Genomic DNA, 57,671 nt, shown 5'->3' on the forward strand with positions numbered 1-57,671 from the left:
TGTCTTGCTTCACACGGAACTGGAATGTCCGGCCGGTTGGGTTAGCATAAACCTAACCGGAGGAACATTCCATGAGTCGAAGTCGTAGACATTTCAACCCCGAGCAGAAGGCCGAGGTCGTTCGCCGGCATCTGAGCGACAAAGTGCCCGTTTCCAATCTGGCCGATGAGTTGCAAGTCCAGCCCACGTTGATCCACCTGTGGGTCAAGCATGTGCTCGACCATGCCGCGGCCGCCTTCGAACGGCCAGCCGACAATCGGCGGGCCGAGGATGCCAAGGACCGCCGCATCAACCAACTCGAAGCCAAGCTCGTCAAGAAGAACGAGGTCGTGGCCGAACTGATGGAGGCCCACGTCCAGTTAAAAAAAGAACTTGGGGAACTCTAAAAGGAAGCTGGGTTCCCCACGATACCCGCGACGAGGTCGTCGACTTCGTCACCTACTGGACCGACCGCGCCGAATTGCCCGTCAAACTCCTCGTGCTCTGGCTGGGCGTCGCACTGTCGAAGTTCTACGACTGGCGCCAGCGCTACGGCAAGGTCAACGAACACAACGCCCTGATCCCCCGCGACGATTGGCTCCAGGCTTGGGAGAAACAAGCCATCCTCGACTTCCACGACCGCCATCCGCTGGAAGGTTATCGCCGGCTGACGTTCATGATGCTCGATGCCGACATCGTCGCCGTCAGCCCGTCGAGCGCCTACCGGGTGCTCAAGCAAGCCGGCCGCTTGGATCGCCATTGGCTGAAACCGTCGAAGAAAGGCACGGGATTCGTGCAACCGTTGGCGGCCCACGACCATTGGCACGTGGACATGTCCTACATCAACGTGGCCGGCACGTTCTACTTCCTCACCTCCATTCTTGACGGCTACAGCCGGTTCATCGTCCACTCGGAGTTGCGCGAGCGGATGACCGAATGCGACACGGAAATCGTGATCCAACGGGCACGGGAAAAAGATCCCAACGCCCGACCACGGATCATCAGCGACAACGGTCCGCAGTTCATCGCCAAGGAGTTCAAGGAGTTCATCCGCATCGGCGGCATGACGCATGTGCGCACCAGTCCCTACTATCCGCAGAGCAATGGCAAGCTCGAACGTTGGCACGGATCGCTCAAACGTGAATGCATCCGGCCGGCGGCGCCGCAGTCGGCCGAAGACGCCCGACAGCGCGTGGCCGGCTACGTCGAGCATTACAACACCGTGCGGCTGCACGGCGCCCTCGGCTACGTCACTCCGGCCGACAAACTGGCCGGACGCGAACGGCAAATCTGGGACGCGCGAGACGCCAAGCTTGAAGCCGCGCGAGAAACGAGGGCCGTCGCACGCCAAGCTCAACCAACCGTTGCTTGACGATCGCCAGCAGCCTAACATGACCAATGGCCTGGATGGAGGATAGGGCAACGCAGGAGTGCGACCCGAGCGCCGATCCAGGGGCCAAGACCGAAGGGCGGGCGATGTCCACTCGCGGCGCCGCCCGACCTCCCTTCGGGATTGGCGCCAAAGCGATAAACTCTCGCGGCACGATGCCGCGAATGCCGCGGCAGGATGCCCTTCAACACTCGCTAACGCCAATCAGCCAACATTCCAGTTCACGCTGAACCAGGACAGTCGGGCATGGCGGCAGATCATCGCGCGAAGAACGCACAGAGCACGCTGTATACATGGTTACAGAATTCAGCGTGTTTCCTCGTGCACGCCATTTGCAGCCCTCGCCCCCAGCCGCTACCAGGCTGAGGTGGTAATCAAATACCTTTCAGTTTGGTGAACTCGGTTAGAGCCGCTGGCGGGTCGTGAGTTGCTTGTTGGGTTTGTTGGGCATAACGAAGATCCTCGCGCTGCACGGAAAGCAATTGATTCAGACATAGATTCCCCACGTCGGCTCGCTGTTCGGTTCCCCTGTCACGCCCAGCCCCATGATCAGGGCCACGATCCCGTCGACCCGCTCGCGGCTGCGCTTCTTGGAGGGCTTCCAATTGTCGGCCGCGTCGGTTTCGAGCGAAACGTTGTTGGCCATCCAGCGCAGCACCGGGTTGCCGCCATGCGCCAACTGCTCGGAGAGCACGAGCTGCTCGAGCCGCTTGGTCGGTGCGTTCATGCTCATATAGCCCTGGCCGAACGCGACCATCTCGAACCCGTCCCCTTCGAGCTGCGAGGCCAACTGAGTGGCGTTCCAGCGGTCGATGGCGATGCCGCGGATCGCAAAGCGCTGGCCCAACTCGTTGATCCGCACCCGAATCCGGTCGTAATCGATCACTTCGCCCGGCGTGGCCTGGATAAATCCCTGCCGGACCCATTCGGTATATGGCACTCGGTCCCTACGTTCACGAAGGCGCGCGCCGTCTTCCGGAATCCAGAAAAACGGCAAGACCGCGAACCGGTCTTCCAACGGAAACACCAACACGAACGCTGATAAATCGGTCGTGCTGGAGAGGTCGAGCCCGCCCCAACAGTCCTTGCCATCGAGAGTTTCCTGCGGCTCCCCGCCACACGCATTCCACTTGTCGAGGCTCAGCCAGCGCGTCTCCGATTCGACCCATTGGTTCAGCCGATAGCGGCGAAACGAATTCTCCTTGGCCGGCGATTCTTGCGCCTCGCGGCAGTCCTCGGCGAACTGATCTTCGCTCACCGTGACGCCGAACCCCGGATTCGCTTTCCGCCAGACCGCCGGGTCGGTCCAGTCGTCGTCTAGAGCGGCGGCCTTGATGAACGCGAAGAACGCCGAATCGTGAATCACGCCCGACAAGACCTGCTCGGCATAGGCGTGCTGTTCCCAGCAGATCGAATGCCGGTCGAAGCCGGCGGTGGTGATGCTCAATAACAGCGGCTGGCGGCGCGAAGCACCGGCATAGCGGAGCGTGTCCCACAGATCGCGAGAACGCTGCGCATGCAGCTCGTCGATCAGCACGGCATGGGCGTTGAGGCCTTCCTTCGTCGGCACTTCGGCCGACAATGCGCGATAGAACGAGCGCGTGCGGGGAAACGTAATGCGTTTGGTCGAGCGGATCACCTCCAATCGGCCGCTCAATGCCGGCGAGCTTTCCACCATGTTGGCCGCTTCGTTGAACACGATCGAGGCTTGATCGCGGTCGACCGCCGCGCTGTAGACCTCGGCGCCGGCTTCATGGTCGCCGGCCAGCAAGTACAAGCTCAGGCCCGAGAAAATCGTGCTTTTGCCGTTCTTCTTCGGCACCTCGATGTAGCCCCGGCGGAAACGGCGCGTCCCGTCCGCGCGCTTCCAACCGAACAGCGGCGCGATGACCGACTCCCATTGCCAGTCGAGCAGTTCGAACGGCTGCTTGGCCCATTGGCCCTTCGAGTGGCGCAGGAACTTTACGAAGAAGTCGCGGACCCGCTCGGCGGCCGGCAGGTCGAACGTGCAGCCTTCCAGAACGGCTTGCTCGTCGGCCTCGCCGCGAATCCATTCGGCCCAACCGGCAGCGCGGGCCTCGGCGAGCTTCTGGGCCAACTCATTCATCAACCGGTCTCCGTGAAGCGATCAAACTCCGAGGCCGGATCGTTCCCGCCCGAGATGCGAATGCGGCTGCGGCTGGAAGGGGTCAGCCCGAACTCGACCAGAAACTTCCGCATGGTTTCCACCGCCTGGTCAGCGATCGTCAAATAGGGGCTCTTCATCGGAAAACCCTTGTCGGGCGATTTGACGATCGGGCCATGCTTCTTGACCTGGGCTTCGGCATTCCGCCAGCGGCCCCAAGCGGTGCAGTAGGCGGCCAGCGCCGCCCGATCGGCCCGGCTCAATACGCCCATCTCCCGCAGCTCGGGAACGATGCGGTTCCACTCCAAAAGCGCTTCGTCGTCGAGCCCGTCGGGCGGCTCCGGAACGCCTGCCAATGTACCCGGCTCGCGGTCGTTAATCGTTCGCTTGCCAGGGTTTCCGTCGAGCAGCTTGAGCACGGTCGGCTTCGGTTTCCTACCCCTCATAGGTTACTCCTGAATCCCTCAGAATCCCCCCTACCCTAAATTCGCGGAAACGCGCGTTTCGGGGGACGTGTGGTAAGCCATTGATACTGCTAGACTTATGACTCCCCCCAGGGTATTCGTCCCGTGGCGGGTGTGCGAACTGGTTCGCTCGTTCGCGGTTCGTTCTCTGCTGATCCGTGATTGCTCCCTCGCGGTGCCCATACTTCCGCAGGTCGGCCGACGTCTTTCGCCGATGGCAGTCGCCGCACAAGACCTGAGTGTTGCCCAATGCCAAACGCCAATCGGGACGCACGTAGATCGGCACGATGTGATCGACGGTGGACGACGACGCGAGGACGTCGAGCCGCAGGCAATCCTGGCACAGATAGAAGTCCAACCGTCGTCGTAGTGCTGCGACCTTGCTCCATGCTGCGTCGTAGCCACGCTCGTATGCGGTACCGCGACGGTCGTCGGCGTTCCGCCAAGCGGAGGCGGCGTGCTGTTCGCAGTAACGGCTCCGCGTCGGGCGTCGACAGCCGGGATAGCGACAGAGGGTTTTCAGGCGTGGGGGCATGCTGATCGTTGACCGGTTTCGTTGACACACCTAGATTCGGGGGCAGCATGAAAATCGATTCGTTCGGAGCAGCCAATGTTTGCTTCGATTCTCTACACCGGAAGCGGCATGTTCGTCGTCGGAATCTGCGCCGGCTGTTTTATCTTCATGGAAATAGCGGTAAATAAATTGTTCGATAACGACCGGTATTACGCGGCGCACGGCTGGCCGAAACTGGCAGCCTTCTGGGTCGCGGCCGCACTGACGTGGCTCTTCTGCCGATATCTGGGCGATGAAGACGACGATCTCAAAATCGGTGAGCGAACGCTTCTGCGGCACGGCGAGAACACGATGCTGCTCGTGCCGATCCGATATTGGCCGATTCTGTTTTTCGTGCTGGGCATCGTCTTTTCCTTCATTCATGACAAGTGACGCGGCGTTGCAATTCGAAATTGGTGGGCTATCATTTGTTCTGTGAGCGGCGTACCTGCCCCATCGCCGTTCACATTGCCCCTTGTTTGAGCTTGCTCGCAAGGGGTTTTTTATTGCGCCGGGTGTCATCGCATGCTCAACTCCCGCGGCTTCATGGGCAGCGGCGATTCTCCGGTGCGTTCGAGGATGGCCGGCTTGCCCGTGAACCGTTGGAAGCGGTCCGCGATGACGTCACAGTACGGCGGATCGATCTCCATCAAGAACGCCTTGCGGCCGGTCTGCTCCGCGGCAATCAGCGTGCTGCCGCTTCCGCCGAACAGGTCGAGCACGTTCTCTCCTGGCCTCGACGAGAACTGCATCGCCCGCACGGCGAGTTCGGCTGGTTTGGCCGTTAAATGTTCCATGCTCTGGGGGTTGATTTTCTTCACATGCCAAAGATCGGTTGCGTTGTTCGGGCCGAGGTAGACGTGCGCCGCCCCTTCTCGCCACCCGTAAAAACAGATTTCAAACGCGCCCATGAAGTCCTTGCGTGTCAGCACCGGATGCTGCTTGTCCCACACAACGCCTTGCGAGAAGTAGAGGCCGTTCTTTTTCAGCACCGGCGGATAGTTGCCGAGGTTCGCGTAGCCGCCCCAGATATAGAAGCCACGACCGGGCGTTAGCACGCGGGCCATATTGCCGAACCACGCGTGCAGTAGTCGATCGAACTCGCCTTCGCTGACGAAGTCGTTGGCCAGCGGTCGATCCTTGGCCCTCATCTTCTTGTGCGTCGCCTTTGCCTTCTCGGGATGGCGTTCCAAGTCGAACTTCTGGTGGTGCTTGTTCGGATTCGCAAAGCTACTGTTGCCCGCGGCGATCGCGTTGTTGCTGCGTGGCTCGACCTTGACGTTATACGGCGGGTCCGTATTGACCAGATGGATCGTAGCACCGTTGAGAAGCCGATCCACATCCTCGGCCTTGCTGCTGTCGGCGCAGAGCAAACGATGGTCGCCCAAAATCCAAAGATCACCCGGCTGCGTCGTCGCTTCGTCTGGAGGCTCGGGCACCTCGTCCGGATCGCAGAGGCCTTCCTGCAAATCGCCGCTGAGCAGCTTGTCGAGTTCGTCCTGGTCGAAGCCCAACAGCGACATGTCGAATTCGAGATTCTGCAAGTCTTGCAGTTCCAGGGGCAGCAGGTCGAAATCCCATTCGGCGAGCGTATTCGTCTGGTTGTCGGCGATCCGGTAGGCCTTGATCTGGGCCGGCGTCAGATCGGTGGCGACGTGGACCGGGACTGTTTCCAGGCCAAGCTTCTGCGCGGCCTTCCAGCGTGTGTGGCCGACGATGATCGCGCCTTCGGCATCGACGACAATCGGCTGGCGAACGCCGAATTCCTTCAGAGACGCTGCAACGGCATCCACGGCGGCGTCGTTGACGCGGGGATTGTTGGCGTAGGGCTTGATGCCGGACGTTTTCCGCAACTCGATCTTCATCGGAGCGCACCTTTAGCACAGGGTTATGTGCTGGTGGACTCCGAGATGCGGAGTGCGGCCCCGGCAATCCAGGGCGGCGGGCAGGCGGACCAGAGAAACCGCGTGCCTCTTCTTATTTTCCATTGTATCGTGGTAGTTCGCTTTCGTCACGGTATGGACTGGCGGTGGCGGCTTGACATTAAACCACCGGGTGGTTTAATTTCCGCCATGCCTACGATCGGGGCGATTGTTGATCGGCTGCTGCCAACTGGCTCAAACCGCACCGCTGGGAGGCGACGGCATCGACGCGATCAATGCCCAAGATGGCCTCCTGACGCATTTGCCGTCACGCTAGCCGGCTGAATCGCCGGTCTATTTGTGTTTGGCTGAAAGCCAATTGGTCGGAATGTTGCTGCAGGTAGCCCGATGATAGCAGTTCGAATCCGACGACCATTCCGCCCGGCAAACCCGGATCTTCACTCTAACGCCATCGACTTCGACGATCCGCGATGCGCTGGTCGCGAGCGGATCTCGCGGGCTCCGAGATGCGGAGTGCGGCCCGGCAATCCAGGGCGGCGGGCAGGCGGACCACATAATGGCCGACCTTTACGGTTGGCAATTGTCTATTGCATGCCAAATGTCGAACTGAATCGAGTTTGTGTTCCTATCGACAAGTCAGTGATCTGCTTCCCTTCAGGCAACTTGCCAAGGAAATCAGGGCCACGAAGCCGAGCCGCTCGACGATTCTTCGGTTCCTGCCGGCTACGTTCGAGGAAAGCGTACAGATCCCTTTCGGCGATGCGATACCGGTTTTCCCTTGACGTACCGCCCACGTTCACCGCCGCCAGATGTCCGTAAGCAATCAACTGTCGAACATGGTCGTCAGTCGTGCCAAGGTATTCAGCGACTTGGCTTATCTTGATCCGCCTACGCCCATTCTCTTCCGGCTCTTTGAATTTGAAAAAATCGATGACGTCCCTGCGCTGTGAAGGCTGTTGTCGTCTGCCGTGACTTCGCAGCGGCTCGACATTGACTCGCCTGCGCTCCAGAAATTTCTCTAGTGCCTCTGCTGGGACTCGGAGCCGCCGTTTCTTTCCTCGCCGCAGGCTAACGTCTACCGCGGCCAATTCGCCGGAGTCGACAAAACGGACCACAGTCGGAGAGCCGACTTGCAACATTTCAGCGACCTGTTTGATCGTGTACATCGTCGGACCTTTCTCGGCGGCTCGATTGACTGGGAGGGCGAGCTCGCCACGGACTTTGATTTGGCCTGCATAGTTTCCTGCGTTTGTCCAGGATGGCAAGACAAACTGTGCTCAAATTGGCGTCTGTTCACGCCGGCCGCCGTCGGCGAACATCTAGCAGTGGGACCGCCCACGATCTCGGGGCTGGCCACGACTGCTAGGGCCCGGCAAAATGGCCGCGCTTGTAATCCGCGTTTCACCGTTGCAACAATGGAGAAAGCTATGTCGCGAAATCGCAGGCGTCCGACCTACTACCACGTACACTGCCTGCGAGATGGCACGATCATCGCTGCCTACCCGGTTCGCAAGCCAACGCCCCACACACTGAAGCGTGACAACCGGCGAATCGACGACGACAACGTTTGCGCAGAATACGACACGTCCGGCGACCAATTGCGCGATGTTAAGAACGACGGACGCACACGATTTCAGGACATCATTTCCAACGCGCTGAACGTGCGCCGGGCAGTTCGCCAGTTGGTCATCCCTCATTTGAATGAACTCGCATCGCAGCTTGCCGCCATCAGCGCCCACCTCGAACGACTTGCAGACGCATCAGAAAGCGGCCGCTAGCCGCTTCGCGAGACGGTTATGTCTCCAGGTGCTAGGTGTCAGCCTCGAATGAATGTCGCCCCCGACGGGGCAGTGATCGCGATCCGGCTACGGCGTCCATTCCGGCCGATATACCGGACTTCCATCTGAACCCCATCGACCTCGACGATCCGTGATTCGCCCTCGTGATACCAGTCAATGCATTGGCTAGTCTTTGCCGGCTCACGCTCTTGGCGGCCGGCGACGTCTTGCGGAGAAACTTGGCTAGGTCGTTCGTCATCCATGATCGGCCTCTCAGCTAAAGACCAAAGAAGGGGTTTTTGCGCCGTCGGCACGAAGACGGCGTTCGGCGGCGCACGGTTGCCGGAGCCCGAGGGTGGGACGTTTGCCCACCGTGGGCGCAGGGCCGCGACAGGCCGCAAACGTGTGTGTCGTGGCGCGAACGTGGGCTAGGCATCGGCACCTCCTACGGTGCCGGCGTGATCGCGGAACAGACGGTGCTCGAATGTCCGCCGGCACTTCCCGGTCAGCCGCATCCACTCGCCTACCTGCTCGCGGCGGCTCTTGAATCGAGCCAGAAGGTCTTTGATCAAAAGCGTTTCCGCCGTGTGGTCTGCCCGATGCTTCGCGACGGGTGCCGTGACTGGCTCATAGTCGCCTGCGGTAAAGCCGAGCGAACCGTTTGTTCCCAACAGTGGCGCTGACACTGGGGGTCGTGGTAGTCGAAGCGTCGGTGCGATCCGGGGCGTTGATCACGGCTCGGCATGCGATGGAGCAGGGGCGCGAAGTTTTCGCCGTGCCGGGCCCCGTCGACAGCCCCTCGTCGCAAGGCTGTCATCGGCTGATCCGCGACGGCGCAAAACTCGTCGAGAAAGTCGACGACATTCTGGAAGAACTCGGCCCTTTGGCCCAGCCGGCCCAATCGTCCGACGGTCAAGCCATCCATCATCCCGCCGAGTTGCTCTTGAACGACACGGAGCGGGTAGTGCTCGCCACGATCGATCGGCAGCCGACTCCGATCGATCGGATCATCACGGCAAGCGGTCTGGCTGCCGCTCAAGTGTTGTCGACGCTGAGTGTATTGGAAATGCGTCGCTTGATTCGCCGCGTAAGCGGCAATCTGGTCGCTCGGCCCTGAACCATGCGATGGCCGCGGCGTCAGTTATTGTCGCGCGACCGGCGATCCCGGCGGATTTTGTCGGTCCCGTGGGACGAAAGACCAAGCTGCTAGCAGGCGTCAAAATCGGAGCTGTTGCATAACTCCAAGCCTGCCTTTTACTTGCCTTGTACGATACCGTGGGCGGGATTAGAATCCCGGAGCCCGGAGGGGTCGCCCGGGGCTCTGGGCGTCGTGGCGAACACGGAGGTTTCTTCGCATGCGACAACTTCGATGGCTTACGCTTGTATGGCCGGGCGGGCCGCAACTCTGGTTTGCCGGGGCTTGGTCCGGATTGGCAATTGCCATCGGCTTTGGGGCGCTTTTGGACCTAGGGTTGTTGGTGAGCCGTATGTGGACCGAACTGTTCGGCCTAGCCGCGCAAACGGCGATTTGGCTGGTTTTGGCAGCCACGTGGATCGCGGCCGCTGCCCTGTCTCGGCGATGGGTGGCACGGCTCCAGATCGGGCGGCTGCGGTCGGCCGACGACAAGTTGTCGCTCGACTGGTTTGTCCAGGCCCGCGAGGAATACCTCAAAGGGAATTGGTTCGAAGCAGAAACCGTGCTGGGCCGTCTACTCGACCGCAACGTACTAGACATTGAAGCGCGGCTGTTGCGAGCGAATCTGTTGTTTCGCACCGCTCGGAAGAGAGAGGCGGCAAGCGAACTCGATCGGCTGGCCCGGGCGGAAGGAAGCGAGATTTGGCGGGTGGAAATGGCCCGGCTCCGGTCGCGATTGGTGGAAGTGGACGGTTCCAACGCCGCAACCGGCACGAGCGCGAATGACGATAGAAAGGCGGGAAGCAGCGTAGCGGAAAGTCGTGAACTGCATTCCGAAATCGCTCCGGCCACAGTCGCCAAAAAAGCCGCCTAAGGCCAACCGCAGCGAGGCGACTTGACTGAGGTGTGATAATCCACTGGGTTAATAGAGCCGTCGCATGAAAAAGCGAACAAGGGGAACGACGGTTCGGAAAAATCCGGGTAAATCACGGAACATCAATTGCTCCATGACTTTGTTTGCGGCAATGGACTGCCAAAATCGATCAACTTATCAAGCGATCCAATCACTTGAACACATCGCGAACTCGACTGCCACAAAGCTAAGCAGTTAACTGCCAGAATGCGGCAGATGTCCCCTTTGGGAGATTTCATTCTATGTACGAGCGATTTACGGACCGGGCCAGGAAGGTGATGCAACTGGCCAACCAAGAAGCCCAGCGATTCAACCACGAATACATCGGCACCGAACATGTACTGCTCGGGCTGATCAAGGAAGGCAGCGGCGTCGCGGCCAACGTGCTCAAGAACCTCGATATCGATCTGCGCAAGATCCGCCTGGAGGTGGAAAAGCTCGTCCAAAGCGGGCCCGACATGGTCACGATGGGCAAGCTGCCGCAAACGCCCCGCGCAAAAAAGGTCATCGAGTATTCGATGGAAGAAGCGCGGAATCTGAATCACAACTACGTCGGCACCGAGCACATTCTCCTCGGCCTGCTCCGAGAGCAAGAAGGTGTCGCGGCCCAGGTGTTGATGAACCTCGGCCTGAAGCTTGAAGATGTGCGCGAGGAAGTGCTTAATCTCTTGGGCCACGGCATTGAAGGCGCCGAAGGGGGTGAGCGGGGCGGCGTCGAACGCGGCGGTGCGCCCGAAGGAGGCACCAGCGCGAAGAGCGGCAAGTCGAAAACTCCCGCGCTTGATAGCTTCGGCCGCGATCTCACCGAATTAGCCCGGCAAGGCAAGCTCGACCCCGTGATCGGCCGCGAAAAAGAAATCGAACGAGCGATTCAAATCCTCTGCCGCCGGACGAAAAATAACCCCGTGCTCTTGGGCGAAGCGGGCGTCGGCAAGACGGCCATCGTCGAGGGCTTTGCCCAACGCGTGGTCGATGGCAATGTGCCCGAACTGTTGGCAGACCGGCGGATCGTTGTGTTGGATCTGGCGATGATGGTGGCCGGCACGAAGTATCGCGGTCAGTTCGAAGAGCGGATCAAGGCGGTGATGAACGAAGTTCGCCGCGCGAAGAACACGATCCTGTTCATCGACGAATTGCACACGCTCGTCGGCGCCGGCGGCGCGGAAGGAGCCATCGACGCCTCGAACGTGCTCAAGCCGGCCTTGGCCCGCGGCGAAATCCAATGCATCGGCGCCACGACGCTCGACGAGTATCGCAAGTACATCGAGAAAGACAGCGCGTTGGATCGCCGCTTTCAGTTGGTGATCGTCGAGCCTTCGACGAAGTCGGAAACGATCGAAATCCTCAAGGGCTTGCGCGATCGGTATGAAACGCACCACCGGGTGCAAATCACCGACGACGCGCTCGAGGCGGCCGTCGAGTTGTCGAGCCGCTATATCACGGCCCGCTGCCTGCCGGATAAAGCAATCGACGTGATCGACGAATCGGGTGCCCGCGTGCGGCTCAAGGCCATGACCAAGCCGCCGGATTTGAAAGAGATCGACGACGAAGTCGACCGCCTGAACAAGGAGAAAGAGGAAGCGGTTGCCAATCAGGATTTCGAAAAGGCGGCCGCCCTTCGCGATCAGGCGGACAAGCTCAAAAAGAAAAAGCAATCGATCACCCGCGATTGGCGCGAGCGCTCGCGCGAGGCCGACGGGGTGGTGGACGAAGAGGTCGTCGCGGAAGTCGTGTCCAAGATGACCGGCATCCCGCTCACGCGGATGAGCACGGAAGACAGCATGCGGCTCATGCAGATGGAATCGGAGTTGCACAAGCGCGTCATCAGCCAGGATGAAGCGATCAGCAGCGTGTCGAAGGCCGTCAGACGCAGCCGTAGCGGGTTGAACGATCCGAAGCGGCCCACCGGGTGCTTTATCTTCGCCGGGCCCACCGGCGTCGGAAAGACGCTATTGGCCAAAGCGCTGGCGGAGTTCATGTTCGGCGATGAAGACGCGCTGATCCAGATCGACATGAGCGAATATATGGAGAAGCACAATGTCAGCCGGCTGATCGGCGCGCCGCCGGGCTACGTGGGCTTCGAAGAGGGTGGGCAATTGACCGAGAAAATCCGCCGCCGGCCGTATGCGGTCGTGCTGCTCGATGAAATCGAGAAGGCCCATCCCGACGTGTTCAACATGCTCTTGCAGGTGATGGAAGAAGGGCGGTTGACCGACAGCTTCGGCCGAAATGTCGACTTCCGCAATGCGATCCTGATTCTAACCACCAACGCAGGGGCCGAGGCCATCAAAAATGAATCGTCGTTCGGCTTCCAAAAGCCCGACGACGACGCGTCGTACGACAGCATGAAGCAGCGCGTCAAGGAACGGATCGAGAAGGTCTTCCGGCCCGAGTTCTTGAACCGCATCGACGACGTGATCGTGTTCAAGCACCTCACGGTCGACGATTTGAAAAACGTGATCGATATTGAGCTGTCAAAGGTTCGTCTGCGGCTCGGCGAGCGCGGCCTGAAGCTGGTGCTCACCGATGCGGCCAAGACGTTCCTCATCAAGAAGGGATCCGACACCGATTTCGGAGCTCGTCCGCTTCGCCGGGCGATCGAAAACTTCGTGCAGGATCCGCTTTCCGAAGAATTGCTCAAGGGCGAATTCACCGGCAAGAACTTGATCACGGTCGACACGAAAGAAGTCGGCGGCAAGAAACAGCTCTACTTCATCGGTACATCGACGGAAGGCGAGACGGCAACCGTCGGCGCCGCTTCCGAAGGGAGCGCCAGCGCCACCGACTCCGGCGCAACCGCCTAGAACGCCGCGTTCCTATCGTGAAGTCGTCAAGCCCAGGGAAGGCCCCTTGGTCGTCTGCCACAAATTCAGACGCCCCTGGCCTTCCCTGGGTTTTTTCGCGCGCCAGCACGCCCTCAATTCCACTCCAACCCGCAAACCTTCCTCAAGCCCCACCGTTTGACATTCCGAAGATAGAGCGGCGATAGTAGGTTTTGTGCTCGCCGTGAATTCTCGCCGCAAGCACCGCTAGCGAAAGGCTGCTTTGTCGCGGCGTTTCGCCCCGAGCTCGCAGCGCGAAGCAAGGAAGTTGCTCGCCACGTTGCCAACACGAACCCGAAGCGTTAGCGAGGGAGCACCAAGCGGTGCGCTACCGGCGCTTCGTGCTAACACTCGCGAAAGCCGCTCATATCATGTCCACATCATCCACGACAAGCCGCCGCAAAACTGGCATCGGCGCTACGATCGCGCTGGGAATTGCCACTTGGGTGGCCGACCTCGGCGAACTGATCATCAACTGGCTGGCAACGCTGGGCGACATTGCCATCTTCTCGTTCCGCACGCTGGTGTGGATGTTTGCCCGTTTGCCGCGGCGAGAAACATTGTTGCCGGCGTTTTATCAAGTCGGCGTGCTCAGCTTGCCGGTCGTGGCCATCACCGGCACGTTCATCGGCATGGTGCTCGCCGAACAAAGCTACTACCAATTCGCCCAATTGCATTTGCAAACACGGCTCGGGTCGATCATCAATATGTCGCTGGTGCGCGAGCTTGGGCCGGTGCTGGCGGCGACGATGCTGGCCGGCCGCGTCGGCAGCGCGATGGCCGCCGAGCTCGGCACGATGCGTGTCACCGAGCAGATCGACGCGTTGAGCAGCATGGGCGCCAATCCGATTGCTTATCTCGTGGTGCCGCGGTTCATGGCGTGTTTGTTGTTGATTCCGATGCTCACGATCATGGCCGACTTCATGGGCGTCGTCGGTGGGTTTTTTTACAGCGTCCAGATTCTGCACATCGATTGGCATCATTATTGGGCGAACTCGTCGAATTTCGTCGGTGATTTCGATTTGTTTTCGGGGATCGTGAAGAGCCTATTTTTCGGAGCCGCGATTGCCGTCATCAGTTGCCATCGCGGCTTTCATTGCGATCCGGGTGCGGAAGGAGTTGGCCGCGCGGCCACGAATGCGTTCGTGTATTCCTTCATCGTGATCTTGATCCTCGATCTTTTCTTGGGCATCTTCCTCGGCTCGGTGTACAACATGTTGTGGCCCGAACCGGTCAATTTGTTGTGACACATTTACTGTAATAGGCACACTCCGTGTGCCCTCCGTGCTGCTCATTGCTTAAAGCGTCACAGGAGGCAGACGGCACACGGAGTGTGCCTGCTACGTTGCTCGCGGCTCCGCATCGACCCATCGGCCAAACCATCCATGCCGCCCACCGCTCCAAAACCGCCGAAAGACGATCGCCCGCTCATCGAAGCGCGGGATCTGAGCGTTCGCTTCGGACGTCAGCCGGTGCTGCGGCAAATCAATTTGAGCGTGCCGCGCGGGCAAACGCTCGTCGTCATCGGCGAAAGCGGCTGCGGCAAAACGGTTTTGCTCAAGAGCCTTATCGGTCTGGTGCGGCCGACGCAGGGAACCGTGGTTTTCGACGGCCAAAACTTGGCCGCACTCAACGACCGCGAACTGGCGCGGCAGCGGATTCGCTTCGGCTTCGTGTTTCAGGGCGCGGCGCTGTTCGACAGCCTCACCGTGGCCCAAAACGTCGCCTTTCCGCTCCGGCAGCAGGCCGAATATGACGATGCGCGAATTCGCCGGGCCGTGCTCGACCGGTTGGCCGATGTCGGTTTGCCGGAAAATATTTTGTACAAGAAACCTGCCGAGCTTTCCGGCGGCATGCGGAAGCGAGTCGGGCTCGCGCGGGCGCAAATCATGTCGCCCGAGGTGATCCTCTACGACGAACCGACCACCGGCTTGGACCCGATCATGAGCGCCGTGATCAACGAACTGATCCTCCGCACGCGGAATCGCATTCCGGTCACGAACGTCGTGGTGACGCACGACATGCAAACCGTGGCCAAGGTGGCTGATCGCGTGGTCATGCTGCACCCGCTCTCCCGATTGAAAGGCGATGAGCCGCAAGTGATTTTCGACGGCAAACCAGCCGATCTGGAGCGGAGCCCCGATCCGCGGGTCAGGCAATTCGTGCGCGGCGAAGCCGGCGAACGACTGATGGAAATGGGCGAACGGCAAACAGCGGCAACGTAGCAGGCACATTCCATGTGCCGTTGCGGCACAGCAGGATACTCCGTTTGAAATCGACGGCCCACGGCGGACGGCACGCGGAGCGTGCCTGCTCCAATTATTAAAACAGGTGCGACCATGGATGATCGGATCATGCAGTTTCGCGTCGGTGTCGTCGTGCTCGGCGTCTCGCTGATCGCCGGCGTGATGACGTTGCTGTTCGGGCATTTTCCCGGCAAGCACTACACGATCTACGTCGATTTTCGCAGTGCCCCCGGCGTCGCGGCGGGCACCCCTATCAAGGAAAGCGGCGTGCTGATCGGCCGAGTCACTGGTGTCTCGCTGCGAGAAGACAATCCCGTCGAGCCGGTGCAAATAACCGCGGAAATCGAGTCCCAGTACAAGATCCGGCACAACCAAACCATCCAGGTCAGCAACGGATTGCTGGGCGACGCGGAACTCGATGTCGTCGATTTGCCCGCGCCGCGAATTGTGCCGGCAGCGACACCCTCCCCGGGGCAATCGGCCGAGCCGGCCGCTCCGGCGGAGCCGACGATTCGCGGCCAATCGGGCGACGAAGCGCCGCCCGCTCCAGCCACGCCCCCCGAGCCCGGCGTGCCGGTCCCAAAACCGGCCGCCCCGGCGCTTCCGCCCGCGACGTTCATCCAACCCGGCGAAACGATCAAAGGCGAGTCGGGAGCGAGCCCGACGCAAGAATTCGCCAAACTCGAAGCCGACATGAGCAAAGTCAGCAACTCCCTTTCCGCCGCCAGCGATGAGGTCCGGGTGTTGGCCCACAACATCAACGGCCTGCTCGGCCACGGCGATTCCGAACGGCTCCGGCGCTTGGTCGATAAGACCGAATCGTCGATGGACGCCATGCAGCGCACGCTAAACGACGTCGACAAGATCGTCGGCGATCCGCAGATGCAGGCCGACATGAAGCAGAGCCTCGCCAACTTGCCCGGCACGCTGAAGCAAATGCAGCAATCGTTTCAATCGCTGCAGCAGACGACGGCCCTGGCGGATCAGAACCTGAAAAATCTGCAAGGCTTCACGCAGCCGCTCAGCGACAGCGGCCCCGAAATGGTGAACCATGCCAACCACAGCATCCGCGAACTCGACGAATTGCTCGGCCAATTTACGCAATTCGGCCGCGGGCTGAACAGCTCGCAAGGCACGCTCGGCCAATTGATCAACAACCAGGAGCTCTATCAGCAACTGACCGAAGCCGCCTGCAACATCAACGAACTCACGCACCGGCTGCAGCCGATTCTCAACGACGTGCGCGATTTCACGGATAAGATCGCCCGTCATCCCGAAGTGCTCGGCGTCCGCGGTGCGATCGACCGCAGCCCAGGCATCAAATGAGCGTGTCCGGGCACTTTCAGCGAAGCGCTCGCGGTCTAGCGGCGCAGGTAGCCCGCGCTCGATTGGAAAAACTTTCGACGGCGATGGTCGGCCGTCGATGCCTCGCCATGCTGCGAGCGCAAGTCGGCCAGATTCGCCTGGCAATAGCGGCAACCGATTTTTTCAAGATGAAAGCGAATGTAGGTCGCTGCTTCGTCGGGCAAAACATCCAACAGAAAACTGCCAAGCTGGGTCCGGTTCGGGCATGTCAGCCGGTTGCGGCGCCAGATTTCGCCGAGCGAATGCAGGCCTGCATCGCGCCGGCCATTCACCGCCGCTAGCCGGTCGATCAACCGGCGATCCAGCCGTGCCGCTGCTTCAATCGCTGCCATCCGCTCGGCCGGGAGCGCTTCGTCGACATACGCTTCGAGTTCGGCATCGGAAAACAGCATGGAAAATGTCCGTGTCGTGCGATCGAAACACTAGCCCGAAGCGTCAGCGAGGATGAACTGGTGCAGGTCCGCAATCATCGCAATACCATCTGACACCGAAATTCTGCCACGCGTGCTTCCCAACGCACGGATTCAGTTTATCGCGGTTGCTGCAGTTCAGGAAACAAATCCTCCGACAATCGCTGCTTTATAAGACTCCTTTGCAAGCGGTCGATAAAGTCGAATTTCTGATTGGCCACCGCCTGTTCCGATATGCCGAGTTCCTCGGCCACCCGCTTATTCGGCCAGCCGGCGACAAACAATAATTCCGCGCATTGCACCTTCGGCCATTGCCCGCGCTCGCGCCAACGGTCGAGAATTTCGGCCATGGCCACGGCGAGCGCTTCCGCTTCGACGTGCTTCCGCTGCGCGCTCTGCAATAGGCTGCTCGCTCGGCGGGCAGGAGACGGCGGGTCGAACGAATTGCCGGTCGTGCTGGCCGAAGCCAATGGCAGCGCCGGCCGGCGCCCTTGGCGGCGGAGGTGGTCGGTTAGCTTGTGGGCCGCGATCGAAAACAGATAGCTCTCGAGTGGCCGGGCGGCGTCGTAGTTCGGCAGGCTCGTCAATAGCCCGATCAGCGTTTCTTGAACGACATCCTCGGCGACATCGCGGCGGTGCAGCCGGGCCTCGACGTAGGCCAGCAATCGCCCCTCGAACCGCGCAATCAATTCCTTCCAAGCCTCCGGCTCTCCGGCCCGAATTCGGTCGATGAGTATGGCGTCGGAAGACATTGGAGTGGGTGACAGACAGGGGTCAGTGGCCAGGGGATCAGAGCAGCCGGACGCGCGAGACCGCAAGCGAGCTTCGATCCGCCGTTCGATGTCGAAGCTCGCTTGCGGTTTCGCGCGTGCGCAACTGCACGCCGAACCGGACCCGCGGAACCACGATCTTCACGAACGCACACCGGCCGGCTTCCATCGTAACAGCGAGTACACGCCGCCGAGAAGCAGCAACACCGCGCCCGAGCCGATGGCCGCCACCTGCAACCGCTGGGCAACCATGATTGACCGCCATTGCTGCTCGATCGCCGAGCGGATTTGCCGATCGAACACCAGCAAGACATGCTCTTGCAGCATCGGGCCAAACGAAGCGGTGTTGACTGTTTCGCGGTAGCGATCTTGGATGAGGTGGTTTTCGACCAAGTCGCGATCGAGCTTCACCGTGCCGTCGATGGCCTGCGGGAATTCTTTTTCGGCGAAATCGGTCACGACGCGATCGATCTCGCCCGGCAAGGCTCGATCGCATTCTTCGTTCGTAAGATACGGGCCGGCCGTCGCGGTGGCCACATACACTTCGAGCCCGCCGCGCGATTCCAAATGGGCCGGTCGATCGACCCAGTCGGGCTTTGGTTCGTGGCCATCGTGCGTCGGCGGCGGCGGATTGGGCAGCGGACGGGCGGCGGTTTCCACGGTTCGTGCTTGCGGCGTCGCGGCTGTGCGGTTCCGATGAAACCAATGCCAATCGGAGGATGCCGACCAATCGGAAACGCCCATGTCCGATCGCGAATGCTGGACCGCTCTCAAAAAGCAGAGAACTGCCCCGACCAACAGCATCAAGCCGAAGAACGTGCGAATCGGGCGAAAGAAGAAGAAATGATGGACCATATTGCCCTCCGGGGCGTTACACCGGGATCTTTTTCGGCTGCCAGGCGCCGGCCATTTGCACGGCGATCGACACGGTCGCGGCAAACATCAGCCCCCACGGCTGCGGAAACGGCGCGATGCAATTCACCGCGCCCGCCCAAAACAGCGACACGATCACCGACCAAATGCTCAACCGCGATTGTCGCCGCGGATCGGCCAGCCGCCACCACCGCGGCACCAACCACAGCAAACCGAAATAAGCGAGAAACGCGAATACCGACGGCGCGCCGTCCACCCCGTAAAAGCTTTGCGGAAGGTGGGCCGCGGCCGTCTTGAACGAGTAGTCGTAATGCAATTGCACGAGTAGCGCGGCATGCAGCAGATACGCGGCGAAGCCCAGGCCCAATCCCACCACGAGCATCACGAACCGCCGCAGCGCCGCATCGACCGGCCGGCGCTCCCATAACTTGGCCGGAATCAAAATGCTCCAAGCGGCGATGATCGCCGTTAGCGCGAGCCACGCGTATTGGTTCAGCTCGACGGCGCCATGCGGCCCGCTCATGCGATAAAGCACGACCACTAGCGCGACGACGAACACCACCGCCGTTGCCAATAGCATCGAGCCGATCAGATCGGCCGTTCGCTCGCGCAGTCCCGGCAAAAGGGGCGGCGGCGGCAGCGATTCTTGACGCCAGCGGCGCCATGTCGGGCTCTCATATCGGGCCGGATTCGGGCGCGGCCCTGCGGCGCCGGCTTGCATCACGGGGGGCGATCGCATTCCGCCCGCTCCAGCTTGCACCGGCCGATGCCGCTGGCCGACATGCGCGATCGTCCAACCCACGCGGTAGATCAAGTAGAGCCCGAGACCGCCGACGAGCATGGGAATCCACAGTACCGCCGTATGCAGCAAGACGTAAAGCGCCGCGAGCAGAAGCATCACCCGTTGCCAAGTCGGCAGATTTGCCCCTCGCCACCAGCCATGCATATTGGCCCACACGCCGCGAACAAATTGCGCGATCGGCTCTTCGACACGAGCGGCCACCGCCGCCGCGACCGCAACGGTCGCCGGCGATGCGCCAGGAACAACGTGCGGTGCGGATCCGCCGCCCGCTTGCGCCTGCGGAATCTCGACGACGGCCTGCGCCATCGGCGGCCAAACGCCGGTTGCTCCCCTAGCGCCGTCCATCGGCTGCGCCGGGACATGGCCATTCGGCATTCCGGGCCCGAGTGGCGGCCGTAGCGGCGGCTGCAATCTATCGCGAGCCAATGGCGGCGGCAGGGGCACGGGGCCCAGCGAAGCCAATGTGGCATGCAGCGGCCGCGGCAAAAGCGACATGAACTCCCCGACCGTATGCGGCCGGGCATCGGGATCCTTGGCCAAGCCCCGGGCAATCGCCGTTCGATACGGATCGGCGATCTGCGTCAGATCGGGCTGGGCGGTGAGATGCTTCATCAACACCTCGCCGAGGCTTTCGCCTTCGAACGGCACGCGGCCGGTGATCATCTCATAGAGCATGATGCCCAGGGCGTAGATGTCGATCTCTTTGCCATAGCGGCCGTTGGCCACCTCGGGCGCCATGTAGTGCACCGTGCCGACGCTGCCGGTTTGCCCGCTACGTCGGCTGCAAGAAATGAACTTCGATAGCCCATAGTCGCCGACTTTCACGACCCCTTCGTCGCAAAAGATATTGCCGGGCTTCAGGTCGCGATGGATGATCCCATGATGGTGCAAATAGCCGACTCCGGCAGCAATGCCTTGCATCCAGAACATCACATCGTCGATCGGCAAGCCGTCGGGATGCTGCTGGATGACGCCCTCGAGCGAATCCCCGGCGACATATTCCATCACGACCCAACTCTCGTCGTGATCGTCTTGCCGGATGTCGTAGAGGCTGAGCAGATTCGGATGCTTGATGTTCAAGCATTGCGTGACGCCGCGCAATTCGACTTCGAGATTTCGGCACACCAGCTTCAGGGCGACTTCCTTGCCGCCATCGGAGAGCGCGTAGTAAACCTCGCCGAACCCGCCGCGACCAATGCCGCGCTTGATTGTATAGCCATCGAGCGGACGATCGCCGCTGGCGTAAGAAAACCGAGCGCCGCTGCCCGTGGCGGCCGGGGCCGGTGGAGATTCGAGAGGCTGTGTGGCACGGAGATTCATCGTCGTAGCCCTTTGTCGCGGGCATTCCCAGCACTGGCCCGAAGCGTTAGCGAGGACGAGCCGCCACGCGGTCGTGGCTCTTGGCAGATGATTACCCGCACTCGCGGCGCACCCACGCTGACGCTTCGGGCTACTGTTCCATTCTAAACCGCTGAGCAGCGTTAAACAGCCTTCCGCATCGACGAAAAGTTTTCGTGCTAACCTCTCACCCTCACCCTCACCCTCACGCTCACCCTTTCCGTTATACCGCCTCGAGCGTGAAGGAAAAGCCTTCGCCCACCACTCGGGAACCGAGCCCGACGGGCCCGCGACGCGGATATTTCTTGCCGTCGATCTCTAAATTCCCCGGGGCGCTGCAGGCCAAACCGCTTCCTTCGCGAAACAAAATCACCTGCCCCTCGAGTTCCGGCACCGAAATATGGCTCGATCGCTCGGCGGAAAGGATGCACGTGTCGGCCATCAGCAGCACGCAGTCCGTCGCCGGATGCGTGCGGTGATAAGTCACCGGTTCGAGCCGCGCCGTGGCGCTCAGCGGATGTGGGCGGCGAAATCGCAGCCGCACGGCGCCGAGTTCGATCGTGCGGCCGTCGTCGAGCGTAGTCGGCTGGCCGAGCGTTCGGCCGTCGAGCCGCGTTTCCCGCAACGGTTCCACCCAATACCCTTCGCCGTCCCGCTGAATCACGGCATGCCGTCGCGACAAATCGCCCAAAATCGGCACGTCGATCATTTCATTTGCGGTTTCACTCGCCGCCTCCTCCGAGCCATTGCCTTTCGCGCCGTCCGGCAGCGACTGGCCAACCACCACGCGATCGGCCATGCAAACCAAAAACCCGCCGACCGCATCGACCCACAAAACGAATCTGGCCCCGTTCGACGCCGCCCGCCGGACACTCGTCCCTCGCCCTTCGCCCCTCGCCCCTAATCCCTTGCCTTCCACTTTCTTATCCTTTCGTCCGAGAATCGGCAGCAATCGCCGCCGCCAATCGGAATGCTCGATCGATGGCGAGCCGCGTAGCTGCTCGACCACCGTCTGCACTTCGCTCCAGCGTCCGAGCCGCAATGCCCGCTGCAAACTGTCAACAAGCCGCCGTCGATCGTACATTGTAGGAGGCTAAAGGCTTGAGGCTACGGACGAAGGTTTGAGAAGGTGGAGCCCGCACCGCTAGCAAGGGAGTGTTGCATCGCCCCGCCGGGCCATTTCTTCGCACACGGGCCGCTTCTTCCTTGCTAGCGCTGCGGGCTCGGGATGCGTGGCACCGGCGCCGCCCGCATGCTGCAAATTACTTCTGTGTCGTTTCGCTCGTGTCGGCCTTGGCCAGTTTGCCTTGCTCGGCCGAGAAATATTGGCCCACTTGGTCGACGATGTTCGCCGGTGTGGTTTGATCCAACGGAATCTCGTCGTGCAGGCTGCTCTCGGCATTGACCATCTTCTCCGCCACTTGCAGCCGCGTTCGCAGATCGGTGACCAATTCTTTCACGCGGCCGAGTTGGCTGTCGTCGAACTGATAATTGCTCGTGGTCTGGGCCACTTCGACCATCTTGTTGCGGGCCTCGAGGTTCTCGACATCGACTTCCAACTGCCGTTTGGCGGCCAACATGCCTTCCAGCTTTTGCCGGGCCGCGTCGAGGCTCTTTTGACGTGCTTCGTGCATCTGGCGGAGGCTGCCAAGCGTGGCATCGGCCGTCTTGAACCGTTCGAAGCGATTCGCCAAATCGGTTTTCACCTGGTCGATCGTATAGCTCCGGCCGCCGTAGGTGAAATGATCTTGGGCGCTCGAGGCATCGGCCTTGAGCCGCATCAATTCGGTGCGGTCTTTGGCCAGCCGTTGCTCGGAATCGGTGATTTGGTGTTCCAACTGATCGACTTCGACCTCTTCCTTGGCGATGACGTGCATATTCCGCTGAATGTCGGGCACGAGATCTTTCACCATCTTGCGGGCCCGATCGATCTGGAATTCGACTGGCACGCTTTGCTCGACCGAATCGGTGACTCGGCTCCAGCAGGTGGATACATAGCTAGCGGCGCTGCGGCCGAACACGAACATGCCCAAAAGCCCCAGCCCGACGGTGGAGAAAACGACTCGCTTGATCATGGCAACGACCTCCTGATTAAGACGCTCGGCGAGCGTGAGATTCGGTTCGGCAGACCGCCAGCGAAGCCGCAGCACCAGCCTGCCATACCGATGATTCGCCGCTTGAGAGAAAATATTGGGGGGCGGGCGAAAATTTTTCTGCCCCGGCGGTGCGGTGCCGCGGCGGCCGGTGTTGGAGTTCACGCTTTAGCGTGTTGGCCCGCCAGCACGCTAAAGCGTGAACTCCAACCGACTAAATTCCTTGCTAGCGCTGCGGGCTCGGGCTCCCGCCGCCGAACGGATCAATCGTATTCGATGTCGCTGCGCTTCAAGAGCGGTTGCGGGTGTTTGACGCGGCCAGGCGGGCGGACGCCGGGACCACGGCCTTTGATGCCCAGGTCGGCATCCATCTGTTGGACATAGCCTTGCAAGCGTTTGACGATCTCCGGATGTTGGGCGGCGACGTCGGTTGTCTCGCCGATGTCGTTATCCAGGTTGAAGAGAATCGGCGTGAAGGGTGCATTCGGATGCGCCGGCTCTTTGTCGACTCCATGTTCGATTTGCCGGGCGATCGCGAGTTTCCACGGCCCGGAGCGCACCGCTTCCAGCCGGTTGCTGGAAAAGTAGAACAGTGCTTCGTGCGGCGACTGCTTGCTTTTGCCGGAGAGCAACGGCCAGATTTCTTTGCCGTCGATCGGCCGCTCGATGGGAACCGTGCCGCCGGCGAGTTTGACGAGCGTGGGCAGAATGTCCATTTCGCTCATCACGGCGTCGTTCACCGTGCCGGCAGCGATCTTGCCGGGCCAGCGAGCGATCGTCGGTTCGCGCATGCCCCCTTCCCAGGTCGATGATTTTCCGCCGCGCAACGGCCCGGCCACGCCGCCATTCTTGCCTTGGCTGCGCCATGGGCCGTTGTCGCTGGTGAACAGCACGAAGGTGTTCGCGTCGAGATTCAAATCGTGCAGCGTGTCGAGCACTCGTCCGGTGCTCCAATCGACTTCTTCGACCCAATCGCCGTAGCGGCCGTTATTGGATTTCCCCTGAAATGCTTTGCCCGGATGCAGCGGCACATGCACGGCCGTGTGCGGCAGATAGAGAAAAAACGGGTGGTCTTTGTTGGCCGTGATGAACTTGATCGCTTCGTTCGTGTAGAGCTCGACGAGCTTGTTCTGCTCGACGGGCGCTTCGATCACTCGCCTATCGCGCACGAGCGGCAACGGCGGCTTGGCGGCTCCCGGCTTGCCGCTGCCGCCCATATCGTTGGAATAGGGCAGGCCCAGGTAATGGTCGAATCCGTGCTGCGTCGGCAAGAACGCGGGCTGGTCGCCCAGATGCCATTTGCCGATGCACATCGTGGCGTAGCCCTCGACCTTGAGCAAATCGGCAACGGTTCGCTCCGACGAGCTCAGCCCGATCGGGCAGGCCGGAAAAATCACGTCCGGCAGCGAAACGCGTTTGGCATAGCAGCCGGTCATCAGTTGCGCGCGCGAAGGCGTGCAGACCGGGGCGGCATAGAAGCTGGTGAGCTTCATTCCTTCGGCGGCCATGCGATCGAGCCGCGGAGTGCGGTTGAGTTTCGAGCCGAACGGTCCGATATCGCCGTAGCCCATGTCGTCGATCAGGATAACGACGAAATTCGGCTTCGGCGCCGCAACTGCATTTTCCGCCGAAACCTCTCGGCAAAGCGACCCAAAGACGGCGACAGCAGCAATGGCGAACGCAGTTATTCTGCATGCTAAAGTTCGCGGCAAGCCGAAGGGAATGCCCCGGCTTGCCCGCGATGACGTGCAAATCATTGGTCACCTCCAACGAGTGGCCTCTTTCAAGTCGCCATTGCCAAGTCGCCATTGCCAAGTCGAAGGCAAATTGCGGCTGCCGCGTCAGGAGCCCAGTTAACGAGGGAAATCTTCCGTGGTAATGCCCCATGCATGCCGCTCCATGTCGTAGCCGACCGGATCATGCTTGCGAAGCTCGGCATTGACGAACGGGTAAAAGTCGTTCGTGCCGAAAAAGGCTTCGCTGCTTTCGGCGAAATATTCCATCGGATTCGTGGCAGCATAGGCCCGTTCGACTTTGAATCCGCGCCGCAAAACAGCGTCGTAAAGTTTCTCATCCATCGCATGCTTGTAGGCCGCCCGCACTTCGGCGTTCTCATAGCCATCCGGCAAGAAGCGATCGTGGTAGCCGTGCGACAGTTCGTGCAGCACCATCCAAGGTTGGTCCAGTGTCCAAATGAGAAAGTTCCGCGCGTTGGCCAATTCGACGCAACGGGCCTTGTCCGGATTCATGCCGTGTTCCGTAAGCCAGCCGGCATCGGGATGGTAGGCCATGCAGGGAGTGTGCTTTTCGAACAGCTCGACCCAGATCGGGACTTGGCGAATCTTGCCAAGGGCCGGTTCCGGCACAATCCGAGTGATGTTGTAGAGCTGAACACTGAGCTGCTTTATTGTCTTCTCATAGACATCGGGTGTGGCCGGCCGGAATTTCTTGTTCACCAGCACCTTCCAGCCCTCGATCCGCTGCACGTCGTATTGATCGGTCTTGTCGAATGTCGACCTGCCGGGCTTCGGCGTACCGGGTTTTGGCGTTTCCGCTGCTTCGCTCGCCGATTTCGGGGATCGGGCGTTTTCGTTCGCCGCCGTGTTTGCGGATTTCGACGCGTCGGACGATTGCGGTTCTGCTGCCACGCGCCCCTGAACCGCAAGAGCGATCAAAATTCCGATCGTGGCCATCGCGGCAAGCAAAAAGCGATTCATCGAAATCCTCCGAAAGCTCAAACTCAGGGCATGTGAAAATGAGATTGTTTCCGGCTCGACCGGCCATGTCAAACCGCTTCGGCATGATTCGCATGGCCGAGCGGCGAATCACGGAAATCGCGCGGAAAATGGTCTTCGACGGCGGCGAGAAATTCCTGCGGCGTGCAAACGCGCGCCACGGCAGCGCGGAAATCGCGGGCCCCGCGGCGACCGTGGGCGTAGCAACAGGCGAATTTTCGCATCAAAAGCGTTCCCCTCTCGACACCGAAACGGCGGCAAACCAAGTCATAATGGCGAACCAACAGGGCCCGCTCCTCGGCGAGCGTCGGATCGGAAGGGACCGGTTCGCCCCGCATCGCCGCTTGCGCCTGGCGGAACAGCCAGGGCTTGCCGAGCGCTGCCCGGGCGATCATCACTCCATCGACACCGTAGCCCGCGAACGCCGCGACCACTTCGTCCGCCGTACTCAGATCGCCATTGCCGATGAGCGGGATTCGCTTCAGGTGTGGTTTGATTTCGGCGATGCGATCCCAATCGGCCTGACCTTTAAAAAAATCCTGCGCCGTTCGACCGTGAACCGTTAGCGCCGCGCCGCCTGCCGACTCGACCACCGTTGCCACTTCGATCGCGCGAATCGAACCGCGGGTGCAGCCGAGGCGGATCTTGGCCGTAACCGGCGTCGGCGCGCAAGCGGCCGCGACTCGTTCGACAATCGCGCCGATCCGTTGCGGTTCGTTTAGCAAATAGGAGCCGCTATGCGCTCGTTCGGCCACATCGCGCACCGGACAACCAAAGTTGATATCCACGACGCTGACCTTCAATTCGTGGGCCAGCTTCGCCCCGACCGCGGCCAATCGGCCAGGATCATTGTCCCAAATCTGCACCGCCAGCGGACGCGCCTCGTCGGCAACTCCCCATAGCCGGTCGGGCAACTCGCCTTCGGATTGTTCGCGGCCCAAAAAACCCTGGGCGCAAACCATCTCGGTCGTCTGCAGCCCCGCCCCGCCGAATTCTCGCACGACCTGCCGATACGCATAGTTCGTGAACCCGGCCATCGGAGCCTGAAGCACCGGCGGATCGACGACAACCGGGCCAATGCGAAGGGGAGGGTACATGCAATGACGAATGAGCTAATGAACGAATGACGAAAGAAGGACGATTGCCGAAGCTCGAATGCCTAATGGTAACCGCCGGGCTCGCATTTCGTCACGCGTCCTTCGTCGCATTCGCCGGCGTTCGCCAGACGCCATTCGTCATTTTCCCGCGGCCGGTCCGAACGGATTCGTGGCGTCGCTTGGCGGCGTCGTCGTCGAGGGCGTGATGGTGGTTGGTGTTGCGGGCGTTGCACCGAATGGCGGTGCAGCAATTGGCGGCGCCGCCGCCGGGCCCGTGCCCGGCGGAATGGTTGCGGGCGGAATGGTTCTCGGCGGAGAAGTTGTTGGGGATGGCGCGATTGGGTTAAAGGGGCTGGCCGGCGGAGTCGAGCCGTTGGGGTTCGCGGCGCCATTCGAACCGCTGGTCGGATTCGAGCGCAGGGCAGGGGAGCCGCCCCCGGTCGCCGCCGTCGCCGGCGCAGGGCGAGCGCCGCGGGGCAGCGCCGGCTCCATGAGCGCATTGCCGCCTGTCGGCCGATCCGCCGGTGGCACGCTCGTCGATGCCGGTCCGCTCGAAGCCTTCGATACCGGCTTCAAGCGAATCAGCATGCCGATCACTCGTTCGGTCGGTACACCGGGTTCGACGACCGTCAAGGCATATTCAGCGATATCGAGGTTATAGTCGCGCACCGAGGCGAGAAACGATCGCCGCTGGCGGCTCAGGTCGGCCTCGCACGTCAACAAATTCTGCAAGTCGGTTGGGCCTTTGGCGCGAGCATCCTCGGTGGCGTGCACCGCGCTGGCCGCGGCCTGCACGGCGGCAACGTGCGTTTCGATCGCTTCGCGTCGAATCGGTAGCGTGCGATCGATGAGCCGCATGCGAGGCGGTGGAACCCGGCCGGCATAAATTGTATCAAAATAAGTGCGATACGCGCCCACAAGCGGCGGATCGTCGGTGAGCGGCAGCGGATTCGTCGCCGGAAGATTGAGCAGATCGGCCAATTCTTGCTGCGCAGTGACCGCGCCAAGCTTGGCCTCGAGCAATCGTCCTTGCGCGCTGGCGCGGGCGGTGGCCAGAATCGTTTGATCCGTTGCGGCAGCTCCGGGAGAAATCTGCTCCAAAGCGTCGGCTTCCTCGACGGCCCAGTTGTAGTCGCCTTGTGCGGCCGAAAGCTTCCAATAGGCGCGGGCGATGGCAAGTTGGGCCGCACGATTCGCCGCGAAGGGCGCGATCGCCTGCAAAAGCGTCAACGGGCTTCCCGCCAGCGGCGATGCCTTCGGAGGCGTCAGCGCGTGGTTCAGCAGATCGGCGGCCGCCATCGATGCGGCCGCGGAAGCAGGATCGACCAGATCACTCGCGGCCTTATTCGGATCGCCGGCGGCCACTGAGCCGATCGGTTGGTCGGCCGATGCCGGTCGCACGTTCTTATCGACGATCGTGCCGTGCGACGCTGCCGGATCGGTCGCCGCGTCGGAACGGTGGACCATTACCGACTTCGTTCCTTGCAAGGTGTCGGCAGATGCAACCGGATCGGCCGCCATCGATTGCCCCACCAGCGCACAACTCACGATGAGCGAGATAAAACGAATGCGAACCATCGATTTCAAGCTCCCTCGAATGCACGTTTCGCCGCACGACATCGTCGAGCGGCCTTCCGCTTCATAGCCTGACAGCTTCGCTTGCGCGAGTCAATCCAAACGTGATTGCCGTCGCGGCGAAGCTCAAAAGCTGCGTTGACAGGGTGCGCCCGCACGATTGCACCAATCGCTACCGCATGCGATAGTTGCTTGCTTCATGGCAAAGTTTAACGCCTGGCGGGGGGCGATTATGACGGCGAATGGCCGACGCGGCGCTGGCGAAGTTCGACGGTTGGCCGACCTTTCCAGCGAGCAATGGAGATCAGGCATCGCGGCCTGGCTCGGCTGGCTCTTCGACGGCCTCGACATGCACTTATACGTGCTCGTCGCGTCGCCGTTCGTTGCAGAATTGATCGGCGCGGGCAGCGAAAAAGACCCGGCAGTCGGATTCTATAGCTCGTGGATTCAGGCCGCATTCTTGATCGGCTGGGCGCTCGGCGGCGGGCTGTTTGGCTTGGTAGGCGACCGGCTGGGGCGCAGCCGCGCCTTGATGCTCACGATCTCGACCTACGCCATGTTTACCGGCCTCTCGTTCTTCGCGCAAACGTGGTGGCAGCTTCTCATCTTTCGTTTCTTGGCGGCGCTCGGCATCGGCGGCGAGTGGGCCGTCGGTGCGACACTGCTATCGGAAACCTGGCCACGGAGTTGGCGGCCCTGGCTGGCGGCGGTGTTGCAGACCGCGGTGAATGTCGGCGTTATGGTGGCGGCGCTCGTGGCGTTCGTGCTGTCGGGGCCGGGGCGGGAGCGCTATGTGTTTTTGGTGGGCGTGGTGCCGGCGCTATTAGTCGTGTGGATTCGCAAAGCGGTGCCGGAATCGGCGCAATGGGAGCGCGATAAGGCAGGGGCGGCCGAAGCGGCGCCCCGATTCCGCGAGCTGTTTCGCGGCTCGGTGTGGCGCGTCGGTTCACTGCGGCGCACAACGGTGCTGACGTTGACGGTCTGTGCCTTGTCGCTCTCGGCCCATTGGGCGTTTCTCTTTTGGTTCGTGCAATACATGCGGAATCTGCCGGATCTGAATTCCTGGGACGACGGGGCGAAGGGGCATTTCGTCGCCCAGATGTATTGGCTCGTCATCGGCATATCGATTTTCGGCAACTTCTTCGCGGCGTGGCTCGCTCGCTGGCTGAAATATCGGCGAGCGATCGCGCTATTGTGCTTGTGCTACGGCATCGCGATGGTGGTCACGTTCGGCGTAGCGCGCCTGCACGATCAACTGTGGATCGGCTTCACCGCCATCGGGATCTGCCAAGGAGTGTTCGCGCTGTTCACGATGTATTTGCCTCCGCTGTTTCCGACGCTGCTGCGAACGACCGGCGCCGGATTCTGCTACAACATCAGCCGCATCGCCGCGGGACTGGGCACCGTCGCCTTCGGATTGTCGGCCCCCAACGGCGACCACCGCCTGGCGCTGTTTTACGCCGGCTTTCTATTCTTTCCCGCCGCGGCGGTCGCCTGGATTTTGCCCGACATTTCGGACGAGCAAGGCGAGCCGCTCTCGCCGGTCAGACGAGAACAAGTCGAGTTGGTGGACTAGGTGGACTAAGCGCAGTGCGGTTCGCCCTCTTGCTTCGGCCGAGCCATTATCTAGAATCATTATTGATTTCAGAGGTGTTTTCTTACGCGTTCGAGAGTGCGGATTTATGGCGCAGGAATTTTCGCTGGGCACGGTCGAGGTTGCCCTTTCGCCGCTCGAGCGGTTCGAGGAGTTCTTGCAGAGCCGGGGCAAGCGGATTACCGTGCAGCGGCGGATCATCGTGCAGCAGGTCGCGCAGCGACACGAACACTTTGACGCCGATCAATTGCTGGCCGACCTGACCAAAACGGCCGAGCATCGCAAAGTGAGCCGGCCCACGGTTTATCGCACGCTGGCCGAGATGACCGAGGCCGGGCTATTGCGGAAAATGGACCTCTCCGGCCGGGCCGTTTACGAACACGATTACGGCTATCCGCAGCACGATCATCTTTATTGCCAGCAGTGCCACAAGCTGATCGAATTCTCGAGCGACGATCTGCTGAAGCTGCGCGACGCCGTGGCCCGCGAACATCAATTTCGAGTGCTCGGCCATCGACTGATCATCACCGGCCAATGCGCCGATTGCCGCCGATCGCGGCAAGCGAACCGCCGGCTGGAATTGGTGTAGGTCAGGCTTTCCAGCCTGAGAATGTCGCTCCCGTCGTTTGGTGGTTGCACGGATGTGTGCCACTGGCAAGCGAAGTCGGCCAGCGGTGGCGCTACAGCGGCCGATCCCTTCACTCTTGGGTCAGGTCGCGGCTCGGCAAGGGGAGACTGCGCTTGCCCGTGGCACATGCCGATTGCATGCGTTTGTTGGACGGTTATAGACCGTCGGGCCTTAACGGTGGCAAACCTTTGATATACGCCTCGTCACCGGTTATTTGGCGCAGGGCTTGGCCCGCGCGATGGCAAACGCGTTCGCCACTTTCGGAGCCTCGGATCTCGGCCATGTCGGTTTGCAGTTTTTTCAGCGGGTCAACTGCTTCCTTCGCCGCGTGGCCCAAATGCCCAAGCGATTCGGCGGCGTTGCCGCGAACGTTCGGATCGCGATCGTCCAGCAGCTTGAGCAGCATGGGAATCGCCTCGGTACCCAGTCGCGACAGAAGGTTGGCATTCGCCCGACGGAATTCTTCGTCGCTGCCCATCAGCTTGAGCAATTCGACCTGAAAAGCCGTGGCGTTGTTCCGCGTGAGAAGCGCTTCCGCGGAGGCATGGCGGACGCCTGGGTCTTGATTTTCAAGCAATTTTCTGCCGACATTCGCGGGGATTCCAGAACCCAGCCCGATCAGCCCCATTGCGGCGTCTGTGCGAATTTGGGGGTTGGCGTCATTGAGCAAGGATTTGAATTTCGACACTGCGTACAAAGGGGTTGTAGTCGGGTCGGCGCCCATGTAGCTCCCCTGGAAAGTTGCAAGCACCGCCCGGCGAACGTCGGTGTTCTTGTCGTCGACCAGGGCGAACAACGCCGCGACAGCCTTCGGGCCGGCGGTGCGGAGGGCGATGGCCGCTTCGCGCCGCGCTTGCGCCGATTTATCCTCCCTGACCCGTTCGAGCAGTTTGGGAATTGCCGGTTCGGCGGCGCTTCCACGAAAGGTCAAAGCCCCTGCTGCGGCGCCTCGAACTCGGTCGTCGCTATCGCCCAACAATTCGATGTAACGCGGAATTAGCGAGGTTGTCGCCTGCTTGTCGATCCAATTGCTCGAAATGATCGCTTGCCGGCGCAGCGACGCGTCGGGATCCTTCATCGCTGTCACCAGCGGCGGCACAATCTCGTCGGAGAGCCAGCGAACCCGCGATTCCTTGTCCGTACGGTGCGAGCGGGTCCAACGAATTCCGATTCCCTGCAAGGCGGCAATGGCTTGGCGGCGCTCGGCTACCGAAAACCGAGGCTGAACTCGGGTCTTCCATTCGGCGAGACCGATTCCTTGGTAGCTCGTGTCGTCGGGATTGGCGGCGGCGAGGGCCGGAATCGCCATTGCTACGATCGGCAGAAGCAGCAGCGACGCGGTGCGTCTTTTCACGGCACGACTCCTTGCTTATACATGCACGTGTGCAGATTGCTTCAGTGCCGCCGCGTGACGTCCACGGATCGGTTCGACCACTTCGGTCAAGAATTCGTCGACCTGCTGTGGGGCGCGACCGACGAAACCCGCGGGGTCGAGCGATTTTTTAAGATCGACTTTCGCAAACAGCGGGTCGGAGGCCAAGCGGTCTAACAAGTCGTTGGCGCGGCCGCGATCTTTCACTTCGGCCGCTGCCGCTTGGCTGTGCCGGCGGATTTGTTCGTGCAGCGATTGCCGGTCGCCGCCGGCCGCGACGGCCGCCATCAAGATATTTTCCGTCGCCATGAAGGGGAGTTCTTCCGCCAAATGCCGGGCGACTACTTGCGGATACACGACCATTCCCGAAGCGATATTCTGATACAGGATCAATATCGCATCCACGGCCAGAAACGCTTGTGGCAACACCAGGCGGCGGTTGGCGCTGTCGTCGAGCGTGCGCTCGAGCCATTGCGTGCCGGCGGTTGCAGCGGCACTGGTTTCGAGGCTGGCGACGAATCGGCCCAAGCCGCAAATTCGCTCGGCGCGCATCGGGTTTCGCTTGTAGGCCATCGCCGAGGAGCCGATCTGGTCGGCCTCGAACGGTTCTTCCAATTCCTTGCGACCGGCCAACAGCCGCAGATCGGTGGCCGCCTTTTGCGCGCTTTGCGCGACGCCGGAAAGAGCCGCCAGGATTTGCGAATCGATCTTTCGCGAATAGGTCTGCCCAGTGACGGGGTAGGTGTCGTCGAAACCGATTTTTTTCGCCACGCGAGCTTCGAGTTCGCGCACTTTCGCATGATCGCCGCCAAACAGTTGCAAAAAGCTGGCTTGCGTGCCGGTGGTTCCCTTCAGCCCTCGGGCCTTGAGCGCCGCGATGCGGACCTCGACTTCTTGCAAGTCGAGCACCAAATCGTAGGCCCAAAGGCAGGCCCGCTTGCCCACAGTCGTCGGCTGGGCGGGCTGGAAATGCGTAAACGCGAGGCAGGGCAGATCGCGCCATTCTTTGGCAAACGCCGCCAGCCGATCGATCACCGCCGCCAGTCGGCCGGCCACGAGCCGCAAGCCGTCTCGCATCAGCAGCAGATCGGTGTTGTCGGTGACGTAGCAACTCGTGGCGCCGAGATGAATGATGCCGCGCGCTTCGGGACACGCATCGCCATAGGCATGCACATGGGCCATCACATCATGCCGCAGTTTCCGCTCATAACGATCGGCGGCGGCAAAGTCGATATCGTCGACCCGCTGACGTAGCTGCACAATCTGGGCTGCCGAAATATTCAGCCCCAATTCGGCCTCGGCTTCGGCCAGCGCCACCCAAAGCTGCCGCCACGTGCGAAATTTTTTCTGGGCGCCCCATAGCGCGCTCATTTCGGTGGAAGCGTAGCGGTGGGTCAGAGGGTTTTCGTAATGTTCGTGCACAGTGGCTTGAACGACGAAGGACTAATGACAAATGTCTAAAGAATGACGAATGTCGAAGCACGAATGACTGGAACCGGTTTCAAACGCGCCTGCGGACAGGGGACACCCCGACGGTTTGGAGCGAATTATCAATTGTAACCGAAAACCGTGCGAACCCAAGCCGGACGACGCCCGTTCGTTGTTCATTTAGTCATTCGTGCTTCCTCATGCTTTAGACATTCGTCATTCGACATTAGACATTTGCCCCGCGCTTCATTCGCACGATGAGCGTTTCCAGCATCAGCCGGGCCCGATCCGGCGACGAACTGCTGCCTTTAAGCGCCAGGTCGGCTTCGAGCAGCCAATCGTAGAGCTTGGCGGCGCGGCGGACTCCCAGTTGGCGGAGTTGGGCCTCGGCTTTGTCCATTGCCTTGGGCCATTTGCTCACGCCGGCTTCTTCCAGCGCCTGCCGGATTTGCGGCTTGCGGCCCTCGGCTTGAGTGTTGCGTACAATCCGGGTCGCGGCCGCCAATCGACGCAATGGCGAGGCCATCTGGGCCAACAGGCCGATCGGGTTTTCGCCCGCCAGAATAAGTCGGTCGAGTTGCACCAGTGCCGCTCGGGCGTCGCCTGCCGCGGCAGCGTCGATCATTTCCCAAGCCGTTTTGGCTCGCCAGCCGCCAACCGATTGCTCGATCAATTGCAACGGGATGGGGGCGAGATTTTTCTTTTCGCCGGATTCGCCCGCTGGGGCCGCGAGCAGCGACAGTTTGGCCGTTTCCTGATCGAGCCGGCCCATTTGCGGCCCGACGATTTCCAAAAGCCGCTCGGCGGCTGCGGCGGCAAACGCCGCGTGATAAACCCGTTGCGCTCGCTCGCGAATCCACGCCAGAATTTCTTCCTCGCCGGGCACGTGGCAATCAATCTGCAGGCCCGTCTCGGCCAATTGCTTGAACAGCCGCGTGGTGGCCGGCCATGTGTCGACCTCGAGCACCAGCACGCCCGTGCGCTTCGGATTGGCCGTATAATCTTCCAGTTCCGGCCGGTAGCGGCTAACGAAAGTATCCGCCTCGTTGACGATGACCATTCGCCGTCCGCCGCCGAACAGCGCGACCGTTGCCAGTTCGTCGAAGAGCGTTCGCGGCTCGACGTCGTCTCCCTCGAATGCCCGGAAGCAAAATTCCGCGTCGCCGCTGCCGAGCACGGCATTGCGCAGCGAATCGAGTGCCTGGGCTTTCAAGAATGGCTCATCGCCGAACAGCACGCAAATCGGCCGCGGCGGAATTTCCGCGGTCCGCGCCAAATAGCGCAGCGCGGGCATTGCCTTGGAATCGGAAGTTTTCGATTTGGCCATCGTAGGACGCTGAGGCGAGGTAATCGGTGGTCGAAAATAGAACGTCGCCAATATACCGTGGCGGCAGGGCAGGGGGGAGGCGCCGCGGACAAACGCGCGAAACCGCAAGCGCGCATCCACTGCCAAACCGTAAATTCGCACACTTGCGGTTTCGCGCGTCTGAATCCGTCGCGACCGCCAAGCAGCCGCGAGCTCGCCGGTTCAGCGATCAAACCGATACGTCGGCGCGCGCGACGACGAATCGTCGTCCAAGGGATGAACCGTGCGGATGTGGCCCTTTGGCCGGTCGGGGTCGAGTGAGACTGGCTCGGGCGTTTCGAACACGCCGACATTGCCGGCCTCGTCGCGGACTTCCAGTCGAAGATAGACGCTTTCCGGCACACGGCTGTCGAAGCGCCATGTGTAACTGCCCGTGTTTTCCAACCCGGCGGCGATCGTCGAGTAGGGGCCCCCCGGATGGTCGGTAAACGATAATGTCACGGGTCGGGCCGCCAGCATCGCGTCGCTGGTCTCGTAGCGGATCAGCAGTTGGCCCACATGGTCGCCGGTTCCGAGCTCGAAGCTTGTGATGCGAGCGATCGGCTTAGTGAGATCGACGCCGACCCACAATTCCGGCAGATCGCCGCTGTGCGGCGGTCGAGTGGTCAAGCCTTTGCTGTCGACCACCGTGATGCGAAACCCGTAAAGCCCTTCGCCGTCGACTTTGACTTTGATCGGGTTGTGGTTGGCCGGCTGGAGGCCATAGCTCTGCCATGTGCGGCCAGCATCGCGGGTGCCCCAGATTTCGATTTTTGCGACACCTGCCCCGCCAGCCGAGTCGACTTCATAGTCGAGCGCGAAGCGGCGGGAATTGACCATATAGGGCCGCTCGCCCGGGGGCAGCCCTTGTGTGAACAAATTGCTGCCGCCGGAAAATCCTGCGACCGAAAAATGATTTTCCATCGGTGGAGCGGATGGACCGCTGCCTGCATTGCTCGCTGGATCCGACGACGGCAGCATCGGGCCAAACGTTGGGCCGGCGGAATTTGCGTTGCCGGAGCCTGCGGCGATGGATGTGCCGCCGCTGGCGGTCGGACCGCTCGGCGTTACGTCATGCGTTGCCGTGCCACTGTTATTCGCGGTCGCGTCGCCCGTTTGCCCGAGGGTTTGATTGGTAAGACGGTCGGTTGGCCAGGACGGTCCGCTCGGTTTTTGCACCGAAGCCAACGGCGGCCCGCCCGCAGCATTGCCCTCGCTTCCGGCGATCCCATTTGTCGGGACACTGCCAGCCGTACCGCCGGGTGCCGCATTGTCGTCGCGGACGGTGGTTTGCATCGTCGCGAGATTTCCCGCCCGATCGCTGATCTCGGCGCGGAGTGTAATCGCCCCGGCAGCGCTGACGCGAAACGATGCCTGGCCGTTGTAGGTCGTCCGGTTCGGATCGCGCGGCGGGTCGAGTCCGATCAAGCGCCACGTCGGATCGCCCGTCGCTTGACATTCGATTTTCAGGCTATCGGGCTTTAGCAGCGGGTCGGTCGCAAGCCAATGCACGACGATCTGACCATTCGTGTCGCGCCAAGCAGTGAGTTCCAAATGCGGGGGAAGCGTGTCGATAATCACCCGCAGCTCGGGGCCGCCACTGTGTTCCGGCCGGATATGTCCGGCGCGATCCACGGTACGGATGGCGAACCAATATTCGCCGTCGCGAGGAGCGCGAAACGAAAAGCTCTTTTGCCGCGGATCGACGTGGGCAGCCAACGCCCAACTGCCGCCAGCATCGGCCGACACATACAGCCGCACTTCGACCGGCGCTTGCGACGCGTCGGCAGGGGGCGGAACGGTGAACGGAATCGAAAAATAGGTTTGCCGTGTGGGGACGGGGTCGGGCAACGTCGTGATCGGCGATGCGAGTGCCGCGACTGAGCAGGCCGGCGCCGAAAGCACCGGCGCCCAGATCGCCGCCGTCACGGCGCAGCAGAGCCGAATCATCAGTATCCGACGGACGATCGACATAACCCCCCCGGGTCGGGCAATAAGCGGACGGCGATGCGACACGTTAAAAACGCTCGCGTCCGTACTCTTGGTATCGGTGTTGCGGACGGTACGGCTTGAAACGCCGGTTAAAGCCGGATCGACTGGGTAAAATGCGTCGTGGTTGTCGGTGTGGAGCCAAGAGGATCACGTGCGCAGTCGTGGCGTCGGCGAGAAAACGCCGAGCCGAGCGAAAGCCATTTTTATTTTCGCCGTCTGCATTCTTCGTCTTCGCGGCGCCTCGTGAGGCTCCTGATGATGGCCTCTCTGACCGCGATAATCTGGAGTGGGTTATTCTGGACTCGCACATGGGACAAGTACATAATGAATAGGAAATCAGGCTACGAAGCCTTTGATGCCCGGTTTCCACTTGATCGCCGGGCCGGAAGGTGCGGCGCGCTGAATAAATAAGCGATGAGCAATTGGCTCGCGAACCCGTTGGTGCACGCGTTGGCGTCGAAGGTGCTGCTATGGTGCACCGTATTGGCGCTGCTGGTGGTCTTGGCGGTGTATGTCCTGGGAAAGTTTCGCGGTAGTGCGGAGGAAGAGCACCTCGGGGCAAGCGAACTGCTTAGTAAATTTCGGGAACTGCATTCGCAAGGTGGGCTAAGCGACGAGGAATTCCGAACAATAAAGACGCTGCTCGCGAAAAAGCTCCAGCGGCAGTTAAAGAATAGCGGCGAAAAGGGTTAGGCGGGGCTTGCCGGATCGGGCTCAAGTTTGGCGGCTTGAGCGCGACGTTGCCGGTCCGCCGATTGCTGCGAGTCGACGTTTCGGAATTGCCTCTTACGGAAGCGCTCGGTGCAAGTGTGGTCAAGGATGTGCCCCTGGCAACGCAAAAACGCGATCGCGTTCTAGCCCTACGAGCGACAACTTGGTTTTGCAGTTTGGCGAGCGACCACGGCCGTTCACGCGCCAGACGTTTTTCTAGCGAAGAAAGAGGATCGGCATGCCCTCTGGTCGGGATGTTAATTTAGGACGGCGTGGCAGTGGCACAACGAAGAAAAACGCGTTTTGTTCGTTCTGCCGAAAGAGTTACCGCGACGTCGGGCCCCTGGTCGAAGGGCCTGGCGACGTCTATATCTGCGGCGAATGCATCGAATTGTGTCAATCCATTCTCGACCAGGAGCGCCGGCGTCGCGGAAGCAGCAAGCAGCTCTTCGCGCGAATTCCATCGCCGCGCGAAATCGTTGCACACCTCGACGACTACGTCATCGGCCAGGAGCATGCCAAGAAAGTCTTGGCCGTCGCCGTCCATAGCCACTACAAACGGCTGACGCTCGGCGCCGAAGGCTCGGACGTCGAAGTCGACAAGTCGAATATCCTGTTGCTCGGGCCGACCGGCTCTGGCAAGACGCTTTTGGCCCGCACGCTGGCGAAGATTCTGAACGTGCCGTTCGCCATCGGCGACGCGACCACGCTCACCGAAGCCGGCTACGTCGGCGAGGATGTCGAAAACCTGTTGCTGAAATTACTCCACGCGGCCGACTTCGATCTCGAAGCGGCGCAGCGCGGCGTGCTCTATATCGACGAAATCGACAAGATCGGCAAGACGAGCCAAAACGTGTCGATCACTCGCGACGTGTCTGGCGAAGGCGTGCAGCAGGCGCTGCTGAAAATGCTCGAGGGCACCGTGGCGAACGTTCCGCCACAAGGTGGCCGCAAACATCCGGAGCAGCAATACATTCAGATGGACACGACCAACATCTTGTTCATCTGCGGCGGCACGTTTGTCGGCATCGAGAAAATCATTGCCAAGCGGCTCGGCCGGCGCACGATCGGCTTCGGCCAGCAAAGCGGCATGCGTGGCGACGCCGATATTGCCGAGCTATTGCCGCAAGTCGATGCCGACGATGTGCTGCAATTCGGTTTGATTCCCGAATTGGTCGGCCGGTTGCCGGTGATCGCGGCCCTGAAACCGCTCGACACCGCGGCTTTGGTTCGCGTGCTCCGCGAGCCGAAGAATGCGTTGGTAAAGCAATATCAAAAACTCTTCGGCATGGAAGGGGCTGATTTGCAGTTCACTGAAGACGGTTTGCAAGCAATTGCTCGCCGAGCTCAGGAAAAGGACACAGGTGCGCGGGGTCTTCGGTCGATCATTGAAGAGACAATGCTCGACATCATGTTCCACCTGCCGGAACATCCAGGGGCCGCTTACGTGATCGACGAACCGGTTGTGGCGGGGAAAAAGGCCGCGTTTCCGATCGTCGAAGCGAAGACAAAGAGCGCGTGAGGCCGAGCCGATCTGCCGACAAAAAACATCGTGGCGTGTCACGTTCAAGCCCATGCCCGGTCAAACGGCCATGGAGGTTAAGTGCACGCCCGCCAGAGAGCGAGCCCGCGACCGGTAAGCCGATCGCGGGCTCGCGGCATTTGTGGGGGAACCGAGGAGCCCGCAGCACAAGCAAGGAAGATCGCGGTTCGTCCTTGCTAACGCTGCGGGCTAACGCGACCCACGCGCGAAACCAAGCTCTATCCCGCAAGTCGCCGTAGCGCTTCGATGCCGCGCTCGAGCGTCGCATCCTCGGTCGCGTAGGAAATGCGAAAATGCGTGTCGCGGCGGCTGAATATGTTGCCGGGCACGATGAGCAGTTCTTCTTTCACGGCCCTCGCGCAGAACTCCGTCGCCGTGCCGTGCGGCACCTTGGGAAACGCATAAAACGCTCCGTTCGGTCGCTGCAATTCATAGTATCCGTCTAGGCCCGCGCCGATTCGATCGCGTTTGCGGCGATAGGCGGCGATGTGAGGAGCCATATCGGTATCGAGCGCAGCGGCAGCGCCCCATTGAAACGGTTGCGGAGCGCACACGAACGTATATTGCTGCAGCTTTGCAATTTCGTCGACCACCGCCGCCGGGCCGTGCACGAAGCCGAGCCGCCACCCGGTCATGGCGTGGCTTTTGGAAAAACCGTCGACAACAATCGATAGCGGATTGAAACTGGCCGGCGACACGAAGGGCCCGTCGTAGCAAAACAGCCGGTAGATTTCGTCGCTCAATAAGGCCACGTGGCGCTTTGCGGCCAACTCCGCGATCGCGCGAATCTCGGGCTCGGCCGCCACAGCGCCGGTCGGATTCGCCGGGCTATTTAGCAGGATCAATTTCGTACGGCCGCTCATTGCCGCGGCCACTCGATCCGGATCCAGACGGAAATCGGGATACGTGTCGATCACCACAGGCACGCCGCCGATCAGCTTCACCAGCGGTTCGTACATCACGAAATAAGGATCGAACATCACCACTTCGTCGCCCGGATTGACGATCGCCATCATGGCGAGCATCAAAGCGCCGCTGGTGCCGCTGGTGACGATCAGCTTGCGATCGGCGTGGCCGTATTCGGCATCGACCCGGGCTTGCAGCTTCTCGCGCAGCACGGGCATGCCTTGCGTGATGGAATAGCTGTTCTTGCGGCTCTGGATTGCATTGATGGCCGCCAGCCGCGCTTCTTCAGGCACATCGAAATCGGGCTGCCCGATCGAAAAATTGATCGGGTTTTTCATCGTCGCCGCCAACTCGAACACCTTGCGGATGCCCGAGCTATCGAAGAGTGAGGTGCGATCGGCAATCCATGAGTGGGGCATGAGGAGCCGGGAGGGGTCAGGGGGCCGGGGGCCAGAAGGGTAGGGCAGGGGGGTGGCGGGCAAAGGTCGACACGCAACGAAACCAAAGGCGAGCCTCAATTGCCGAACGGGATGGAAGCTCGCTTGCGGCTTCGCGCATCTGCCGCTCGCACGCTTACGGCGAGTCTTCCTTGAATGGCGCCGCGGCGGTTTTGCCGTGCAGTGCCACGGCTTGTTTCTGTCGCTCGTCGGCCTGCGCTTTGTAATTCGTGCCGTGGCGCGTTGCGATGTCGTATTGATCCTGGGCTTTGTGCTCGTCGTCGAGCATGGTTTGCAAGTTGGAATCGACCTGCTGGTCCATATCCGCAATCGCGGACGTCTGGTCGTCGCCGTGGCCCACGATCACGCCTCGGGCGACCAGATCGTTGAATTTATTTTGGATTCGCCGGGCCCACATTTCCGTAACGTCGAAATGCCCTTGCTCGTGGTCGAGCAATCGTTCGTCGGTCGGCCGGGTGGTCCACGATTGGCGGCGATCGACTTCGGCGACGATCTCAAATCCGGTCAGCCGGGCTTCGAACTTTCCCGACGGCGAATCGTGCCAGCGATAGTGCGTGTTGTAGTGCAACGACGTGTACGTCATCGCCGAAAGGTAGACGCCATTTTTTTGCGGCAGCGGGTTGGGCGGCGGGCAGCGGAAATCGGCAGCCGTCAGCGGCCCGTTGCGATACGGCCGCATGGCCATATCGGCCACGTTCGATTTCTTCGGGCCCTCATCGCCGATCGCGATATGACAAGTGTCGCTCGCCACGAAAACGGCAAGCAAGAACACAAGGAACAAGTTGCCGAGCAAACTTGTAGAAAAAATTCCGCCGGCAGCTTGTCGCTGCGCAGACCGCGCCTCGTGAATTGCCATCAACATCCTGCACTCTCCTCTGGATCGAATCAGCCCGATTGATCGATTATGGCTTATTCGCCGAGATCGCGACAATAGGAGCAGTTCAATCGCGGCGCAGAACGCGCGAAACCGCAAGCGAGCATCGACCCGAGTTGGCCCGGTGACAAGAAACAGGTACAAAATCGCAAGGCGGAGGTGGACCCGTTCCCGTTTTTCCTACGAAGACTACGCAAAACGGGACTGTCCCCTGCGGTTTTGAAACTGTTTCTATCGCACGCGGCATTGGAAATGAACCACGCCGCCGCCATTGGCCCGAACCGGGTCGATCAAGTCCCATTTCAACACCACCGAGCCGACTTCGTTCGGCTGGGCCGTGAATGCCGCCTTCATGCTCGATTGCTCGCTGCCGGCGACGTATTCCAAGCGGGTCGTGAGGCTATCGACGATCGTCACATTGCCGATCTTCTGGTCGCCGACATTGTCGAAACGAATCGTGAAATCGATCGTTTCGCCCGGCAAGGCATTGTTGGTGGACGCGATCTTGCACACCTGAAGCCGTGGGTGATTCGGCACATCGACGACAAACTCCGCCTCAGCGCGAGCGTCGCCCGTGACGGCCGACGCCCGCTTGCCTTCGATCTGGATTTCGAGGGCCTGGTTGCCGGTCCAGGCGACCGCATTCTGCACACGCTGTGCGAGAATCGCCTTGTCTTCCGAGGCGATGATGCCGGTGCGAATGTATGAAAAATCCTCATATGGCTTGAGCCGATCATAAACGGCGGCGAGCGTTTGCTCGTTGTGCAGGTCGATTCCCTTCTGCTTTTCCACGAGCGCGAGCACCGGCCGCACGCCCACTTCGCCGATCGGTCCGAGCGGCTGTTCGGAAGTCGAAGCAAATTCATTTTCGTTCGCCAGGCTCGGCCGCACCGGTTGGTTCACCTTGTAGAGCCCTTCGAACTCGTTTCCCTCGCGGGCCAGATCGACTTTGCGAACCGCGGCGAACCGCGGGGCATAGATGCAAACCCGATTGCTCGTTTGAAATAGGGTGCGGCCGTCGATCGTGTCGTAATGCACGAAGGTGTCTTCCGGCTGCATGCCGTCGATGTGGAAATTTGGGCGCACGCGGATCAATGCCCCGCGCTCGCCGCCATCGCAAATGTATTCGTCTTTCGGCCAGGGGCACGCAATCCCCGACGGCTTCCACGGGCCGAAGGTCGCACAGGCGGCCGGACAATTCCCCGGGCAATTCGCCGGACAATTGCCGGGGCCGGCCGCCGGACAATCCGGCGCCCCGTCCGGCCGCATGAATCGCGGCACATAGCCGGGCTGCGTATAACCGTCGCCCGGATAACCGCGGTACGCCGCTTCCGGCAGGCCCGCCGTGGTCGGGCAGGGCCCGGGTTCTTGCCCACGAATGATCGGTTCGCTTGCGGTTTGCGGCAGCGCCGGCGGCTCGGGGGCATCGGGCACCTCCGCTCGCGGTGATTGCCGCACCGCGTCCGACGGCATTTCCAGTATGGCCGACGCTTGCATCACGCCGTTGCTGTTCGCCGACGAATTGAACGAAGATGGATTGTTCGACGGCAGGGCAGGGGGGAGGGGCGCTTTCGGCTCGCTGGGTGCGGCTGCCGGCGGTTGAGCATTCGGCGCTTTCTGCGGCTGCGCTTTCGGCACCACGCTCGGCGGCGAGCTTAGCGGGGCCGCAGGCGGCGTGTTCGGCAATGGAACCGGCACCGGCTCGGCATGGCCGCTCGCCGGCGCACGGCTCGCCTGGCAACCGGCTAGCGGATGATCCGCGTCGGCGAGCAAGAGCAGGGCAGGGGAGTGGTACATGAACTGGGCGTCGGGCGATCCGGTGTCGGACGGCGTGCGGCCGCCGATCCGCAGAATCACCATCGGCCGCCCCATGCTGCTGGCCACGGTCAGCGGATCGTCTTGCGGCGGAGCGTCGAACCATGCTTGATGCGCCGGATCGGATCGAGCCGGCAGCGCATCGTGTGGATTTTCGAGATAGATCACGCGGGTAACAAAACTGCCCCGCGATGCCAGCTCGAGATCTTCCTGCGTCAACTCGATCGGCACGGGAAATCGCAGCTCTTCGCCCCGCGGTGGATACGTCCGGTCGATCACTTCGATCGTGGGAAACACTTCCATTCCCTCGTGCTGCGGAATCCGAATCACCCGCAGCCGATAAACCGCTCCGATCAGCATGCCGGCCTCGACCGGCGCCGGCATCGGCGGAGTGAATTGATCATCGACCGCCAGCGACACCGCGGCCCCAGCCGGGGCAATGATCTGAATCGGTTGAAAATAGCCCGGTATCGGCCCGCCACGTTCGAGCTGCGCCGTGCCGATGGCGCCCGGCGGCAGAATGCCGGCATACCCATGATGCACCGGCGGTTCAGCCGCAGCGACTATAGCGGCGCAGGAAAGCCAAGCCGAAATCAGCAGCAGCCGGCCCGCGATGCATTTGCGTTGAGCCATGGTCGTATTTCGCATTGCCTTGAAGAGATTTCGTTGCGTTAAACGCCGGAGCCCGCAGCGCAGGCAAGGGAGTGCCGTTTTATTTCCTTGCTTGCGCTGCGGGCTTCTGTCTTCTCGATCTTTCCTCGTGCCCGAAGAGCCCCCGGCGGGAGTGCCGGGGGCTCTGGGGAGTTGGTTGCAAACGATCGTTGCCACACGCTTGATGGTCGTCGCTGCCGGTTGCCCCGGCAGGCAACGACTGGCGATTAGCGTTGCGGCTGGCAGGTGGCGTCGTAGCCCGGCGCTTCCTGATGCCGATCGACCGCCGGCTGGTGCAGTTGCACCGGCGGAGTCGGCGTCGCTTCGATGATGATCGCTTTATGCGGTGGCTTCGGATAGCTGAGGCCAGGCACTTCGGCAACCTTGATCTCGACATTGTGCACCGGCTCGGGAATCGAGTAGTGCGTGTAGTTCGTGATCGAGTGTTCTTGCAAACCGGCAGGCACGCCGAGCGGAATGTGCGGCGGACCAGCCAAGCCGATCGGAGTGCCGCACATCGGCATTCCATACATCGGGGCCGTAACGCCCGCCACATATCCCGGCGGAAGGCTCACGGCCGGACCGCATCCGCCCGGTCCGCAGCCATAGCCGTTGCCGCCGCCATAGCCCATGCCATAGCCTCCAGGCCCGCAACCCTGGGGCCCGCAGCCGGCTGGGCCGCACCCTTCAGGACCACAGCCCGCTCCGCCATCGCCATCCATGCGATGATGGAAACTGGCTTGAAACACGCCATTCGGCGCGCCGGCCATTTCGGCCCCCGGGGCCTGCAAATCCTTGTTGCCCAAGCGGATGATCGCCATGATCGAGCCGCGTTTTTCGGCTTCGACGATCGGATCCTTGCCCGGCTCGAGCCGCGTGCTGACGAGCGTTTCGGCGCCGGCCAGCACGACATCTTGATGCTCGGCGTCGGGCAGGTAGATCACTTTGGTGACAAAGTTGCCCGAGAGCACCTGCTCGAAGTCCTCCGCCGTCAGTTCGAACGGAATGAAGTTGTGAGCTAGGAAGGCTTCGGTGCGGGGCGTGGCCAAGGCCACTTCGATCGTCGGATAAAGTTCGACGCCCGGCCGGCCCGGGAGATTGGTCAGCTTCAGCCGATAGATGGCTCCTTCCGGGAAGTTATACTTGGCCGGCTCGATGAGCGGTTCGGAATCGAACAGCCCCGGGCCGCCGACGTCCCAGTAGATTTTCATCCCATCGTTGCCGCGGAAACCGATCTGCGACGCTTCGGGAGCAGCGACTGGATACATCAGATTTGGATAATCGGGACCCAAGACACCGGGTCCCGGTCCGCCGACACCGGGGCCGGGATGCTGGAGCATCGCGGCGGGCGGCAAGACTTGCGTGGCCGGCTGAACCACCGGCCGATCATGAGCGATGCACTGCCGAGGCGAGTTCATCGGGATTGGCGTCGTGCATCCGGTCGCCAGGAAGGCGGCCGACGCCAAACAGACCATCCAATGTGGCAACAAACGTTTCATGTTTTCCCCCCTGACACGGCCGTCAAGGCCGCAACCAACCCCTTGCCAGCGGCCGCGCACAATGAGCGCCATGGCAGGGCGTAACAAAATCCAAGAACGCACAAGTTCTCCGGGCCAGCGGCTGAGAATCTCCCGCCGGACCGCAAGATGAGTTTTCACCGCAAGCCGGCCCGTTGCCGCCGCACCGTGGCGACGGCCTCGATTCGACCGACCATCCACACCGCACAAGCCAGCCGGCAATTGCTGTGGACCGGGCCAGTGGCTCGGTCCTACAATGCCCGCCCCCCCGCCGGACCCAATCCGCCCGTGGAGGCTCGCGGCAACTGGGTGGCGAAACCGGCATCGATTCACCGGCTCGCGCCGCGCAGAGCACGCCGCTGATTTGTAAACTCGGCCCGCTACAACGCGAATCTTTGGCAAATCCGGCATATCCGCGCCATGAAGGCAACTCGGCCCAGCTTCGCGTGGTTTGCGGCGGCCTGCTTTTTGGCCTGTGGCCCGATAAGCGCCCAAGCCCAGTTGCCACCCAGAGTTGTCGCCACGACAGACCCGGCCACGCTGCCAATGCCAGCGCCGGCGGCCGGTAGCCGGCTATCGCCGACAGCACAGCCCGCGGCGGCTGACGCTTCCGCCGTTCGCGCCGCACGCGAGCAAGCAGACGGGCTCGTGGCGCGAGTTCGGCAATTGATCGACGGCTACGATTCGATCCAGTGCGGTGTGCGGCATCGCATCGATCTGTTCGACACGCAGATTCGCGGCGAGGGAGTTTACTACCAGCAAGGGCACGGCCTGCGCCGGCTCATGCACTTCGAACTCCGCAGCAAAATCGGCAACCAAATCACCACGCTGTTTGAAGTGTCCGATGGAAATTTCTTCTGGACGTTCCGTGAGACGCCCGCCGGCGTTCCCTCTCTGACGCGTGTCGACCTCGGGCAAGTGTCGGAAGCGTGGAATCAAGCTCGGCGTGCGATGCCGTCGGCCCCCGCGCCCAAGCCGTCGGCATGCGGTCTGCCCAAGCTACTCGATGGAATTGCCGAGAATTTCAGCTTTGAACGTATCACTGCCGGCCGGCTTGGCGATCGGCCGGTTTGGATGCTCGAGGGGAGTTGGCGGCCCGATAAACTCGCCGCGGCAGTGCCCGATCAGTCGGCCGCGATCAAGGCGGGCCGGCCGCTCGAGCTCAAACGCCTGCCAGCGCAGTTGCCCGAGCGAATCGTGTTGGAGATCGCGCAAGACGATCTGTTTCCCTGCGAGCTTGAATATCTGCGGCGCGGCGGCGGTTCCGCAGGGCAGGGGAGGGCAGGGGAGGGGGGGGAGGCACCCGGCTACCGGCCGATCGTCGCCATGCAATGGTTCGACGTGCGAGTCAACCAGCCGATCGATCCACGAAAATTCATCTATCAGCCGGTCGGCCAACCATGGATTGACGCCACGGAGCAATGCCTAAAAACGCTGAATCTGATCACAGTGCAAAAACAATAATGACGAATGCCTAGTAACGAATGTCTAAAGAAGATGAATGACGAAGCTCGAATGACAAACCGGAACGATCACTTTGGATCTAGCATTCGTCATTCGGTTTTCGTCATCCTTTCGACACTCGGATTTCGTCATTCGTCATTTTGAGTTGGGCTGCGACACGCAGGGCGGCGATCATTCCGCTGCATTCCGCACGGCCTTGCCAGGCCAGATCGAAGGCCGTTCCATGGGCGACACTGGTGCGTACGATCGGCAATCCCAGCGTCACGTTTACCGCGCTGTGCATTCCCAACAGTTTGATGGCGATGTGCCCCTGATCGTGATACATGGCCACCACGGCGTCATAGCGGCCGTCGCGGGCGGCGGCCATTAGCGTGTCGGTCGGCAACGGTCCGACGACATCGAGCCCTTCTGCTCGAGCCCGTTCGACCGCGGGACCGATCACTGTCCGCTCTTCGTCGCCAAACAATCCCTCTTCGCCGGCATGGGGATTCAGCGCGGCCACGGCAATCCGCGGCCGATCGCCGAGGCCATGAAATCGCCTCAGCCGCCGCAGTGCCTCGTCGGCGAGATGGATTTTGCTCAGAATCGCCGCGCAATCCAACGAGGCAAACACGTCTCGCAGCGCCATGTGCAGCGTGACATGCACGACGCCGAGCCCGGCCGGACCGCGCACCGTCTCACCCGGCGGCAAATAGAGCATCATCGCGAAATCGCGAACTCCGCATAGCTCGGCCAGCAACTCGGTATGGCCCGGATAATGATGCCCTGCCTGCCAGAGAGCCGCCTTATGTAGCGGCGCGGTGACAATGCCGTCAACCCGTCCGCTGTTGGTCAGTTCGACCGCTTTGACGAGTGAGTCATACGCCGCTTGCCCGCCACGAGGGTCGATCATTGCAGGGGAAACGAATTCTGCCTCGCCATCGCCACATTCCAAACAAGGAATCCGCGCAATGCTGCTTCCATCGGCGTCCCATGCCGTCCCGCGCCGCGGCTCGCTTGCGGTTCCGCGCGTCAGACTTTCTTCCTCAACCGCTACAACCTCCGCCCGGCTCCCCACGACTTTCACTGCCCGCCGCAGCACCACAGAATTTCCAACCACCACCGCCCGGCAGACTTCGTGCATTGCGGGATCAGCCCAAGCACGGGCGATCGTCTCCGGCCCGATTCCAGCCGGATCTCCCATCGTAATCGCCAATAGCGGCCTATCGTCCATGCGGTTTTCGTTCATCAAACAGATTCTAGAACCCCCATCGCCGCCGATCAAACGGCGTTCCAAGCCAGCAGCGTCAGCCCCGCGTGGACGCCCGCCGCGCGCAACCATATATTCAACTTTACAAGCGACGGTCCCTCGTGGTCTAACCCCTCACCCTCTCCCTAACCTTTCCTCCACTTGTCTCGTATTTTCGCATCCCTGGCATCGTTTGCGCTGCTGCTGATGGCGGTGACGCTGTTGCTCGGCTTGTATGTTGGCGATTTGCATCAGCCGCATAGCATGCGGATCGACGATCTGGGGATGGTTCACCGCATGTTCGGCATTGCTTCCGCGCTAGTCGTGGTGCTGGTGAACAGCATTGCGGTCACGTATTTCATCGGCACGAGCCGCTGGTGCCGCGAAGTGGTCGAAACCTATAGCCTGGACACGCAGCTGATTCGTCGCAGCGCCGTGCTGAAGCGGCGGGCTTTTCCCTGGGCCGTTTCGGCGATGTTGGTGATTGTCGCGGTTAGTGCTCTCGGGGCGGCCGCCGATCCGGCAACCCGGCACGCTTGGACGGTCGATTGGGTCTATCCGCACTTGATTGGCGCGATGCTCGGTTTCGCCTTCATCGCCTGGGCTTTCTGGCAAGAATGGCTGCGGATCCGCGAACACCATGCCGTGATCAACGAAATCTTGCGCGAGGTGCGGCGCATCCGGCAGGAACAAGGCCTCGAAGTGTAGGCGGGGTCTGGCTCATTTTTTGGCCCCGTGGCGGCAGAAATTACGATCGACGATTACGCCGAAAAATGTGCCTGACCCACTGACTCCCTGAATCGCCGATGCGCGCTTGCATTCAACGAGTCAGCGAAGCGCGGGTCAGCGTCGATGGAACGGTCGTCGGAGAAATTGGCCCAGGCTTGGTCGTGCTGCTCGGCGTTGCCCAGCTAGACACGAGCGCCGATGCGGCTCAACTGGCCGACAAGATCGTCGGGCTGCGAATTTTCGGCGACGACGAAGGAAAGATGAATCGCTCGCTGGCGGAAGCCGGCGGCGGGATGCTCGTCGTCAGCCAGTTCACGCTCTTAGGCGATTGCCGCAAAGGGCGCCGGCCGAGTTTCGTCAATGCCGCGCCGCCGGAACTCGCCGAAGCGCTTTATCTACAATTCGTGGCCGCGGTGGCCAAACAAGGGATCACGGTTGCCACCGGCCGGTTTCGGGCGAAAATGGCCCTCGCGCTTGTGAACGACGGCCCCGTAACGCTGCTCCTCGATAGCACGAAATTATTTTGAATCCGCGAAGCCGACGAACGAGTCACATCCGGCTTGCCGTCGTCGGCACTTTGGCCATCTGAGCGGGAGGTTCGTTCGCTCGGCGATGGCGGCCCATCCATTTCGGTTCTTTGAGCACGAGAAACGAAAGCGCGATCAGGATTGAGTAGGCCGCAACATTCGGGACAAATTTCTCGCCCCACATTTTGGTCGCCGTGCCGAATGATTTCTTGATCCGCACGTGCAACAGATCCACGCTCCAAATCTCGTCGAGCAGCAAGTGCGACATGAACCCGACAAGCACGGCCGCGGCATTGAACACTCGATGGGCGATGTTTTCGTGCTCGTGTGCACAAATCAGAAAAGTCAGCTCCGCCGCGATCGCCGCCGCGGGCAGGCTGTGGAACATGCCGCGATGCACCGTGCAGTGCCGCAGCAGCCAGCCCACGCCGAAGCGGATCACTAAGTAAATCGCTCCTCCGCCGAGCACGATTGTTTCCGGCGCCCAGCCGAGTTGCTCCATCTGATTCAAGAGCATCATCGGCACGACGGCCGCCGCGAAGGCCGTGCTTTCGCGCAGCGGAACGCCGGGTCCGCTGTCCAAATCGGGTAGCATTCCGGAAACGCTGCAAAGCCCTGCCGCCAACATGCAGGTCGGCAGCGGCACGCCATAGCGCACAAATGCCGCCGCCCCGCCGGCGATGCCAAGCAACGTGCTCGTGGTGATATGGGTTCTGAATCCGGCCATGATGGCGCGGGATGGTAGCGAAACGCGATGAGCCGGCCAAGATCGAAGCGGCGCAAAAAAATACTGCGACGCGCGAAACCGCAAGCGGGCATCATCGGCCAAACGGCATTGAAGCTCGCCGGCGGTTTCGCGCATCGCCCGAACTGCTCTACAAGCCGGTTTGCCGCGTCGCTATACTCCCGCGTCGGCGCTGTGCTGCTAGCAGTTGAAGTCCTGGCCATCCGGCTAACGACCATTTATGGATTTGTACGATCTGCTGATGCTTCTGGTGCTCGGGGCCAACCTGGCCCTGGGCGTGTGGAAGGGCATGGCCTGGCAGGTCGCTTCGATTGCGTCGCTGGTGCTGAGCTATTTCATGGCCCTGCGCTATAGCGCGACGCTCGCGCCGATGCTCGGCGTTGAGGCGCCGCTCAACCGGTTCGTGGCGATGTTCGCGCTCTACTTGGCGTCGTCGCTGTTTGTCTGGCTCTGCTTCCGAGCGGTGTCCGGATTCATCGACCGGCTAAGGCTGAAAGAATTCGACCATCAGGTCGGGGCGTTTTTCGGAGCGGCGAAGGGAGTGCTGTGGTGCGTTGGCATCACGTTCTTCGCGCTCTCGCTATTGCCAGGGACACGCGACCAAGTGTTGCAGTCGCATTCGGGCCATTACATCGCCCTGCTGCTGAACCATGCCGACCGGGTCATGCCGACCGAGATTCACCAGGTGCTAGACCCCTACCTGAACCAACTCCAAACCGAACTGGCGCCCGCCGGCGCGAAGCCGAGGCATCCGGCAGCGTCAGCTACGCCGACGGACGACGCGGCGAAGCCGCAACCAAAGTAGCAGGCACACTCCGTGTGCCGTCTGCGCTGCTGGGCGGGCGGCGCACTGTTAGAGCGCGGACGGCAAACGGAGTGTGCCTACGATGCCATCCCGCGGGCCGGGCGAGGCCAACGGCGGATTCCGAGAAATGCGGTTTTCCTCGGGAAAATCGCACATCCTACCGAACATAAGAGACATTATCGGACGTTGCGGAGGGGTAGAAACGGCGGCATTTCGGGCTGCCGCTGGTTGCCTAAGCTCAAGATTCGACGCGCGGAACCGCAACCGAGGTTCAACGTCGAATTGGATTTTCGGCACGCTTGCGGTTTCGCGCGTTGGTGTGCTAATCGCGACCGACCGCTTCGCCGTTGCTCGCCCCGATCGAGGTCCCTTGCAGCACGCCGCCTTCCAGAAAGACGCCCATGCGGCGGTATTTTTCGTAGCGCGTCGCCAACAGCTTTTCGGTCGGTTGCGGCGCCAGTTCGCGGAGCGTTTTGACGAGAAACGATTTTAGCCGGGCGGCCATCCGCGGGTGATCGCGATGGGCGCCCCCAAGTGGTTCCTCGACCACGGCGTCGATCACGCCCAACTTCAGCAGATCGCGGGAAGTGAGCCGGAGTGCGGCGGCCGCCTCTTCTTTGTGATTATGGCTCTTCCAGAGAATGCCGGCGCAACCTTCGGGGCTGATGACGGAATAGTACGCGTGTTCGAGCACCGCCACGCGATCACCAACGCCGATGCCGAGCGCTCCGCCCGACCCTCCTTCGCCGATTACCACGCAAATGATCGGCGTCGGAAGTTGCGACATCTCGAACATGCTCTCGGCGATCACTTGCGACTGGCCGCGCTCCTCGGCTTCCACACCGGGATAGGCGCCCGGCGTGTCGATCAGTGCGATCACCGGCCGACCAAATTTGGCGGCCAATTGCATCTTGGCGATCGCCTTGCGATATCCTTCCGGATGAACGCAGCCGAAATGACAGATGCTGCGTTCCTTGACCGTACGGCCTTTCTGGTGCCCGACAACCATCACCTTATATTGATCGAGCTTGGCGAAGCCGGTTCGCAGGGCGCGATCGTCGCCAAACGATTTATCGCCGTGCAACTCGACGAACTCATCGAAAATCAGATCGAGATAATCGGTCGTCATCGGCCGATCGGGATGCCGCGCGACTTCGACCGTTTCCCAGGGAGAGAGATTGCCGAAGATGCGTTTGGTCGTTTCGACGAGCTCGCGACGCAGCTTTCGCAGTTCATCGCGGGCCTCGGGATTTTCGCGCGCGGCCGCCTCGGCATCGGCGATTCGCGATTCCAAATCGTAAATCGGCCGTTCGAAAGCAAGGCGATGATTGGCGGAAGGCATGTTAGGGGCGAGGGGCGAGGGGCGAGGGACCAGGGGCGAGAGACGAAAACCACGAATTGGTCAGGTCGAGTTGCTGGAGTGACGGGCAGGGGACACGAATCTCAAAACTGTTCGATTTTACTTACGCGCCCCTCGTCCCTCGTCCCGCGCCCCTTCTTCCTTCGGTTTGACGCGGAAAATGCCTTTTCCGCGCAGGTCGTTCAAAAAGGCTTCCATCGATTCGGGACGATTGTTCGGGTCTTTCGATAGCATGCGAAGGATCAGTTTGCTGAAGTCCGTCGTGACGTTCCGATTGATTCCTTCCAGCGACGGTGGCTGAGATTTCAGGTGCTTGTTCAGAAGCTCGGCTTCCGAGTTGCCGGTGAACGGCGGCTTGCCGGAGATCAGTTCATGCGCCATGCAGCCGAAGCTATAAACATCGGCCCGCGGGTCCAAGGATTCGCGGCGAATCTGCTCCGGCGACATGTAGCTCCGCGTGCCTTGAACTTTCGATTGCCGATGAAACATCCGGCCCAGAAAACCGCGCTGCCGCTCGGCGAGCGCGAAGTCGATCATTTTCACGTCGCCTTTCGGGCAAACGAGAAAATTGTTCGGCTTGATATCGCGGTGGATCCAACCTTTGCCATGCAGGTAGGCCAAGCCGGCGGCCGCCTGCTCGACGACCTTCGGCACCAGATACGCGATGCGGTCGGGTCCTTGCAAGACCAACTGCTTCAGATTTAGCGGCCCGAAATATTCCAAGGCCAGGAACGGCAGCTTGCGGGTCGTGTCGAATTCATAGGTGCGGATCACGTTGGCGTGCTCCAAGCCGTGGCCGACGGCATGCTCGTGCCGCAGCATGGCCAACTGCTGCCGGTCGTGGGCATAGTCGGGCGGAAGAACCTTGAGCGCAAATCGTTCGTTGAGAGCGTCGTTCATCGCCTCCCACACTTGGCAGGCTCGGCCGTTGCCGACGACATTCAGCAACCGATACGATCCGAGATATTGGCCCGTTTGAGTCACGCTGCCGCCGCTTTCCTAATCGTTTGCCTAGCTGTTTGGACGACAAAAAACGAGGCATAATGCGATTCTTATGCTTCGTTAATCCCCGCCTAGCTTAACTCGCCGCATGGCGGGCGACAACGGCGCCAAGCCGCATGGGGAGCGGGGGCTGCGGAGAAGTTATTTTTCGGCCGAGCCTTAGTGGCACGGAAGGCGTTCCCTACGAGCCGCAAGCGGCTTTCTGCGACATCAGCAACCGCTCGTAAAGCTGCCGAAGTTCGTCGACCATGCGGTCGTGGCGGAATTGGTCGGTGAAGAGGCGTCGCCCTTCGGCTCCCATGCTGACTCGCAAAGCTGGGTCGGCCGCGAGCCGAAGAATCGCCTCCGCCAGCGGCGCGATCGATTTCGGCGGCAGGAGCAGACCGGTCTGGCCGTCGAGAACTACTTCCCGGCCCCCGTCGATGTCGTAGCTGACCACCGGCCGGCCCACGATGAGCGCTTGCGGCAACACACGGGCCAAGCCTTCGCGCAAGCTGGTGTGAACGACGATGTCCATCGAGGCAATCAATTCCGGAATCCTTTGGGGCGGCGCCAGCCCGAGAAACAGGAAATGCTCGCCCAAGCCCAGGCGGCCAACTTCGGCCTCGAGCTGCGCGCGAAGCACGCCATCGCCCACCAAAAGAAACCTTATCTCGGGCCGTGCACCGACAATCGCCGGCGCGGCCCGCAATAAAAATTCGTGCCCCTTGAGATGAAACAACCGAGCCACCATGCCGACGACGATCTGATCGTCGCCGATTCCGAGTTCGCGGCGAACGCGCTCCCGCTGGCCATCGGCGGCCAGCAGCGGTTCGATCTCCATGCCGCTATAGATCGTCGTAAATTTCGCTCGCGGCGCGACGCCGGCGGCAACGAGCAGATCGGTCATCGCATCGCAAACGCTGACCATGGCGTGGCATCGCCGGGCGGCCCAACGTTCGCAGCGGCGATAGAATTCGCGAGTTACCTGGTTTTGATACGGATGAAACGGCGCGCCATGAACCGTGTGCACGATTGCCGGCACGCGCAGCCGCGCGGCGGCGGCCCGGCCGAGAATGCCGCCCTTGGCGCTGTGCGTGTGAACGACATCCGGCCGGAATTGCGAGAGAATTTTTTTTAACCGGCGATAGGCGATCGCATCGCGCCAAGGGTCGATGGTCCGCCGCAACTCGGGCACGACCTCGATCGGCACCCCCCCTGCCCTGCCCCGCTCGATCAAGCTCCCTTCCGGTCCGACCGCCGGCCCGGTCACCAGCAGCACGTCGTCGCCATAGCGGCGCAGCAGTCCCTCGCAGGATAGCAGCGTGTTTTCCTGCGCCCCGCCGAGGATCAACCGCGTTATAACGTGAACAATCCGCATCGAGCTTGCAATGTCTGATGCCTAATGACGAATATCTAGAGAATGACGAATTCCTAAACGACGAATGAGAGGTGCCGCCCGTTCCTCATTTGTGCTTCGTCATTCTTTGGACATTCGAGCTTCGTCATTCGTCAGTCCGCCGCCGCCGTAGTCGACCGACACCAGCACAAGGCCGCGCGACGGCGCCGGCGGCCCGGCGGCGCGGCGGTCGACGGCGGCCAGCGCTCGGGTCGGCCATGTTTCGTCGGCGGCGCCGCGGCCGATGTCGACCAGCATACCGACGATGTTGCGCACCATGTTGTACAAGAACCCGTCGGCGCAGATCTCGATGTGAATCTCGTCGCCTGGCGGATTTGGCGATGTGAGGAGTTCGGTGGTCGGCCGGGCCACGGTCAACTCGAAAATCGTGCGCACGCTATTGGATCGCTTCGAGCCGCGCGATTCGAACGTGGCAAAATTGTGCATGCCCACCAGCGGTTGCGAGGCACGGAGCATGGCCCGATCATCGAGCCGCCGATAGACCCGCCACGCATAATGCCGGCGAAACACATCCGCCCGCGGACCGTCTTGGATCACGTAGCGATAGCGCTTTCGCACGGCATGCCTCCGGGCGTGAAATCCGACCGGCGCTTCCTCGACCGCCAGAACGATGATGTCGTCGGGCAGTTCGGCATCGAGCGCCCGCTGCAGCGTCGCCGTGTCGAGGGTCGTGTCGGTGTCGAAGCTGACGACTTGGCCGAGCGCATGCACTCCGGCATCGGTTCGGCCGCTGGCATGCGCGCTGACGCGCCGGCCGGTGATCTTTTCGAGCACTTCGCTGAGCGTTTGCTGAACTGTGCGGCGATTGAGTTGCGTTTGCCAGCCGTGAAAAGCGGTGCCGTCGTAGGCCAAAGTCAACTTCAGCGTTCGCATGCACTGCGCACCAGGGTCAGGGTCTGGCTCATTTTTCGGCCTGCGGTGGCATGAACTGCGAGCGATCGTCACGCCGAAAAATGTGTCTGGCTCCCTCTCGCCGCGCCCTCGGCTTGGCACGCGACACCGTGGACCAGCAGTTCGGCGATCTGCACAGCATTCGTGGCGGCGCCTTTGCGCAAGTTGTCGCTCACGCACCAGAACGCCAAGCCGTTGGGGCTCGACAGATCTTCGCGAATTCGGCCGATAAACACTTCGTCGCGCCCGTCGCAGTTCATCGGCATCGGATACTCACGGGCATCGAGTTGATCGATCACGACGACGCCCGGCATCGCGGCGAATAGTTCGCGGGCCTCGTCGACCGTCAACTTTCGTTCCGTTTCCACCAAGATGCTTTCGCTATGGCAATTGCTCACCGGCACGCGGACGCAGGTCGGGCAGACTTGGATCGAATTGTCGCCCAAAATCTTCCGCGTCTCGAACACCATCTTCATCTCTTCCGACGTATAGCCTTCGTGCTGCGCAGAGCCGATTTGCGGAATGAGGTTGAAGGCGATGTCGTGTGCGAAGATCGAGCTCGCGCATTGTTCGCCCGATAGATGGGCTCGCGTGGCTTGCTCTAATTCTTCGGAACCGGCCAAGCCAGCGCCGCTCGTGGCCTGATACGTGCTCACCACGACGCGCCGCACCCGCGCTGCATCGTGCAGCGGCTTCAGGGCCACCACCATTTGCGTTGTCGAGCAATTCGGGCTGGCGATGATCCCATGATGCGTGAAGGCCGCCTCGGGATTCACTTCCGGAATCACGAGCGGCACCTCGGGCTTCATCCGCCAATAGCCGCTTTCATCGACCACGACACAGCCGCGCTCGACGGCCCAGGGAGCGAAATCGCGGGCGATTTCGTCGGGAGTGCTGCCGATTGCCAAATCGATTCCGGCGAAGGCGTCGGGCGTGAGAAGTTCGACAGCGTGTTGCTCGTCGGCGAACGCCACCGTTTTGCCCATGGAGCGGGCCGAGGCGAGGAACTTGATTCGCCGGTAGGGAAATTTTCTTTCTTCGAGAAGCTGAAGAATAATTCGGCCAACCGCTCCGGTGGCCCCAACAACCGCAATCGATTCAAACACCGCTGTATGCTCCTCGTGCTGTGGAGTATCTCGGGTAATCCGCGAAGAATAGTAGTATAAGCTGCGCCCCGCCGGCCCGTCCACGCGGCGTGTTGTCAGCGTGTCGCATGGCGGGAGACAACTTACTGGGCGGCGGGAATCGGTTGCAAAGCGGCGCGCGCCCCTCCCCTGCCCTGCTCCGCCGGGCGGCGGCCGAAAAGCCGGCGCACGAGCCAGGGAGAAACGAACGCCAAATTGGCGATCAGCATTGCCAAGCCGAACGTCATCATCCCCAAAAACATCGCGATGCCGAGATGAATCGGGATTGCCAAAGCGAGCATCAACGGCCGAGTCAGCCGGGGCCAAACGAGCACGCAATAGGAAAGTTCCCACCACACCGTGACGTGCGTCAGCAAACTAATCAGGATCGGCCAACCGGCCAGCCAGGTCATGTCCATCGATTGATATTCGAGATTCGCCACCGACATCCAAGTGGCCGAGCCGTTCCACCATGCCGGACCCATCAGCTTGCCGAGGGCCGCGAACAGATAGATCACGCACATGTGGATTTGGATCAGGCGGATGGAGATGTTTGCATCGGTTCGCGGATGGATGGCGGGCGGTTGGTCGCCGTTGGAGCGCGTCGCAAGCGACGCGGCTAACCTGGATCGCCGCAATAGGCGATCGAGCGAATAGGCGGCGCCGCAGGGGCCGATGGCCAGATAGAGGGCCAACATGGCGTTGATGTCGTCCAGGCCAAACAGCGCGAACGAGGCCCGATTGGCGTAGCTGATGGTGATGAAAAAGCCGAGCACGGCCATCGTTCGGCTGAACAGGCCGAGCGTGAGGAGTAGAAAAACCACCAGAGCCGCGATGTGTGCGATCCAAAGAACCGACGGCGAGTCGATGCAGTTGAAATAGCTCCACGTGTAATCGCGGCCCGGCAAGCGAGCCAAAGCCTCGTGGGATATCCAACCATGCTGCCCGAAAAACGCTTCGAGATCGAGCGACCAAATCAAGTGTGTGTAGAACAGCATCGCCCCGGCGAGAATGCGAATCAGGCCGAGCGTGGCCGGATCGGCGGGCGTAAACCAGAAACGGTTCCAGCCGTCGCGCGTCGAACGGAGCAACTCCCGGAAGTAATCGCCGACGACGCTCATGGGGAATGCTCCGTGAACGTGCCCAGGTCGGCCTCTTGGCGATACAGGGACGGATCGTTCAATTTCATTCCCGCCAAAACGGCGTCCGGCGGTGGG

49 protein-coding genes and 1 pseudogene (1 of these 50 running past the window's edge) are annotated in these 57,671 nt (G+C 61.3%); 18 read left to right on the plus strand and 32 right to left on the minus strand.

Annotated elements, in window-relative coordinates:
* Positions 1-71: 71 nt before the first annotated feature.
* Complete coding sequence (locus VHX65_06840) at positions 72-386, plus strand: transposase (GenBank protein ID HEX3998246.1); 315 nt, start codon at positions 72-74, stop codon at positions 384-386.
* Positions 387-439: 53 nt separating this feature from the next.
* A pseudogene (locus VHX65_06845) lies at positions 440-1,351 on the plus strand (IS3 family transposase).
* A gap of 505 nt (positions 1,352-1,856) precedes the next feature.
* Here the strand turns inward: VHX65_06845 and VHX65_06850 are convergent.
* Together VHX65_06850 and VHX65_06855 are read right to left on the minus strand one after the other, a co-directional pair.
* The gene (locus VHX65_06850; GenBank protein HEX3998247.1) at positions 1,857-3,476 is read right to left on the minus strand and encodes a terminase TerL endonuclease subunit; all 1,620 of its coding nucleotides are present in this window, start codon (positions 3,474-3,476) and stop codon (positions 1,857-1,859) included.
* Complete coding sequence (locus tag VHX65_06855) at positions 3,476-3,940, minus strand: phage terminase small subunit P27 family (GenBank protein HEX3998248.1); 465 nt, start codon at positions 3,938-3,940, stop codon at positions 3,476-3,478. Before VHX65_06855 ends, VHX65_06850 begins: the two co-directional genes overlap by 1 nt.
* 628 nt (positions 3,941-4,568) lie before the next feature.
* Here VHX65_06855 and VHX65_06860 point away from each other — a divergent pair.
* Entirely contained in the window at positions 4,569-4,904 is a 336-nt protein-coding gene (locus tag VHX65_06860) for a hypothetical protein (GenBank protein HEX3998249.1), read from the plus strand.
* A 125-nt stretch (positions 4,905-5,029) separates the two neighbouring features.
* On the opposite strand, the gene VHX65_06865 is transcribed toward VHX65_06860, so the two are convergent.
* Positions 5,030-6,376, minus strand: coding sequence for a DNA modification methylase (locus VHX65_06865; protein ID HEX3998250.1), 1,347 nt, complete (start codon positions 6,374-6,376; stop codon positions 5,030-5,032).
* A gap of 602 nt (positions 6,377-6,978) precedes the next feature.
* Positions 6,979-7,560 (minus strand): helix-turn-helix domain-containing protein, encoded by a 582-nt coding sequence (locus tag VHX65_06870; protein ID HEX3998251.1) that lies wholly within the window; start codon positions 7,558-7,560, stop codon positions 6,979-6,981.
* Between VHX65_06870 and VHX65_06875 the strand changes: the two genes are divergently transcribed.
* The gene (locus tag VHX65_06875; protein HEX3998252.1) at positions 7,525-8,172 is read left to right on the plus strand and encodes a hypothetical protein; all 648 of its coding nucleotides are present in this window, start codon (positions 7,525-7,527) and stop codon (positions 8,170-8,172) included. The genes VHX65_06870 and VHX65_06875 overlap by 36 nt on opposite strands.
* 428 nt (positions 8,173-8,600) lie before the next feature.
* Here the strand turns inward: VHX65_06875 and VHX65_06880 are convergent, their stop codons facing one another.
* The gene (locus VHX65_06880; protein HEX3998253.1) at positions 8,601-8,858 is read right to left on the minus strand and encodes a hypothetical protein; all 258 of its coding nucleotides are present in this window, start codon (positions 8,856-8,858) and stop codon (positions 8,601-8,603) included.
* On the opposite strand from VHX65_06880, the gene VHX65_06885 reads away from it, so the two are divergent.
* The 6 genes from VHX65_06885 (at position 8,846) to VHX65_06910 (ending at position 16,614) form a co-directional block, all read left to right on the plus strand.
* Positions 8,846-9,289, plus strand: coding sequence for a DNA-processing protein DprA (locus VHX65_06885; protein ID HEX3998254.1), 444 nt, complete (start codon positions 8,846-8,848; stop codon positions 9,287-9,289). The genes VHX65_06880 and VHX65_06885 overlap by 13 nt on opposite strands.
* Before the next feature lie 238 nt (positions 9,290-9,527).
* On the plus strand, positions 9,528-10,181 hold the full coding sequence (locus VHX65_06890; GenBank protein ID HEX3998255.1) for a hypothetical protein: 654 nt from the start codon (positions 9,528-9,530) through the stop codon (positions 10,179-10,181).
* A 281-nt stretch (positions 10,182-10,462) separates the two neighbouring features.
* The gene (locus VHX65_06895) at positions 10,463-13,024 is read left to right on the plus strand and encodes an ATP-dependent Clp protease ATP-binding subunit (protein ID HEX3998256.1); all 2,562 of its coding nucleotides are present in this window, start codon (positions 10,463-10,465) and stop codon (positions 13,022-13,024) included.
* Between the two features lie 389 nt (positions 13,025-13,413).
* On the plus strand, positions 13,414-14,289 hold the full coding sequence (locus tag VHX65_06900) for an ABC transporter permease (GenBank protein HEX3998257.1): 876 nt from the start codon (positions 13,414-13,416) through the stop codon (positions 14,287-14,289).
* A gap of 138 nt (positions 14,290-14,427) precedes the next feature.
* On the plus strand, positions 14,428-15,267 hold the full coding sequence (locus VHX65_06905) for an ATP-binding cassette domain-containing protein (protein HEX3998258.1): 840 nt from the start codon (positions 14,428-14,430) through the stop codon (positions 15,265-15,267).
* Between the two features lie 114 nt (positions 15,268-15,381).
* Entirely contained in the window at positions 15,382-16,614 is a 1,233-nt protein-coding gene (locus VHX65_06910) for an MlaD family protein (GenBank protein ID HEX3998259.1), read from the plus strand.
* Between the two features lie 35 nt (positions 16,615-16,649).
* Here VHX65_06910 and VHX65_06915 read toward each other — a convergent pair whose 3' ends face one another.
* The 10 genes from VHX65_06915 to VHX65_06960 form a co-directional block, all read right to left on the minus strand.
* Positions 16,650-17,045 (minus strand): hypothetical protein, encoded by a 396-nt coding sequence (locus VHX65_06915; GenBank protein HEX3998260.1) that lies wholly within the window; start codon positions 17,043-17,045, stop codon positions 16,650-16,652.
* 137 nt (positions 17,046-17,182) lie between these two features.
* On the minus strand, positions 17,183-17,815 hold the full coding sequence (locus VHX65_06920) for an RNA polymerase sigma factor (GenBank protein HEX3998261.1): 633 nt from the start codon (positions 17,813-17,815) through the stop codon (positions 17,183-17,185).
* A gap of 159 nt (positions 17,816-17,974) precedes the next feature.
* Positions 17,975-18,688: a hypothetical protein gene (locus VHX65_06925; GenBank protein HEX3998262.1), complete on the minus strand. Its 714-nt coding sequence runs from the start codon at positions 18,686-18,688 to the stop codon at positions 17,975-17,977.
* 16 nt (positions 18,689-18,704) lie between these two features.
* Positions 18,705-20,828 (minus strand): serine/threonine-protein kinase, encoded by a 2,124-nt coding sequence (locus VHX65_06930; protein ID HEX3998263.1) that lies wholly within the window; start codon positions 20,826-20,828, stop codon positions 18,705-18,707.
* A gap of 241 nt (positions 20,829-21,069) precedes the next feature.
* Entirely contained in the window at positions 21,070-21,930 is an 861-nt protein-coding gene (locus VHX65_06935) for an FHA domain-containing protein (protein HEX3998264.1), read from the minus strand.
* A gap of 178 nt (positions 21,931-22,108) precedes the next feature.
* A complete protein-coding gene (locus tag VHX65_06940) occupies positions 22,109-22,921 on the minus strand; it encodes a hypothetical protein (protein ID HEX3998265.1) in 813 nt (270 codons plus the stop codon).
* Between the two features lie 281 nt (positions 22,922-23,202).
* Positions 23,203-24,696, minus strand: coding sequence for a sulfatase (locus VHX65_06945; protein ID HEX3998266.1), 1,494 nt, complete (start codon positions 24,694-24,696; stop codon positions 23,203-23,205).
* A 96-nt stretch (positions 24,697-24,792) separates the two neighbouring features.
* Positions 24,793-25,656, minus strand: coding sequence for a hypothetical protein (locus VHX65_06950; GenBank protein ID HEX3998267.1), 864 nt, complete (start codon positions 25,654-25,656; stop codon positions 24,793-24,795).
* 68 nt (positions 25,657-25,724) lie between these two features.
* Positions 25,725-26,771 (minus strand): tRNA-dihydrouridine synthase, encoded by a 1,047-nt coding sequence (locus VHX65_06955; protein HEX3998268.1) that lies wholly within the window; start codon positions 26,769-26,771, stop codon positions 25,725-25,727.
* A 138-nt stretch (positions 26,772-26,909) separates the two neighbouring features.
* Positions 26,910-28,349, minus strand: coding sequence for a hypothetical protein (locus tag VHX65_06960; protein ID HEX3998269.1), 1,440 nt, complete (start codon positions 28,347-28,349; stop codon positions 26,910-26,912).
* 196 nt (positions 28,350-28,545) lie between these two features.
* On the opposite strand from VHX65_06960, the gene VHX65_06965 reads away from it, so the two are divergent.
* On the plus strand, positions 28,546-29,922 hold the full coding sequence (locus VHX65_06965) for an MFS transporter (GenBank protein HEX3998270.1): 1,377 nt from the start codon (positions 28,546-28,548) through the stop codon (positions 29,920-29,922).
* A 106-nt stretch (positions 29,923-30,028) separates the two neighbouring features.
* Positions 30,029-30,529, plus strand: a complete 501-nt coding sequence (locus VHX65_06970; GenBank protein HEX3998271.1) for a transcriptional repressor — start codon at positions 30,029-30,031, stop codon at positions 30,527-30,529.
* A gap of 193 nt (positions 30,530-30,722) precedes the next feature.
* Here the strand turns inward: VHX65_06970 and VHX65_06975 are convergent, their stop codons facing one another.
* The 4 genes from VHX65_06975 to VHX65_06990 form a co-directional block, all read right to left on the minus strand.
* Positions 30,723-31,922, minus strand: coding sequence for a HEAT repeat domain-containing protein (locus VHX65_06975; protein HEX3998272.1), 1,200 nt, complete (start codon positions 31,920-31,922; stop codon positions 30,723-30,725).
* 15 nt (positions 31,923-31,937) lie between these two features.
* Positions 31,938-33,362: an adenylosuccinate lyase gene (gene purB / locus VHX65_06980; protein ID HEX3998273.1), complete on the minus strand. Its 1,425-nt coding sequence runs from the start codon at positions 33,360-33,362 to the stop codon at positions 31,938-31,940.
* Positions 33,363-33,594: 232 nt separating this feature from the next.
* Positions 33,595-34,695 (minus strand): DNA polymerase III subunit delta, encoded by a 1,101-nt coding sequence (gene holA / locus VHX65_06985; GenBank protein ID HEX3998274.1) that lies wholly within the window; start codon positions 34,693-34,695, stop codon positions 33,595-33,597.
* Between the two features lie 201 nt (positions 34,696-34,896).
* Positions 34,897-36,687: a hypothetical protein gene (locus VHX65_06990; protein HEX3998275.1), complete on the minus strand. Its 1,791-nt coding sequence runs from the start codon at positions 36,685-36,687 to the stop codon at positions 34,897-34,899.
* Between the two features lie 432 nt (positions 36,688-37,119).
* Here VHX65_06990 and VHX65_06995 point away from each other — a divergent pair, with 432 nt between their 5' ends.
* Together VHX65_06995 and clpX are read left to right on the plus strand one after the other, a co-directional pair.
* Complete coding sequence (locus tag VHX65_06995; GenBank protein ID HEX3998276.1) at positions 37,120-37,398, plus strand: hypothetical protein; 279 nt, start codon at positions 37,120-37,122, stop codon at positions 37,396-37,398.
* 256 nt (positions 37,399-37,654) lie between these two features.
* On the plus strand, positions 37,655-38,938 hold the full coding sequence (gene clpX, locus VHX65_07000; protein HEX3998277.1) for an ATP-dependent Clp protease ATP-binding subunit ClpX: 1,284 nt from the start codon (positions 37,655-37,657) through the stop codon (positions 38,936-38,938).
* A 239-nt stretch (positions 38,939-39,177) separates the two neighbouring features.
* Here clpX and VHX65_07005 read toward each other — a convergent pair whose 3' ends face one another.
* The 4 genes from VHX65_07005 to VHX65_07020 form a co-directional block, all read right to left on the minus strand.
* The gene (locus VHX65_07005; protein ID HEX3998278.1) at positions 39,178-40,284 is read right to left on the minus strand and encodes an aminotransferase class I/II-fold pyridoxal phosphate-dependent enzyme; all 1,107 of its coding nucleotides are present in this window, start codon (positions 40,282-40,284) and stop codon (positions 39,178-39,180) included.
* 154 nt (positions 40,285-40,438) lie between these two features.
* Positions 40,439-41,185, minus strand: a complete 747-nt coding sequence (locus VHX65_07010; GenBank protein HEX3998279.1) for a hypothetical protein — start codon at positions 41,183-41,185, stop codon at positions 40,439-40,441.
* 243 nt (positions 41,186-41,428) lie between these two features.
* Positions 41,429-43,645: a DUF11 domain-containing protein gene (locus VHX65_07015; GenBank protein ID HEX3998280.1), complete on the minus strand. Its 2,217-nt coding sequence runs from the start codon at positions 43,643-43,645 to the stop codon at positions 41,429-41,431.
* A gap of 245 nt (positions 43,646-43,890) precedes the next feature.
* Positions 43,891-45,162, minus strand: coding sequence for a hypothetical protein (locus VHX65_07020; protein ID HEX3998281.1), 1,272 nt, complete (start codon positions 45,160-45,162; stop codon positions 43,891-43,893).
* 666 nt (positions 45,163-45,828) lie between these two features.
* On the opposite strand from VHX65_07020, the gene VHX65_07025 reads away from it, so the two are divergent.
* Positions 45,829-46,644 carry a hypothetical protein gene (locus VHX65_07025; GenBank protein HEX3998282.1) on the plus strand — a complete coding sequence of 272 codons (816 nt, stop codon included), beginning with the start codon at positions 45,829-45,831 and terminating at the stop codon, positions 46,642-46,644.
* Positions 46,645-46,747: 103 nt separating this feature from the next.
* Here VHX65_07025 and pdxA read toward each other — a convergent pair whose 3' ends face one another.
* Positions 46,748-47,857: a 4-hydroxythreonine-4-phosphate dehydrogenase PdxA gene (pdxA, locus tag VHX65_07030; protein HEX3998283.1), complete on the minus strand. Its 1,110-nt coding sequence runs from the start codon at positions 47,855-47,857 to the stop codon at positions 46,748-46,750.
* Between the two features lie 177 nt (positions 47,858-48,034).
* Here pdxA and VHX65_07035 point away from each other — a divergent pair, with 177 nt between their 5' ends.
* Both VHX65_07035 and dtd read left to right on the plus strand, forming a co-directional pair.
* Entirely contained in the window at positions 48,035-48,580 is a 546-nt protein-coding gene (locus VHX65_07035) for a hypothetical protein (protein HEX3998284.1), read from the plus strand.
* 98 nt (positions 48,581-48,678) lie between these two features.
* Positions 48,679-49,128: a D-aminoacyl-tRNA deacylase gene (gene dtd, locus VHX65_07040; protein ID HEX3998285.1), complete on the plus strand. Its 450-nt coding sequence runs from the start codon at positions 48,679-48,681 to the stop codon at positions 49,126-49,128.
* A gap of 22 nt (positions 49,129-49,150) precedes the next feature.
* Here dtd and VHX65_07045 read toward each other — a convergent pair whose 3' ends face one another.
* Positions 49,151-49,855 (minus strand): metal-dependent hydrolase, encoded by a 705-nt coding sequence (locus tag VHX65_07045; GenBank protein HEX3998286.1) that lies wholly within the window; start codon positions 49,853-49,855, stop codon positions 49,151-49,153.
* Positions 49,856-50,093: 238 nt separating this feature from the next.
* Here VHX65_07045 and VHX65_07050 point away from each other — a divergent pair, with 238 nt between their 5' ends.
* Positions 50,094-50,678, plus strand: a complete 585-nt coding sequence (locus tag VHX65_07050; GenBank protein HEX3998287.1) for a CvpA family protein — start codon at positions 50,094-50,096, stop codon at positions 50,676-50,678.
* Positions 50,679-51,000: 322 nt separating this feature from the next.
* Here the strand turns inward: VHX65_07050 and VHX65_07055 are convergent, their stop codons facing one another.
* The 7 genes from VHX65_07055 to VHX65_07085 form a co-directional block, all read right to left on the minus strand.
* Positions 51,001-52,020, minus strand: coding sequence for an acetyl-CoA carboxylase carboxyltransferase subunit alpha (locus VHX65_07055; GenBank protein ID HEX3998288.1), 1,020 nt, complete (start codon positions 52,018-52,020; stop codon positions 51,001-51,003).
* Positions 52,021-52,137: 117 nt separating this feature from the next.
* Entirely contained in the window at positions 52,138-53,022 is an 885-nt protein-coding gene (locus tag VHX65_07060; GenBank protein HEX3998289.1) for a serine/threonine-protein kinase, read from the minus strand.
* Positions 53,023-53,221: 199 nt separating this feature from the next.
* Positions 53,222-54,400, minus strand: a complete 1,179-nt coding sequence (locus VHX65_07065) for a glycosyltransferase family 4 protein (GenBank protein ID HEX3998290.1) — start codon at positions 54,398-54,400, stop codon at positions 53,222-53,224.
* A gap of 99 nt (positions 54,401-54,499) precedes the next feature.
* Positions 54,500-55,312, minus strand: coding sequence for a tRNA pseudouridine(38-40) synthase TruA (gene truA, locus VHX65_07070; protein ID HEX3998291.1), 813 nt, complete (start codon positions 55,310-55,312; stop codon positions 54,500-54,502).
* 68 nt (positions 55,313-55,380) lie between these two features.
* Positions 55,381-56,436, minus strand: a complete 1,056-nt coding sequence (locus VHX65_07075) for an aspartate-semialdehyde dehydrogenase (GenBank protein HEX3998292.1) — start codon at positions 56,434-56,436, stop codon at positions 55,381-55,383.
* Between the two features lie 122 nt (positions 56,437-56,558).
* Positions 56,559-57,575, minus strand: coding sequence for an HTTM domain-containing protein (locus tag VHX65_07080; GenBank protein HEX3998293.1), 1,017 nt, complete (start codon positions 57,573-57,575; stop codon positions 56,559-56,561).
* A protein-coding gene (locus tag VHX65_07085; protein HEX3998294.1) for a hypothetical protein crosses the window boundary here: on the minus strand, positions 57,572-57,671 show its final stretch. 500 nt of this gene lie beyond the right edge of the window; 100 of the gene's 600 nt are visible here — the last part of the coding sequence; the start codon falls outside the window, past its right edge; the stop codon is at positions 57,572-57,574. Before VHX65_07085 ends, VHX65_07080 begins: the two co-directional genes overlap by 4 nt.

It is taken from the genome of Pirellulales bacterium, assembly GCA_036267355.1.
In the GTDB taxonomy this organism is placed as follows: domain Bacteria; phylum Planctomycetota; class Planctomycetia; order Pirellulales; family DATAWG01; genus DATAWG01.

Bases quoted from the DNA above. Each gene is read 5' to 3' on its own strand.
- VHX65_06855 (HEX3998248.1), bottom strand. From the start codon at position 3,940: ATGAGGGGTAGGAAACCGAAGCCGACCGTGCTCAAGCTGCTCGACGGA.
- VHX65_07005 (HEX3998278.1), bottom strand. From the start codon at position 40,284: ATGCCCCACTCATGGATTGCCGATCGCACCTCACTCTTCGATAGCTCG.
- VHX65_07020 (HEX3998281.1), bottom strand. From the start codon at position 45,162: ATGAAACGTTTGTTGCCACATTGGATGGTCTGTTTGGCGTCGGCCGCC.
- VHX65_06925 (HEX3998262.1), bottom strand. From the start codon at position 18,688: ATGGTCCATCATTTCTTCTTCTTTCGCCCGATTCGCACGTTCTTCGGC.
- VHX65_06940 (HEX3998265.1), bottom strand. From the start codon at position 22,921: ATGATCAAGCGAGTCGTTTTCTCCACCGTCGGGCTGGGGCTTTTGGGC.
- VHX65_06965 (HEX3998270.1), top strand. From the start codon at position 28,546: ATGGCAAAGTTTAACGCCTGGCGGGGGGCGATTATGACGGCGAATGGC.
- VHX65_07045 (HEX3998286.1), bottom strand. From the start codon at position 49,855: ATGGCCGGATTCAGAACCCATATCACCACGAGCACGTTGCTTGGCATC.
- VHX65_06905 (HEX3998258.1), top strand. From the start codon at position 14,428: ATGCCGCCCACCGCTCCAAAACCGCCGAAAGACGATCGCCCGCTCATC.
- dtd (HEX3998285.1), top strand. From the start codon at position 48,679: ATGCGCGCTTGCATTCAACGAGTCAGCGAAGCGCGGGTCAGCGTCGAT.
- VHX65_06960 (HEX3998269.1), bottom strand. From the start codon at position 28,349: ATGGTTCGCATTCGTTTTATCTCGCTCATCGTGAGTTGTGCGCTGGTG.
- VHX65_06860 (HEX3998249.1), top strand. From the start codon at position 4,569: ATGTTTGCTTCGATTCTCTACACCGGAAGCGGCATGTTCGTCGTCGGA.
- VHX65_06910 (HEX3998259.1), top strand. From the start codon at position 15,382: ATGGATGATCGGATCATGCAGTTTCGCGTCGGTGTCGTCGTGCTCGGC.
- VHX65_07050 (HEX3998287.1), top strand. From the start codon at position 50,094: ATGGATTTGTACGATCTGCTGATGCTTCTGGTGCTCGGGGCCAACCTG.
- VHX65_07080 (HEX3998293.1), bottom strand. From the start codon at position 57,575: ATGAGCGTCGTCGGCGATTACTTCCGGGAGTTGCTCCGTTCGACGCGC.
- VHX65_06935 (HEX3998264.1), bottom strand. From the start codon at position 21,930: ATGTACGATCGACGGCGGCTTGTTGACAGTTTGCAGCGGGCATTGCGG.
- truA (HEX3998291.1), bottom strand. From the start codon at position 55,312: ATGCGAACGCTGAAGTTGACTTTGGCCTACGACGGCACCGCTTTTCAC.
- VHX65_06895 (HEX3998256.1), top strand. From the start codon at position 10,463: ATGTACGAGCGATTTACGGACCGGGCCAGGAAGGTGATGCAACTGGCC.
- VHX65_06840 (HEX3998246.1), top strand. From the start codon at position 72: ATGAGTCGAAGTCGTAGACATTTCAACCCCGAGCAGAAGGCCGAGGTC.
- VHX65_07010 (HEX3998279.1), bottom strand. From the start codon at position 41,185: ATGTTGATGGCAATTCACGAGGCGCGGTCTGCGCAGCGACAAGCTGCC.
- VHX65_06990 (HEX3998275.1), bottom strand. From the start codon at position 36,687: ATGTCGATCGTCCGTCGGATACTGATGATTCGGCTCTGCTGCGCCGTG.
- VHX65_07055 (HEX3998288.1), bottom strand. From the start codon at position 52,020: ATGCCTTCCGCCAATCATCGCCTTGCTTTCGAACGGCCGATTTACGAT.
- VHX65_06970 (HEX3998271.1), top strand. From the start codon at position 30,029: ATGGCGCAGGAATTTTCGCTGGGCACGGTCGAGGTTGCCCTTTCGCCG.
- VHX65_06945 (HEX3998266.1), bottom strand. From the start codon at position 24,696: ATGATTTGCACGTCATCGCGGGCAAGCCGGGGCATTCCCTTCGGCTTG.
- VHX65_06865 (HEX3998250.1), bottom strand. From the start codon at position 6,376: ATGAAGATCGAGTTGCGGAAAACGTCCGGCATCAAGCCCTACGCCAAC.
- clpX (HEX3998277.1), top strand. From the start codon at position 37,655: ATGCCCTCTGGTCGGGATGTTAATTTAGGACGGCGTGGCAGTGGCACA.
- holA (HEX3998274.1), bottom strand. From the start codon at position 34,695: ATGGCCAAATCGAAAACTTCCGATTCCAAGGCAATGCCCGCGCTGCGC.
- pdxA (HEX3998283.1), bottom strand. From the start codon at position 47,857: ATGGACGATAGGCCGCTATTGGCGATTACGATGGGAGATCCGGCTGGA.
- VHX65_07065 (HEX3998290.1), bottom strand. From the start codon at position 54,400: ATGCGGATTGTTCACGTTATAACGCGGTTGATCCTCGGCGGGGCGCAG.
- VHX65_06950 (HEX3998267.1), bottom strand. From the start codon at position 25,656: ATGAATCGCTTTTTGCTTGCCGCGATGGCCACGATCGGAATTTTGATC.
- VHX65_06870 (HEX3998251.1), bottom strand. From the start codon at position 7,560: ATGTACACGATCAAACAGGTCGCTGAAATGTTGCAAGTCGGCTCTCCG.
- VHX65_07015 (HEX3998280.1), bottom strand. From the start codon at position 43,645: ATGGCTCAACGCAAATGCATCGCGGGCCGGCTGCTGCTGATTTCGGCT.
- VHX65_06920 (HEX3998261.1), bottom strand. From the start codon at position 17,815: ATGTCTTCCGACGCCATACTCATCGACCGAATTCGGGCCGGAGAGCCG.
- VHX65_06915 (HEX3998260.1), bottom strand. From the start codon at position 17,045: ATGCTGTTTTCCGATGCCGAACTCGAAGCGTATGTCGACGAAGCGCTC.
- VHX65_06955 (HEX3998268.1), bottom strand. From the start codon at position 26,771: ATGTACCCTCCCCTTCGCATTGGCCCGGTTGTCGTCGATCCGCCGGTG.
- VHX65_06890 (HEX3998255.1), top strand. From the start codon at position 9,528: ATGCGACAACTTCGATGGCTTACGCTTGTATGGCCGGGCGGGCCGCAA.
- VHX65_06995 (HEX3998276.1), top strand. From the start codon at position 37,120: ATGAGCAATTGGCTCGCGAACCCGTTGGTGCACGCGTTGGCGTCGAAG.
- VHX65_06930 (HEX3998263.1), bottom strand. From the start codon at position 20,828: ATGAATCTCCGTGCCACACAGCCTCTCGAATCTCCACCGGCCCCGGCC.
- VHX65_06850 (HEX3998247.1), bottom strand. From the start codon at position 3,476: ATGAATGAGTTGGCCCAGAAGCTCGCCGAGGCCCGCGCTGCCGGTTGG.
- VHX65_06900 (HEX3998257.1), top strand. From the start codon at position 13,414: ATGTCCACATCATCCACGACAAGCCGCCGCAAAACTGGCATCGGCGCT.